Origin of the sequence: Kaistia defluvii (assembly GCF_026343955.1) — a bacterium.
Classification (GTDB): domain Bacteria; phylum Pseudomonadota; class Alphaproteobacteria; order Rhizobiales; family Kaistiaceae; genus Kaistia; species Kaistia defluvii.
The window spans coordinates 454,063-511,733 of the sequence record NZ_JAPKNI010000002.1 but is presented as its reverse complement, the minus strand read 5'-3'; the positions used below and the strand labels follow the sequence as shown (position 1 = coordinate 511,733).

Sequence of the window (57,671 nt, the reverse complement as noted above, 5' to 3'; positions counted from 1 at the left end):
GCGCGCCATGCTGATCGAGCGCGCCTCGGAAGAGCTGCGCTCCCGCGGCAAGGACCCGGAACCGCTGATCCGCCGGGTCGAGCAGATCCAGAAGCGCGGCTACGAGGTGGTGGCCGACGAAACGCTGCGCGGCATCACCGACGTGTCCTTCCCGATCTTCGACGCCAGCGGCATGGCCCAGGCGGCGCTCACCATGCCGTTCCTGCTCTGGGTCACCAACCAGGTCCAGCTCGCCGACGCCTCGAAGCATCTCTATGAGGCGGCGGCCGAACTCTGCCGGCAGATCGGCGGCCACCTGCCGGAGCCGAAATTCCCGATCCGGGGCTGAGGCGCGTCGTCACCACTCAGATCGTCGTCCGGACATGGGCGTCGCGGCCGTAGAACGACACCAGCACGACGATGACGACGCCGAGCACGGCCTGCACCAGCGACGGCTGCAGGCCGATGCCGATCAGCAGGGTGTTGATCTCGGTCAGCACCAGCGCGCCGGCGACCGTGCCGAGATAGGAGCCGCGCCCGCCGACCAGCGCCGTACCGCCGATGACGACGGCGGCGATGGTCTGGAACAGATAGGGCTGGCCCACCTCGCCATAGGCCGAGCCGGTGAAGCCGAGCAGCAGGATGCCGGCCACGGCCGCGAAGGCGGCGGAAAGGGCGAAGGTGGCCGTCCACATCGCCACCGGGTTGATCAGCGCCAGGGGGGCGGCGCGCGGATTGCTGCCGAGCGCGAACAGCCGGCGGCCATAGGCGGTGCGGGCGAGCGCCACGGTGACGATCGCCGCGAGCGCGATGAAGCACGGCACCAGCCACGGCACGGGCAGGAAGCCGACCGAGCCGCCGATGGAGACGAATTCGGTGATTCCTGCCGGCGCCGAACCGGACGGGAAGCCGCCTGTCCACAGCAGCACCGAGCCCTGCACGATGGTGCCGATGCCGAGCGTGACGATCAGCGGATGCAGCTTCAGGCTCGAGGCGATCAGCCCGTTCAGCGCGCCGATGGCGCAGGCGAGGCCGATGACGATGGCGCAGACCACCGCGAAATTCATGCCGCCGCCATAGAGCTGCGCGGTGACGACATTGGCGAAGCCGATGACGAAGGGGATCGACAGGTCGATGCCGCCGATGATCACCACCAGCGTCTGGCCGATCGAGGCGATGGCCAGCAGCGAGCCAAGCACCAGCATGGCCCGCATGGAAAACTCGCTCGAATAGCCCTCGATCAGCGCGGTGCCGGTGAGGTGGAGCGCGACGGCGACGATGAGCGCGCCGAAAACGCGCGCCTGGTCACTGGTCAGGCGTGCCATCTAGGCTGCTCCCCGCATGCGTCCGAGCCATCGGTCCTGCAAGGCCGTCAGCACGATGGCGATGACGAGGATCGCGCCATAGGCGATCTGCAGGACGAAGGTGGAGAAGTTGAAGAAGGTCAGCGCGCTCTGCAGCAGGAAGATGTCGATCGCGCCGATCGCCGCCCCCAGCAATCCGCCGCGCCCGCCGGCCAGGCTGACACCGCCGAGCGCTACCGCCGAAATGGCGATCAGCGTGTAGGTGGGACCGATCGACGGATCGGCCGAGCCGATCAGCGCCGTCATCATCAGCCCGGCGACGCCGGCGAACACGCCGGTGATGACATAGGAGAGGAAGCGCACCAGCGTGACCGGGATGCCGGCCGTATAGGCGGCGCGGTCATCGCTGCCGACCGCCATCAGGTGGTCATAGTATGGCAGGCGGCGGATGCCGATCCAGACCAGGAAGACGGCGCCGAGCGGCAGGATCGACAGCGGCCCGCCGAGCGATTTGAGCCACACCGGCACCGTACCGGTCGGCGCCGGCAGGATGGTCAGCGTCGTGCCGACGAGAAGCAGATAGGTGCCGAGCGTCGCGACGATCGGCTGGATGCGCAGGATGGTGGCCAGGAAGCCGTTCAGCGCCCCGATGGCGGCGCCGATCAGAACCGCCACGCCGACGACGATGAAGGGCGAGCTGAGGCCGAGCTTCTGGATCAGCACCAGCACGACGATGGCGTTGACGAAGCCCATGATCGGCCCGACCGAGATGTCGATGCCGCCCCGGCCGCCGAGGATCGCCGGCGCCGAGGCGATGGCCGCGCCGACCAGCGGCGCCGCGAGGCCGATCAGCGTGCCCCAGGCGGCGGGCGCGAAGCGGGCGGGGTTGATGAAGATGTTGATCGCCAGCAGCACGACGAACAGGATCGGCGCGAAGCCGGTCTGGCGCCAGACCGCCTTGAGGGCCGAAGCCTTGCCAGCCGGCGGGGAGATTGCGGATGCCGTCATGCTGCGCGCCCGAACATGGTGGATATGATGCGCTCGGAGGAGCGCTCGGCCCCCGCCAGCGAGGCGGCGAGTTCCTGCTCGCGGAACACGAGGATGCGGTCGCAGAGCACCAGCGCCTCCTCGATCTCGGTCGAGAGGATGACCAGCGCCATGCCCTCCGCCGCCAGTTCGCGAAACACCGCATAGAGGACGCGGCGGGTGGCGATATCGACGCCGCGTGTCGGGTCGTTCAGCAGCAGCACGTCCGGCTTGTGCGCCAAAGCGCGGGCGAGCAGCACCTTCTGCTGGTTGCCGCCCGATAGGGTGGTGATCATGCGGCCGGGATCGGGCGCGACGATCGACAGCCGGTCGCGGTAATAGTCGTAGCGCTTGCGCCGCTCGGCCAAGCTGATCAGCCCGAGCTTGCGGTCCCGGCCCACCGTCGCGATGGCGAAATTGTCGAGGATCGACATGGAGGGGAAAATGCCGGTGGCGCGGCGGTCGCGCGGTAGATAGGCGATGCCGCTCCGGACCGCCTGTCGGAAGCTGCGTATCACCCGCTCGCCGTCCCGCCCGGTGCCGACATGACCGACGACCGGCGGACGCAGGCCGGCCAGCGTCTCGATGAAGGCGTCCTGGCCGTGGCCGTCGAGGCCCGCCAGCCCGACGATCTCGCCGCGGCGGATATCCTGATCGAACGGAATGGCGCCCGGCTTCAGCGACAGGCCGCGAATGGAGAGCGCGGACGGATCAGCCATGGTGCAGCTCCCGCGCGGTATCCGGCGCCATCAGCGCGAGCAGTTCGTCGGGCACCAGATTGCCCTTCTCCAGCGTCTTCACCACCTGCCCGCTGCGCAGCACGGTCACGCGGTCGGAGAGGCCGGTGACCTCGTCCATGCGGTGGGTGATGAACAGGATGAGACAGCCCTCCGCCGCCAGCCGCCGCATCAGCGCGAACACCGCCTCGCGATCGGCAAAATCGAGCGCGGCTGTGACCTCGTCGAGGATCAGCACGCGCGGTGACCGGGTCAGGGCGCGGGCGAGCACGATCAGTTGCTGCGCCGCCAGCGGCACCTCCCGCGCCGGCTCGTCGAGCGGCACGGCCGTCGAGGCGAATTCGGACAGGATGCGGCCGGCAAGCGCGCGGCGCTCGCCACGCGGTACGCGGCGGCGGAACAGGCCGTCATAGCCGAGCAGGATATTGTCGGCGACGCTGCGGTCCGGCGCGATCAGCACTTCCTGGAATACCGTGGCGAAGCCGGCGGCGCGGAATTCGGCCGGATCGCGGCCGGCGATGGCGCGGCCTGAAAAGGTGATGGTGCCGCGATCGGGCGTGACGATGCCGGAGAGCAGCTTGACCAGCGTGCTCTTGCCCGAGCCGTTCTCGCCGAGGATCGTGTGAATCGTGCCGGGCGTGAAATCGATATTCGCGCCGTCCAGCGCCACCGTCTCGCCATAGCGCTTGGAGAGATCGCGGATCTCCAGCATGAAACGTCAGCCCCCGTGCAACGTCGCGAATGGAATCAAAAGACGGGCGACAGCGTGGCTGCCACCCGTCCTGCCTGCAAGCCCGCCCCTACTTGGCGCAGGGGTCCGGCGTCTGCGCGTAGTCGAACAGCTGCGTATGCGCCGGCTTGGCGAAATAGGCATCCATCAGCGCTTCCGGCATCGGATCCTCGGGCGCGACCGGGAAGATCGAGACGGCGTCCTTGGTCATGCAGTCGCGGTGCCACTTGCCGAGTTCGTCCGGCTTCACGGCCGGCACGGGGATCATCAGGATGTTGAGCTTCGGCTGCTGGCCCTCGAGCACGCGCACGCCCACGCGGAACAGGGTCTGCGCGGTCCAGGACGGCATCAGCGCGCCGCCGGTGAAGCGGAACGTGTCCTGGTTGTCCTTCCAGAAGCCGAGCGCATCGCCCGAGATCGAGCCGGAGACGACCGGGATCGGCCGGCCGGCCTGCTGGAAGGCCTCGGCGACGATGCGCGACTCCGAACCGGAGGTCCAGACGCCGGCGATCGGCTGCGGCGTGGTGGCCAGCACCTGCAGCGTCACGGTCTTGGTGACGTTCGGCGACCAGTTGCCATTGACGTCGCGGATCACCTTGACGTCGGGCGCCTCGGCGAAAGCCTTGTCGGCGCCGGCGCGCTGCTGGGCGACCAGCGGACTGCCGGCAATGCCCTCGATGCGCAGCACATTGCCCTTGCCGCCAATGCCGTCGATGACGCCCTTGGCGACGTCATAGCCGAACTTCACGAAGTTCGAGTCGACGTTGATGGCATAGGGGCTGGTGACCGCGCCGGAGCCGGTGACGAAGGGAATGCCGGCCTTGAAGGCGGCCTCGATCACTTCGTTCAGCGCGGTCGAGGAACCGGCGAACGAGGTGATGATGCTGCACTTCTTGTCGATGAAGGCGCGGATCTGCGCGATCTGCTGGCCGGTGTCACCGTTGGAATCCGACATTTCGAAATCGGAAATCCAGCCCTTCTCCTTGTAGAGGCCGACCAGGCGCTCCAGTTCGTGCGTGACGGAAACACGCCAGGGATTACCCTGGTAGGACTCCGAATGGCACCACTTCCAGGGCTGCTTCACGGGGCCGAAATTGTCATAGGCGGAGGGCTGGATCGTCTCCTCGACGCCGAGATAGAGCGCCTGCACTTCCGGCGGCAGCGTCGCGAAAGCCGGCGGCGTCTCCGCCCTGGCAAATCCGGCGACACTCATCATCGCTGCGGCGCAAACCGCCAAGCGCAATCTGGTCCTGCTGGCCCGTGTCATGATCCTGTCTCCCTCCCTCTCGGCCGGGGGCGGACATCCGCTCCCAACGCCCAATTTCAGCTCTTTTCGCAGGTGAGAGCTTTCGTTCATATCAGATAGCAAGCCGCCATCCTGTCAACTGGTATTTGGTACTGGACAGCGCCTGTTTACGCAGCGGGATCAAGCCTGCAGCGGGGGTACCGCAGACCGCCCGACGCAAGACGCCCGCCCCCGTGAAAATCACGCGAACGGGCGTCCTGTCGGATCGAGCTAGCCAGCCGCGCCGGGGCGCGACTGGCTAGGATTTTTCTACCAGCGGACCTGGAAGCCGGCATTGCCGCCATAGGTCTGGACATTGTCGGCGAACTTGCCGTCGAAGGTGGCAAAGAACGAGGTGTCCGGGCCCCAGTTCATCTTGAAGCCGGCATTGACCGCCAGCGCATCCTCGGCCGCCGCAGCGCCCTGCACGACGAAGGGATAGCCCGGCGCCGAGAGGAAGCTCGGATTGACCGACCGATCCGGGTTGAACTCGTGCAGCCATGCCGCGCGCGCCCAGGGCTGGATCGTCGTATCGCCGCCAAGCCCGATCACCGTATCGAACTGCATACCGAGCGAGGACGGCAGCGAGGTAATGGTGCGGCTGGCATAGTCGAGGCCCAGCACATCGCCATCATGCGAGGTTTCCGAGAAGCCCTGCATCGAGAGCGAGGCGAACTGCAGCCCGGCAAAGCCCGTGACCGCGCCGAGGCCGGCCACCGGCTGGCGCCAGCCGGTCTCGACCTTGGCGCCGAAGCCGCCGCTCAGGAAGTCGCCATCCCAGCGCTCCGAGAATCCCGGCACGGGATTGAGCGGCGCATCGGTGCCCGGCACGGTGGCCTGGCGGGTGGTGCTGTTGTCGTAGATGTCGAGCGAAACCGCGCCATTGGCGTAGAGCTGGCCCCACTTCTTCGACGCGTAGGCGCCGAGATGGCCGCCGACGATGTTGCCGCTCGTCTCGCGATCCGGCACCGAGAACGAGCCCGCGCCGCCGCCGAGCGCAAAGCCCATCAGCGTGTCGGGATCGAGCTGGTAATCGAGGCCGGCCGCCAGGCTGCCGCCCTTGTAGGTCAGGTCGGCGCTGCCGACGACCGTCGGATCACCCGTGACGTTGCCGGAATTGCCGCCGACCGTCGCCCAGATCTTCCAGCGGCGTTCCTCGGCTTTCGCCAGGGCTTCGAAGGCCGGGTTCTTGTCCGGCTCGGCGGCATAGCCGAGCGGCTTCGGCGCGATGCTCTGGCTCGCCGGGTCGATGCCGATCCCGATGCGCCAGCTATCCGCCTGGCTGGTCATGGCCGCCAGGAAGGTATTGTTCATGTCGAATTCGGGCTGCTGGAAGCCGCTGACGCCCTCGCCCGAGATCGAATCATAGATCGCGCCGAGTGCATCCAGCGTCGGCACATAGAACAGCGCCGCCGCGATCTGCGTGAATTTCGGCGAGGTCAGGTCCGTCTGGATCGCATTGATCGCCGAGCCGACCGCGGTCTGGTTTTCCGTCAGGCCGCCGCGGGCGTAGTTGATGTCGACGTTGAGGACGACATCCTGCGGATCCACCGGATAGAGCAGCTTGTACTGCGCCACCGCGCTCTGGATGGCGTCGATGGCGAGGCCCTCGTCGGTGACGCCTTCCTCCGTGTGGATGATGACGTAGTCGGTGCTGCCGGTGCGCGCCGCGCCCGGGTTCATGACGTTGATGGCGACGAAGCCATCCACCACGGCCGTGCCGCTGACATCGATCCGGTCCGTCGTATCGGCCAGGTCGAGATCGAGCAGATAGGCGGCCTTCTCGACCTGTTCGAAATTGCCGGTCAGCGTCGTGGTCATCACCCGGTCCCAGTCGCCGGGATTGATGTAGCCTTCATTCAGATACTTTCCCGTCGCGCCGAGATCGACGGTGTCACCCATGTAGTGGATGGCATCGAAGCGATTGTTGAAGGCATTCAGGCCTTCGCCGAGCGCGACGGAGCCGATGGCGATGGACTGGTTTTCGAAAGTGTCATCGCCGCCGGTGGCGCGCATGGCATAGCCGTCGATCCCGTCGATCGAGGCGACAACGCCCTTGTTGGTCAGCCTGTTGGTCTTGCCGTCCTTGAAGCCGACGCCGGCGCCCATTTCGGAGCCGCCGACGACCTCCACCTTGTCATCGATGGTGACGTCAATGTCGCCATTGCCGCTGCCGCCGACGCTCTGGGCCAGAATGCCGAAGGAATTCTGGCCCGTGACCGCGACATCGACCGTCTGGGTCAGCTTCACAGTCTCGCCATAGCCTGTCCCGCCGACCGAGCCCATGAAGCCCGCCGGCATCGCGAACAGACCGAAGGTCCGGGCGCTGGCACCCGAGAAGCCATCCAGGCCGAGATAGTTGCCGTCGAGGCCGCCGACACCGCCGCCGCCGCCCACCGACTGGGCGAAGACGCCGACCGAGTTGTCGCCGGATATCAGGATCTTGGCGTCGCCGGTGATCGTCACCTTGCCGCCATTGCCGGTGCCGCCATTCTGGGTGGCCGCGACGATGCCGTCCGTGCCCGCCGTGACGACGCCGCCGCCGCCACCGACGGACTGGGCGAAGATGCCGACCGATCCGTCGCCAGTGAGGCCGATGGTGCCGGTGCTGGTGACGGTCACGTCACCACCCTTGCCGGTCACGCCGTCGCCGCCGATGACCGCCGGATCGCCGAGCGCGACCGCCGTGGCCGCGCCACCCCTGCCACCGCCACCGCCGACCGACTGGGCGAAGATCGCGACGGAATTGTCGCCTTCGATCAGCATGTTGCCGTCGTTGATGACCTTGACGATGCCGCCATCACCGCCGGCCCCGCCGGAACCGCCGACCGCCACGGCGATCGAAGGCGTCGCGCCGAGGCTCGTCAGATAGGTGATGCCGCCCGTGCCGCCGCCGCCGCCGACCGACTGCGCCAGGATGCCCGTCGAGCCGTAGCCCTTGGTGTGGATCAGGCCGGTCAGTTCGTTGGTGACGGTGACATCGCCACCCTTGCCGCTGGCGCCACCGGCGCCGCCGATGGTGAAGTCGAAGCCCGAACCGCTGGTCAGGGCCGTGCCGCCGGTCATCGCGCCGTTGCCGCCGCCGCCGCCAATCGACTGGGCGAAGATCGCCACCGCCGCGTCGCCCGTCGTGGTGATGCCGCCGGCGTTGGTGACCTTGACGATGCCGCCATCGCCGCCGCCGGCGCCCCCGACGCCGAGCGAGCCCGAGGTCAGGCTGGACGCGAAGCCGCCGCCGGCATTGCCGCCGCCGCCACCGACCGACTGGGCGAAGATACCATGCGAGCCATAGCCCTCGACCAGGATGTTGCCCTGGCGAAGCGTGGTCGTCTCGTCCTCGGAGAGCACGATCTGGTTTTCGACCGTGACGTCGCCCCCATTGCCGGTCGACGCCGTATCGCCGCCGACCGTGATCAGGCCGTAGGTGCGGCCGCCGGAGCCGCCGCCGCCGCCAATCGACTGCGCATTGATGCCATCGGCGCCATCGCCCAGCGTATGCAGGGTGTTGGCGTTGATGACCTTGACAATGCCGCCATTGCCGGACGAACCGCCTGCGCCGCCCACCAGCACCAGCGCCGGAACGCTGTCGGTGAACTTGCCGGAATTCTTGCCGCCGCCGGAGCCACCGCCACCGCCGACCGACTGGGCGAAGATGGCATGGGAATCGAGGCCGGACGTCTGGATCATCGCCGCGTTGGTCACGTCGACCTCGCCGCCGACGCCGCTGGAGCCGCCCGAGCCGCCGACACCGACGATGGTGAGACCGACCGAGCCGCCGGCGCCGCCGCCGCCGCCGACCGACTGGGCGAAGATGCCCGCGGAATCGTCGGCATGGGTGAGGATGCCGCCATAATTGTCGACCGTGACGGTGCCGCCGAAACCGGCCGCCTCGCCGGTGCCGCCAATGGCCAGCAGTGCGCCCGCGCCGCCGCCGGAACCGCCGCCGCCGCCGACCGACTGCGCGAAGATGCCGTTCGAGCGACCCGTGTCCGCGTCGGGATTGGTGCGGATGCCCTCGTTGTTCAGGACGACGCCGCCGAAGGTCTCGATCAGGGCGATATTGGCCTGCGACAGGTCTTCCTTGCCATTGGTGACCGTGACCGCGCCGCCATTGCCGCTGGCGCCGCCGCTGCCGCCGAGCGCGACCGTGCCGAGCATGCCGGCATTGCCATCGCCGCCGTCGCCGCCGCCGCCGCCGATCGACTGCGCGTGGATCGCATTCGAGGTCTGGCCCTCGGTGGTGATGTGACCGGTGTTGGTGACAATCACGACACCGCCGTCACCGCCCTCCCCGCCCGTGCCGCCGATGCCGATGGCCGCGGAGCGCTTGAAGCTGCCGGTGCTGAGCGGCTTCAGGAAGGTGAGCGGATCGATCGGCACGAAGGGGATCGACACCAGGCCGCCAAGGCCGACATAGGCGTCGCCGCCCGTGCCGCCACCGCCGCCGACCGACTGGGCGAAGATGCCCATCGACTTGTCGCCATGCGTGGTGATGAAATCGAGATTGGCGACATCGACCATGCCGCCGAGATTGCCCTCGCCACCCTCGCCGCCGACCGTCGCCTGCAGGTTCCAGTTCGGCGATTTCTTGACCTCGTCGCAATCCGCCGGCGGCTTGCAGGAAGGTCCGAGCTGGAGCGAGATCGAATTGGAGCGGCCGCCCGTGCCGCCGCCGCCGCCGATCGACTGCGCGACGATGCCGGACGAACCGACGCCCGACGTCTCGATGCCGCCATCCTGGGTGATCTTAACCTTGCCGCCGAGATTGCCGTCGCCGCCCAGGCCGCCGACCGCGACGCTGACATTGACCTGCGTTCCCTTGGTGTTGCCGCCGAGGCCGAGCACGCCGGTGACCGCGTTGCCGCCGGAACCACCGCCGCCGCCGATCGACTGCGCGAAGATGCCAAAGGCGCCGTCGCCCGTCGTCGTCAGCAGTCCGTCATTGTCGATCGTCACCGGGCCGCCAATGCCGCCATCGCCGCCGAAGCCGCCGACCGCCACACTGGCATTGACGTTGGTGCCCTCCTCGCCGAGCACGCCGATCGTCGCCGCGATCGCCAGGCCGCCATTGCCGCCACCGCCGCCGATCGACTGCGCCTGGATGGCGTGCGCCTCGACGCCGCCAGTGGAGATCGCGCCGCTGCTGTCGACGATGACGATGCCGCCGCCGCTGCCTTCGCCACCGAAGCCACCCAACGAGGCGGACAGGCTCTTGGCGCCCGCGCCGCCAATCGTGCCGGCAATCGCCATGCCGCCATTGCCGCCGCCGCCGCCGACCGACTGCGCGAACAGGCCGACCGACTGGTCGTCTTCGGTAATGATGGTACCGTCACGGATCACCGTGACGTCGCCGCCCTTGCCGCCGTCGCCGCCGAAGCCGCCGACGGAGACGCCGACCTGACGGCCTTCCTCGCCGCCCGAAAGGCTTGCCGAAACGCTGAGGCCGCCATTGCCGCCGCCGCCGCCAACCGATTGCGCCAGCACGCCATAGGCCTTCTTGCCCTGGGTCTGGATGATGCCGGTCGAATCGACCGTGACCGCTTCGCCGTCGCCGGCCGCGCCGCCGAAGCCCCCGAGCGAGGCGGAGATCGCCGTCTTGGCGCCACCCTCGGCCTTGCCGAGCGAGCCCTGGATCGCCGCGACGAAGGAGAAGCCGCCATTGCCGCCCCCCCCGCCGACCGACTGCGCCAGGATGCCGTTGGCGCCGTCGCCTTCGGTCAGGATGTTGTCGACCGAGGTCACATTGACGGTCGAGCCATTGCCGCCGCCGTCGCCGAAGCCGCCGATCGAGACGGCGACCGCGGTCTTGGCGTTCTCGCCGGTGACCGAGATCGCGCCGGAGAAGCCGCCATTGCCGCCCCCCCCGCCGACCGACTGGGCGAAGATGCCGTTGGAATCGCCGCCTTCGGTGTGGATCGTCGCGGCATTGCCGTCGAGCGTGGCGCCGAGATTGCTGTTGACCACGACCGCCCCGGCATTCTGCCCGGCGCCGCCAAAGCCGCCGACGCTCACGCTGGCGCCGCCCGAACCGTCCACGGTCAGGTTGCCCGCGACCGAGAAGCCGCCATTGCCGCCGCCGCCGGCGACCGACTGCGCCAGAATGCCATTGGCGATCTGGCCCTTGGTCGAGATCGTGCCGGAATTGTTGACCGTGACGAGGCCCGAAACGCCGCCATCCCCACCGCCGCCGCCGAGCGACACGGAAACGCTGCCCTTCTTGCCGGAGCCGCTGGCCGCCAGGCTGAAGCCGCCATTGCCACCGCCGCCGCCAACCGATTGCGCCAGAATGCCGTTCGAGCCGTTGCCGAGCGTCAGGATGTTGCCGGTGCTGCCGACCGTGACCACCGCGCCCGCGCCGCCAAGACCGCCGGAGCCGCCGAGGCTGACGCCCGCGGCGCCGCCATCGGTCGAGATGGCGAGCACACCGGCGAAACCGCCATTGCCGCCGCCGCCACCGACCGACTGCGCCAGGATGCCGGATGAATTGTCGAAGCCGGTGCTGATGTCGCCCGTGCTGGTGACGGTGACGATGTCGGCCTTGCCGCCGCCCTTGCCGCTGCCGCCCAGAGCGACGCTGACGCCGAGCGACTTGCCGCCACTGACGGCGGCCGAGAAGCCGCCATTGCCGCCGCCGCCCCCGACCGACTGCGCCAGGATGCCGGACGCACCCGTGCCGCCGCCGGCGATCAGCGTACCGGTCTGGAAATCATAGCCGGTGGTGATGTCGCCGGTCGAGACGACCGTCACGACCCCGCCCGCGCCACCCTTGTCGGCGTTACCGCCGAGGCCCACCGCGATGCCGGCGTCCTGGCCGAGCGCCAGCGTGACGTTGGAACCGCCATTGCCGCCGCCACCGCCGACCGACTGCGCGAAAATGCCGATCGACTGATCGCCGCCCGTGGTCACGTTACCCGTCGAGGTAAGTTCGACCAGCTTGCCGGCGCCGCCGCCGCCGCCCGAACCGCCGAGGCCAACGCCAACGCTGCCGCCCTGCAGCGCGATCGAGCCGGCGCCGGAGAAGCCGCCATTGCCGCCGCCGCCGCCAATCGACTGCGCGAAGATACCGATCGACTGGTCGCCGCGGGTTTCGATGTCGCCGGTCGAGTGAAGCGTGACGATACCGCCATCCTGGCCGGCACCGCCGCTGCCGCCAATGGCAACCGTCGCCGCGAGCGCGCCGGAGGTGAAGGCGCCCGAGACCGAGAAACCGCCATTGCCGCCGCCGCCGCCGACCGACTGCGCGAGGATGCCGTTCGCCTGCTGGCCATTGGTGGCGATGTTGCCATAATTCGTGACATCGACATCCTTGCCGATGCCGCCCGTCGCGCCGCTGCCGCCGAGCGAAACCGCGGCCGCGCCGCCGGCGCCGCCATAGGAACCGGAGGCGCTCAGCGCCACCGCGAAGCCGCCATTGCCGCCGCCGCCGCCGATCGACTGCGCGACGATGCCGGAGGAGCCGTCGCCAAAGGTCAGGATGTTGTTCTGGGTGACGACCGAGTCGACTTTCTTGCCATTGTTGACCGTGACCTTGCCGGCATCGCCGCCGCCACCGCCCGTGCCGCCCAGGCTGACGCCGACGCCAACCAGGCCGCCGGCCGCGAGCGTGCCGGAGAAGCCACCATTGCCGCCACCGCCGCCGATGCTTTCCGCCAGGATGCCGACGGCATTGTCGCCCTCGGTAACGAGATTCCAGTTGCGCCCGTCGGTGGTGTTGATGAAATGACCGGCCCCATCGGCATTGACGGTGACGTCGCCGCCCGAACTGCCGGACCCTCCTGAACCGCCCAGCGCAACGCTGACCGCGCCGGCGCCCAGCGCGGCGCTGATCGCGAAGCCGCCATTGCCGCCACCGCCACCGATCGACTGCGCCAGGATGCCGGTCGAATTGGCACGTTTGGTCCAGATCGAGCCGGAACTGTCGACCTCGACCGTGCCGCCAAGGCCGCCGCTGGCGCCGCGGCCACCGATATTGACGGCAATGCCGATACCGCCGAGTGCGCCGCCGACCGAATAGCCGCCATTGCCGCCGCCGCCACCGATCGATTGCGCGAAGATGCCCTGGGCGTTGTCGCCGTTGGTCTCGATATCGCTGAGGCTGGAGACGTTGACGATGGTTGCATCGCCACCCGCGCCGCCGGTGCCGCCGATGCCGATCGCCGCCGCGAAGCCGGCGCCCACGGCATCCACGGCGACCGCGACGGCCGCACCACCATTGCCGCCGCCGCCGCCGACCGACTGGGCGAAGATGCCACGCGATCCGTCGCCATAGGTCGTCAGCGACCCGGCCGTCTCGACCGTGACCGCGCCGCCCTTGCCGCCCTTTGCGCCATCGCCGCCCATCGAAAGCGCCAAGACGCCGACCGTGCCGGATACGGCGAAGCCGCCATTGCCGCCACCGCCGCCGATCGATTGCGCGAACACGGCGTCGGATTGGGCGCCATGCGTGATGATCGAGTAGCGGCTGTCGTTGCTATCGCGCAGAACCTGCACGGCCCCGGCATCGCCGCCGCCCGCGCCCTTGCCGCCCAGCGCAACGCTGAAGCCCAGGCCGCCGGAATAGGCGCCGCCGCCATTGCCGCCGCCGCCACCAACCGACTGGGCGAAAATACCGGCCGAGTTGAGGGATTCGGAACCGTTGATTCCCGTCTCGATATCGCCGCCATTGATCACCGTGACCAGGCCGCCCGCGCCGCCGGCACCGCCGGATCCGCCGGCCGAGAACAGGCCGCCGGCCGTGCCGCCATTGCCGCCGCCACCGCCGACCGACTGCGCAAAAATGCCGGCCGAGGCCTTGCCGTCCGTCTTGATCGTGCCCGTTGCCGTGTTGGTGACCTGGACAATGCCGCCATTGGTGGTGGAACTCCCGGAGCCTCCAAGCGACACGAGGCCGCCGCTCGAGCCGCCATTGCCTCCGCCGCCGCCGATCGACTGGGCCAGGATACCGTTCGAGGATTCGCCCTTCGTGACGATGGCGCCCGAATTGGTGACGCCAACAGCGATTTCATCCGCAAGGCCGGTGGCGTAGCCATAGCCACCCAGGCTGCCGCTGCCGCCGGACGCGAACAGGCCGAAATTGGAACCGCCATCGCCACCACCGCCGCCGATGGACTGAGCCAGAATGCCTTGGGAATTGTTGCCGTTCGTCGTGATCGAGCCGCCATTCACGACGAACACGACGCCGCCATTGCCGCCATTGCCGCCATCGCCACCCGACGACGCAAACAGGCCGAAGCCGCCGGCGCTACCGCCGCCACCGCCGCCGATCGACTGCGCGACGATGCCGTGGGAGTAGATTCCGAACGTGGTGATCGAGGTGCCGGCGCTGGTCGTGACATTGGCGTTGCCGCCGCTGCCGGCCGCGCTGCCGCCTCCGGGATTGAAGACGAGACCGCCGCCGCCGCCGCCATTGCCGCCGCCGCCGCCCTGGCTGACCGCCGCGATGCCGACCGAGTAATCCCCCGTCGTGACAACGGTGCCGCCCGTGAAATTGACCGTCGCGACGCCGCCGCTGCCGCCCAGGCCGCCATCCCCGGCATCGCCGGAAATCCCATAGGCGCCGCCACCATTGCCGCCATTGCCCGCCATGCTGGTCGCGACGATGCCGGCCGCATGCTCCGCGCTGGTCGAGACCTTGCCGGCCGCGTTGACCGTGGCGTTGCCGCCATCGGCGCCATTGCCGCCATCGCCACCGTCGGAAAAGACGTAGCCATTGCTACCATTGCCACCACGGCTGCCGTTCGATTGCGCCAGGACGCCCGGCTGGCCGCTGGTATTGCCGCCGACCACGCCGCTGGAAGCATTCGCGCCCGGCAGGTAGTTGACGACGAGGGTCGGGCCGGAGTTTCCGGTCGGGCCGCTCGCCGCCTTCACCGGCGGGGCGATGCAGTTGGCACCGGCGCAGGTCTCGGGCTTGGCGGGATCCTCGCCACTGGCGGGCACGGCCGGCGTGATGGTGCAGTCGGCATCCGCGCCCTCGGCCGGGGCGGCGCAGGTGTAGTGCTCGACGGCAGCCGGATCGCTGGGGGTGGATCCGGTGCCAGTCAGCGCGACTTGCGAAAGGTTGGATGTCAGGGAGTTGACGTTCAGCGTCAGAACACCGGGCGCCGTGTAGACTGCCGAGCCGCCATTGGCATTGTCGGTGCAGTTCATCACATTGCCGCTCGCGCCGACACAGGCAGCGGCGGCCGGATCACTTCCCGCCGCCATCGCGAACAGCGCCAGGATTCCCGAAACCAGAGCCGCGGCGGCCACCGGACGAATGGCCCTGATGCCGAGCCGGACTCCGCCTGCGCGACCCGCTACCGTCGCCAACCGCGAAACAATCCCGAACATGTGTCGGCTCCCCAGCCTTCGCGCCGGAGGGCACGAGTTCCTCCCCTACGTCTATATGGTTACCGAAACGGCATGTGCCCCAACGTCAGACCTGAAAGCGTTTTCTTTGACGTGTTGCCAAAGCGCAGCATTTTGCGGCAAGAAATATCGCCCTGGGTTGCGTTCGGCATCCAGCAACCCATTCCGAGTGGTGCCGCGCGGCGTCTCGGACTAACAGAGAGCCCGTCCCCGTGGACGTGACGGGGTTGCGCCGAGACAAAGGAGAGACGCTCGTGCAGATTCTGAGACTGGAGCCGGCAGCGCGCTGGTGCGAGGCCGCGACGCATGACGGCGTCGTGCATGTCGCCGGACAGGTCGGGCCGGCCGGCGCCGATATCGTCACCCAGACACGCGGCGCCCTGGCCGAGATGGACCGCGTGCTGGCGCTGTGCGGAACCGACAAGTCGCGCCTGCTTTCGGTGACCATCTGGCTCGCCGACATCGCCGATTTCGCCGCCATGAATTCCGTCTGGGACGCTTGGGTCGACCCGGACAACACCCCGGCCCGCGCCACGGGTGGAATCCCGCTCGCCGATCCCGACTACCGGATCGAGATCACGGCGGTCGCCGCTCTACCCTGAAGCAAGCAGAAAAGACGTCAGCCCTGCGTTGCGGCGATCAACATTACGTTACGGAAACAGGTATCGACTCCCGACCAAAGCTGGGCGATGCTGCGGGAAACGGGAGGCTGAACATCATGCGCATTGCCATCTTTGCGTTGCTCGGGCTGCTCGCCGGCTGCACGACCACCTCGACATCGACCGCGCCGTCGGTTCCAACGGGGCCGAGCGCCGGGCTCAACCGGGCCTATAATGCCTGCCAGACGGCGTATGAGACGAGCGCCAGGCCGACGCGGACAAGCCGGGCACAGTGCCTGAACAACGCCGAGAACCGCTTCGCCTCGGAATTTCCCGATCGCGCGGCGCTGAGCCAGCAGCAGGGCCTGCGGCTGGCCTTGGCCAAACGGGTCGATAGCGGCCAGATGACCCAGGCCGCCGCAGACGCGGCCTATGCCCGGGAGCTGACCAAGATCCAGGCCGCCTCCGAAGCGCGCCGCGCCGCCGGCTGAGGCGGGTCGGATCGCGGAACCCGGGCCAGGCAAGCCCCGCCCCTGCCGCTCCCGCATCGGATCGCGTGACGCGGGCGGCGAACAGGTTGGCTGGAGCCGGAGCCAGGCGGCGGCGCCGCACATTCCCTCTCCCACCGCGGGAGAGGGAAACGGGACGAGCGTCCCCGAAACCGGGCTTGCCGCCCCTTCTGGAAGCGGTTTCAGTTCGCCTGCGGCTTCGGCTGGGCTCCGTCCAGAGCCGTCAGCCGCTTCATGACCCATTCGGGCGCACCCGGATTGGCCACCGCGAGCTTGTAGTAGCGAACCGCTTCCTTCTTGTTCCAGCGCTTGACGCCCTTGCCGGTCTCCAGGGCCAGACCGTAGCTTGCCTGGGCCAGATGATTGCCCTGGTCCGCCGACGCCTTGTAATATCGGGCGGCCGTGGCGTCGTTCTGGATGACACCCGTGCCTTTTTCATAGAGTTGGCCGAGCTTGAACTGGCTCCAGGCATTGCCCTGGTCGGCGGCCTTCTTGTACCAGGCGACCGCGGTTGGATAGCTCGGCGGCACGCCCGCGCCCGTCGCATACTTGTCGCCAAGCGTGTATTGCGCCCACGAATTTCCCAGTTCGGCCGCCTTGCGGAAATTCTTCAGCGAGTCGGCCGGGCTCGCGGCCATGCCGATCCCCTCGGCCTGGCAGCGGGCGAGATTGTACAGGGCCCAGTTGTTTCCCTTGGCGGCCGACTTCTTGTAGAGCGAGACCGCCTTGGCGACGTCCTTCGGCACGCCCGTGCCGTTTTCATAGAGCGAACCCAGGCTGTTCTGGGCCCAGTCATTGCCCTGGCTGGCGGCCTTGGCATACCAGAGGGCGGCCTGCTTCGGGCTCTTCGCGACGCCCTGCCCATTCTCGTACATCTTGCCGACATTGATCTGACCCCAGGGGTCATTGGCGTCCGCTGCCTTGCGATACAGCGCCATGGCGCGATCGTAGTTCTGCGCGGCGAGCGCCTTGTCGCCCTCGTCGTTCGGCCCCGCCTGTGCACAGACGATCGAGCCGGCGAGCAGAACCCCTGCAACCAGAGCCCGAAGCGGCGATCGATCGCCCGGAATAATATAGCCCATGTCTCGAACCCAGCCCCTTCGCGGAGATCGGGGCCTCAGCGCTCTGGCCGGACCACGGTCTCGTCATGCCGCCCGCTGCGGAGGCTGGACAAACGGTCAAGCCCCCCGGATCGCGACATTCGTAGCCGCTGCGTCGGTGGGGAACAAGATGGCCGTCGTCGGCGAGGCCATTCGAAAACCGTGATAATCCCGCAACATATTCCCATGACGTAAGGCGCGGAGATTGCGCCGGTGCGCGGCGCCGTGTAACGGAGGGATAGGTGCCGTAATGACCTCGTTATGTCATTGATTCTTTGTTCTTTAATACAGAACTTACTTCGCTTGACGTAACGTCGGAACCGCAAGCTGGCCGGGGGGCTGCGAAACATGGAAGACGGATTGGGAAGGCAGCTCGCAAAGCGGGCCGCAGGTTTGCCGCGGAGTCCGAGGATCCGCGAGACAAGCCAGTCCAACCGGCCCGTCTTCTTCCGGTCGGACTGTATTGCATTACAGAACAACTTTCCTCGCCATCCCTTCGATTTCGACCTTTTGCCCCCGGCTCGCGGCATTCTGCCGCTCGGGGAAATTGGTCGCCCGCCTCCACTCGAATCCGGCAACACGGCGTCTCGCTAGACCTTGCGAGACGCCCTAGGACGCCGCCTCGGCGTCCCGCGCATCCTTCGTTGCAATTCCGGATCGAACCCAGCCTGCATGCCCGTTCTGCGTCTGCCCTTCTTGAAATCCTCGACCCGCGCGGCATCGGGCGAGCCCCTGCTCGTCCTGTTTTTCCTGTTCTGCTCGCTCGCCTCGGTCAGTGCGCTGGCCGTGTTCCTCTATGTCCTGGACGACATGGATCTCGTCGACCGCCTGCTTTATTGCGGGCTGTTGCTCGGCCTCATCTATTGCTGCCTGTCGTACCAGTTGAGCCGCTATGGCGCGGCCCGGCGCGCGCAGCAGCACCGCGCCTTCGCCGAGGCCGACGTTTCGTACCTGCTGGAAGACCGCGCGCCGCGTGTCGCCGTGCTGATCCCGACCTATCGGGAAGAGCGGCGCGTCATCATCATGACGATGCTTTCGGCAGCGCTCGCCCGCTATTCCAATCGGCGCATCGTGCTGCTGGTCGATGACCCGCCGAGTGATCCCGACTCGGTCGAGCTGACGCTTTCGACGGTCGATGAAGTCTGGAGCATGCTCGACAAGCCGATGCAGGCTTTACGGGCGGAAACCGCCGCCTGGCGGCGGCGCGCCAAGGCGGGGCCGATCGATTTCGCCGCCGAAGCCTGCCGGCTGAAGCGATGCTATGACCACGCCGCCTACTGGCTGGAAGACCTGGCCCGCACGCTCCAGGCCGAGATCTCGCCCGCCTTCGGCCATGTCGACCGCTTCTTCATCGACCGGATCGTGCTCGATCTGGCGAAGCATTATCGCGCCGAAGCCACCCGCATGGCGGCCAGTGACCTGACCAAGGCCGAGATCGCCCGCGAATATCGCATCCTCGCCAATCTGTTCTGCACCGAGATCAGCAGCTTCCAGCGCAAGACGTTCGACAACCTGTCGCACGCGCCGAACAAGGCCATGAACCTCAACGCCTATATCGGGTTGATGGGGGGGAGCTACGTGGCCCGCCCGACGCAGGGCGGCGCCGTCATCGAGGCGACCGATGCGAGCGCCGCGGATGTGATCGCGATCCCGGGCGCGGACTATGTCCTGACGCTCGACGCCGACAGCGTCATTCTCAACGACTACATGCTGCAGCTGGTCCATCTGCTGAACGGCAATCCGACGCTCGGCGTCGCGCAGACCCCCTACCTGACCTTTCCCAAGGGAAGCTCGCCGGTCGAGCGGATCGCCGGCGCCACGACGGACATCCAGTATCTGATCCACCAGGGCGCGACCTTCTTCAACGCATCCTACTGGGTCGGCGCCAACGCGCTCATCCGCTTCACCGCGCTGCAGCAGATCGTTCGTGAACAGGTCGAGGGCGGCAAGCGCTGCAAGGTCTTCATCCAGGACGAGACGGTCATCGAGGATACCGGCTCGACCATCGACCTGCTGCATGCCGGCTGGTCGGTGCACAATCACTTCTCGCCCATGGCCTACAGCGCCACGCCGGCCGATTTCGGCGCGCTGGCGATCCAGCGCAAGCGCTGGAGCAATGGCGGGCTGATCATCTTCCCGATGCTGCTCAAGCAATATCTCGCCAATCCCGGGCGAATCCGGCGCCTGCCGGAACTGATGCTTCGGACCAACTACCTGCTGTCGCCGCTGATCGGCAATGTCGCGGTCTTCATCCTGATGATCTGGGCAGGGTCGGACGGCCGCGCGCTGGTCTGGACGCCGCTGGTGATGATCCCCTACTTCCTGCTCTATGGCAGCGATCTGAAGCGGCTCGGCTATCGCTTCCGCGACCTGTTCCCCGTCTGCGCACTCAATCTGATGCTGCTGCCGGTGAGCTTTGCCGGCATCGCTGCCTCGATCCGCCAGATCATCACGGGCAAGAAGGGCAGCTTCTCGCGGACCCCGAAGGTCGCCGACCGCACCTTCATCCCGCCCTACTGCTTCCTGTTCAACGGCTTCATGCTGCTGCTGATGCTGCGCTACGTCGCCGACGGCCTGCTGGCGGGCCAGTATCTCGGCGCCATCGTCCCGGCGCTGAACGTTTCGCTCTATGGCTACGGCCTGCATCGCTTCATCGGCTTCCGCAATGGCTTCGCGGATCTCGCCCTGGCGGTTCGGACCCAGTTTTCCGCCGCGCTCAGGCCCGTTCTGACCAGCCTCGACGCGGCCGGCAGCGGCGTTCGCGCGCTGAACCGGCGACCGATGCGCGCCATGGCGGCCACCGGGCTGTTCGCGCTCATTCTGCTCGCGCCGATGAACCTGGCGCCGACGCTTTCGCCGGAAGACTTCATCGGCGGCGCGATCGCCAGCCAGACGAGCAGCACGGCAACCGCCGCAGCGCCCATGAAAGCGTCGCCGCATCCCGTCGCCCGTGCGTCGGTTGCCGAGCGCGAAGCCGCGCGCGCCGCGCTTTCGAGCCTGTTGCGAGGGACTGCCCATGATCCGTGAGCAACAGGATCCGCGCGTGCCGCCACGTCCGCCAGGGGTGGATCAGGCGAGCCCGGAAGCCAGTCGGGAGCCAGGCGCTTCCGAACCAGACAAGAGTTTTTCGCCGAACAGGGACATCGCGAAGTGCGGTTCCAGTTTGGCAGCAGCCGATCAAACAGAACTTTCAGAGCCGGGGGACATTGTGTCGAAATCAGAAAGCGTAGGGGGCTACGGCCACCGCCAGCAAAACCGCACTTCAGCATCGCCTCTCTATGATGGCGAGGCGCGGCCTTCCGCCTGGCGCAGCGCCCTCTTCGGCGGCGCCGCCACCAGCGCCCTCATCCTGGCCATGGGCGCGCCGGCCTGGGGTGCCTGCGTTCCCAACGGCACCACGCTTCAGTGCAGCGAGGACGTCTCCGCCGGCATCGACGTCACCGAGGACGCCTTTGTCGACACGCTCAACGTGTCCGATGTGACGAGCGAGATCGCGCCGGCAGAAGGCGTTTCCGGTATCCGCTTCATCTCGAACGGCGCCGTCACCATCGAGAGCAATACGGGCGAATACTCCATCCATGCGACGGGCGACGGTGCCGACGGCATCAAGGCGCAGAGCTATGAGGATGGCGGACAGAATATCGGCGACATCTCGATCAACCATACCGGCGATGTGACGTCCGACGAGGGCTTCGGCGTCTGGGCGGAGACGGATGGCGCGATAACGCTGACCACCAATGGTGCCATCGAGGCAGGCAAGGATGCCATCAACCTGCATGGCACGATGGCCGGCGCGGTGAAAATCGATGTCGCCGGCGAACTGACCTCGACCGGCGGCGCCGGCATCGCCGCCTCGACCAATGGCGGCATCGAGGAAAAGAGCCGGGGCGCCATCCACGCGGCGACGGATGGCATTGCGCTGCAGAGCTTCGAGACCGGCAGCGTCACGATCGACCATGTCGGCAATATCGATGCGCTCGGCGGCCACGGCATCTATGCCTCGGGCAATGAGACCGTCACCTCGACAAGCGAGGGCGAGATCCACGCCAAGTCGGACGGCATTCATCTCGAAGGCCATGGCAGCGGCACCACGATGGAGCTTTTGCACACCGGCTCGATCACGGCCGACGAAGGCTACGGCGTCTATGCCGATGCCATTGCCAGCATCAATGTCGATATCGATGGCGCCATCGAAGCCGGCGGCACCGGCATCTATGCTCGCTCGAGCGAGGGCACCACGACCGTCAGCCACCAGGGCGGCTCCCTGATCGCCCACGAGGGCGACGGTATCGTCGCCAAGTCGCCGAACGCCGCCGTTCTGGTCACCAATAGCGGCATGGTTCAGGCACTGGGTTTCGGCATCTATGCAGAAAGCGGTTCCGGCCCGGTCACCGTGAGCCAGACCGGCTCGCTCGAATCCTTCGAGGGCAAGGGCATCTATGCGACCTCGGGCGATGGCAATGTCGAAATCAGCAAGACCGGCACCGTCACCGCCGAACTCGACGCTGTAACCGCCACATCGGGTGGCGGCTCCGCCATGGTCGTCCAGACCGGCGCCATCACCTCCTACGAGGGCAAGGGCGTCCTGGTAACGTCCAGCGCCAGCTCGGCAACGCTGGAAGGCTCCGGCGCGATCACCGCCAAGGGCGACGCGGTCACCGTATCGAGCAGCACTCTCGCGACGGTCAACCGCACGTCCGGCGCAATCGAATCCACCAACGGTTCCGGCATCAAGGTCAGCGCCAGCGGCGGCACGGCCTCGATCACCAATAGCGGCACGATCACGGCCTATCAGGACGGCATTCGTTCTGAATCGACCTATAGCAACACCATCAACCAGACGGGCGCCATCACGGCTTCGAACGGCGCCGGCATCTGGGCCACGTCCAGCAGCAGCACGGTTTCCGTCACCTCGTCGGGCAATATCGAGAGCAAGACCACCGGCATCCACGCCAAGAGCGACAGTGGCAACGTCATCGTCGCGCAGACCGGTACGGTGACCTCGAACGCCGGCAAGGGCATCGACACCTATACGCCGAGCGGCACGATCACCATCGGCACGGGCGCCGTTGTCGCCAAGCTCGACGGCATTACGGCGACCAATCTGAGCGGCGACACGATCGGGATCACCGGTGCGGGGGTGACCTCCTATGACGGCGCCGGCATCCTCGCCTCCTCGGCGACGGGCGCCATCACCATCACCAACAACGGCGCCGTGACGACGCAGCTGGAAGGCATCAAGGCCACCAACCTCGGCGACGGCACCGTCTCGATCGAGCAGAACGGCGACCTGACCTCCTATTCGAAGACCGGCATCACCGCCTGGTCGTCGACCGGCGCGATCAACGTCACCGGCGAAGGCGCCATCACCGCGGAACTCGACGGCATCAAGGTCGGCAACGAGGGCTACGGCAAGATCACGATCGACCGGTCCGGCGTCATCACCGCCTACAAGGGCAGCGCGATCATCGCCTCCTCGACCGATGGCGAAATCTCGCTCGAGAACAACGGCGTGATCACGGCCGAACTCGACGGCATCGTTGCGACCAATATCGGCGCTGCCAAGGTCAGCGTCACGCAGAGCGGCAACCTGACGGCCTACAAGGGCACCGGCATCGTCGCTTCCTCGGCATCGGGCGAAATCGTCGTTTCCAACACCGGCACGCTGGTCGCGGATCTCGACGGCATCGTCGCCACCAACGAGGGCGACACCAAGGTCAGCGTCTACCAGGACGGCAACCTGACCGCCAACAAGGGCACGGGCATCGTCGCCACATCGACCACAGGTGAAGTCTCCGTCACCAGCATCGGCCAGTTGATCGCCGACCTCGATGGCATCGTGGCGACCAATGTCGGCATGCAGGGCGTTACCGTCGATGCCGGCGGCGTTACGGCCAACAAGGGAACCGGCATCATCGCCGAATCCTCGCTGGGTTCCGTGACCGTGCTCGGCACCGGCGATATCCTGGCCGATCTCGACGGCATCATCGCCAAGAACGAGGGCGCAGCCGCGATCAGCGTCACGCGGACCGGTGACATCACGGCCAGCAATGGCAGCGGCATCGTCGCCGTGTCCGCGCTGGGCGCCATCACCGTCATCAGCGACGGCACCATCCTCGCCAAGACGGACGGCATCTATGCCGGCAACCTCAGCGACCAGGGCGCCATCTCGGTCGACCACACCGGCGACATCACCACGACGAATGGCAGCGGCATTCGCGTCGAGACCGCCAATGCAAACATCGATGTCACCACCAATGGCGAGATCGACGCGGCCCAGGACGGCATCCTTCTCACCAGCTATGGCGACCAGGACGTCACGATCAATGGCGGCTCGGTCAAGGGTGGCGAAGGCTTCGCCGGCGTCCATTTCGACGGCGGACATCTGAACTCGCTGACCAACCACGGCGAGATCCTCAGCGCCGACGGCATCAACGGCCTCGCCATCTCGGCCCGCGATAGCGACACCACGATCACCAACAACGGCACGATCACCGGCAATGTCGTGCTCAGCGACTGGGCGAACAGCTTCCTCAACGGCGAGGACGGCGTGTTCAACATGGGCGAGACGGTGTATCTGGCCGAGGGCAATACGCTGACGAACAACGGCATCGTCACGATCGGCGGCGACGCCATCGCGACGACCGCGCTGACCGGCTCGTTCGTCAACGGCCCGACCGGCACGTTGATGATCGACATCGATCTGGAGAACTCGACGGCGGACCAGCTCCAGGTCAGCGACAATGCCCATATGGCCGGCTCGCTTGGGCTGCATCTGACGTCGCTTGGCGTATTCGGCCAGACCTTCACGGTCGTGACGGCCGATAGCGTCACGACGGACGGTCTCTCGGTGTCCAATCCGCTGGTCAACTACACGATCAACTCGTCGGACAGCGATCACCTCGACCTGACGGTTGCCGGCTACGACTATCTGACCCAGGGTGTGAATCCGAACGGCACGGCGATTGGCGGCTATCTCAACAGCGCCATCGGCAACTCGCCATCGCTCGATTCGATCGGCCTGGCGCTGCTGAACCTGACCTCGCTTGGGGAAGTCAACGACGCCTACAACCAGCTCTCGCCGGATACCTATCTGAACGAGCAGATGACGGCGATCTACGACTCCCTCGGCTTCGCCACCAGCATGCTGAGCTGTAAGGTCCGCGACGGTGCCTACGCCTTCAACGCCGAGGGCGAATGTGCCTGGGGCCGGATCGGCTACAGCACGTTCGACCGCGACACGACGGCCGAAAATGTCGGCTTCGACCGCACCACCTGGGAACTCGCCGGCGGCGCCCAGTATGCCGTCAAGCAAGACTACCGCGTCGGCTTCGCCGTCGCAGTCGGTACGTCCAAGGCGACGGACGTCAATGGCGGAACCAGCGACGGCAAGCGGATCGAGGGCGGCCTCGTCGTGAAGTATGTCCCCGGCCCGCTCACCCTCGCGGCGGCGGTTTCGGGCAGCTATGGCTGGTACGACACCGAGCGGTCGGTGAATTTCGGCGACTTCAGCAACGATTTGACCGGCAAGCCGGAGGCTGGCTCTCTGAACGCCCGCCTGCGCGCGTCCTATGACTTCGGCAACGAGTCGATCTACATCCGTCCGCAGATCGAGGGCAACGCGACCTACCTCTACCAGGCGGCCTTCACAGAAGAAGGCGGCGTCGCCGCCGTCGCGGTCGACAGCGGCTCGCGCACCGTGTTCAGCGTTGCGCCGGAACTCGAAGTCGGCGGCCAGGTCATCACCGCCGGCGGCACGATGATCCGCCCCTACGTCAAGGGCGGCGTCACGGTCTTCTCGAACGACAGCTTCGACCTCAACGCCCGCTTCGCCGCCGACACGTCGGGGACGAGCGACTTCACCGTCACCAGCAGCAGCGACCGGCTGCTGTGGAACACCTCGGTGGGCGTCGACATGCTGTTTGAGAACGGCAACACCGTGCGCGCCTTCTACGATGGCAATTTCGGGCAGACCTCGACCGAGAACGCCTTCGGCCTGAAGGCCAGCCACAACTTCTGATCCCGCCCCGGCCCGGGCCGGATCCGCGAAACGAAAAGGCCCCGCAGCACACGCTGCGGGGCCTTTTTTTATCCAAGACACTACTTCCGGCTCGGCAGCGGTGCCGACGTCGGCGCGCGTTACTTCATGAGGCCGGCGGATCTCAGCGCGGCCTCGATGATCTCGCCGACCTTTCCCGGGGCAGCGTCCGCGCCCGCCGAAGCGCGCTCGCCGGACTGGACGGGTTCCGGCATGACGTCGCTGCGGACATATTCGTCGCCCGACACGGCGCCGGTCTGTTTCGCTGGCTGCGAACGAACGCCGTCCGTCAGGCTCCATGCCACGGCGATCTCGTGGGTCGAGCCGATGCCGACATCCAGCATGTACGGTCCGGGATGGCCGTAGGCGGCCGGACCGGAGGACGCGAGCGGGGTGCCGTGCCCCATGCCGTCGATGCGGTGCTGGGTGACCTTCACCACGCCATCCCGGCTCGACCATTCGCTCGTGGTGCGACCGCCGAGCGTCCGCCTGGCCGATGGGGTGCGCTCGAGCGCATGGACCTCGAGCCACTGATCGACGATGGCATTCGCATTGGTGGCATGAACCGTGTTGTCGGCCGTCCCCTGCCAGATCGAAACCGTCGGCCAGGGCCCGCCATGCGGGGAGGCGTTGCGAAGGGCGCCCTGCAACTCGCCCTGCGAGGGGAGTGCATGGCCCCGCATCCGGTCGAAGGCTTCCGGGACCCCGTTGGCGACGCCATGCGCCAGCCCGGCGATGATGGCGCCGCCGGCAAAGACTTCGGGATAGGCGGCAAGCATCGTCGCGGCCATCGCGCCGCCCGCCGAAAGCCCGGTGATGAAGACGCGGCGCGGGTCGATCGCATGGGCGCGGCTCATCGCCTCGATCATCCCACGGATCGAGGCGGCCTCCCCGCTTCCCCTCTGCGTGTGCTCGGGCTGGAACCAGTTGAAGCAGAGATTGGGATTGTTGGCGCGCTGCTGCTCTGGGAAGAGCAGGAAAAACCCGTGCTCCTCCGCCAGCGTGGACCATCCGGATCCGTGGTCATAGCCATCGGCCGTCTGGGTGCAGCCATGCAGCACCACGACGAGCGCGGCGCCAGGAGCCGCCCCCGACGGGATATAGGCCTTGACGCCGAGATGGCCGGGATTGGGGCCGGAGAATGGGAACGGAACAAGACGCGACGGCCCGCTTCGGGATACTGGAACCGCCGTGCGGGCTTTCATCGCGGCGAGCCGCGCCAGCGTATCGGAGAGGGGCCGCATCGTGTTTCCATCCGGGCTTGAACAGTGGCACCAGATAATGGGCATTGATGCTGCACTGCACAACGGTCGAAATCAAAGACCGGCAGTGGATGCGTACCCCGAGGGGAATGGCGGGGACAGTTCCCGCCCGCCCCATCGCAGAAAGGGGCTCAGAGCGCCTTCTCCAATTCCGGAAGCGCAACGAACAGATCGGCGACGAGGCCATAGTCGGCAATCTGGAAGATCGGCGCGTCCTCGTCCCTATTGATGGCGACGATGACCTTCGAGTCCTTCATGCCGGCAAGATGCTGGATCGCGCCGGAAATTCCGACCGCGATATAGAGCTGTGGCGCGACGATCTTGCCGGTTTGGCCGACCTGCCAGTCATTCGGCGCATAGCCGGCATCCACGGCGGCGCGCGACGCACCGACGGCCGCGCCCAGCTTATCGGCGACGGGAAGGATCCGTTCGTTGAATTTCTCCAGCGAGCCGAGCGCGCGGCCGCCCGAAAGGATCACCCGCGCCGAGGCCAGTTCCGGCCGATCGGAGATGGGCGCCGTCTCGCCGACGAAACGTGAAAGCCCGCACGCGGCGACAGCTTCAACCGGCTCGATCGGCGCGTTGCCGCCTTCGCCCGTTGCAGCAAAGCTGGCCGTGCGCACGGTGATCACCCGGGTAGCGTCGGTCGCCTGCACGGTCTGGATCGCGTTACCGGCATAGATCGGCCGCTTGAACGTGTCGGCCGACACGACCTCGACGATATCGGAGACCTGCGCCACGTCGAGAAGCGCTGCGACGCGGGGGAGCACGTTCTTGCCGGTCGAGGTAGCGGCCCCGAGGATCGTGTCATAACCAGGCGCCAGCGAGACGATCAGGTCCGCCAATGGCTCGGCCAGCGCGTGCTCGAAAGCCGCTGTTTCCGCCAGCAGCACTTGTGCAACGCCGGCAAGCCGCGACGCCGCCTCGGCAGCGGGACGCGCATTCACGCCCGCGACCAGGATATGCACGTCGCCGCCGATCTGTAGCGCCGCCGTCAGAGCGCGCGCGGTCTGTCCGGCAAGCCCGGCAGCGTCGTGGTCCGCAAGAAGGAGGATGGCCATGATGATATCCTTTCGAACTGAAGCGGTTCCGGGCGAGGCGCGGACCGGTTCGCGGGAGGAAAACGAGCCGGGGCGATCCCTAGAGAACGCCAGCCTCGGTCCTGAGCCTGTCGACCAGTTCGGCGACGGACCCGACTTTGACGCCGGCCATGCGGCGGGCCGGCTCCTCGGTCCTGAGGATCCGTAGCCGCGCGGCCGTGGCGACGCCGAAATCAGCAGGAGTCCTGCGATCGAGCGGCTTCTTCTTGGCTCTCATGATGTTGGGCAGCGAGGCATAGCGCGGCTCGTTCAGGCGCAGATCCGTCGTAACGACCGCCGGCAGCCGCAGCGAAACCGTCTGCAATCCGCCATCGACCTCGCGCGTCACCGTGACAGCATCGCTGGCCAGTTCCACCTTGGAAGCGAAGGTGCCCTGCCCCCAGCCGAGCAACGCGGCCAGCATCTGGCCAGTCTGGTTGCAATCATCGTCGATCGCCTGCTTGCCGAGGAGGATCAGGCCCGGCTGCTCGGCCTCCCCGACCGCCTTGAGAATCTTGGCCACGGCGAGCGGCTCGACCGCGTCATCCGTCTCGACGAGAATGGCGCGATCCGCGCCCATGGCGAGCGCGGTTCGAAGGGTCTCCTCGGCCTTGGCGGGGCCGATCGATACAACCACGACCTCCTCCGCCTTGCCGGCCTCCTTCAGCCGCAAGGCTTCCTCGACGGCGATCTCATCGAACGGGTTCATCGACATCTTCACATTCTGAAGGTCGACGCCGGAGCCGTCCGGCTTGACGCGGATCTTGACGTTGAAATCGACGACCCGCTTGACGGGCACCAGAATCTTCATCGGGAATACCTTTCCTTCAACGGGAGCCGCCAGGGCCGGCCGCTTCTCGCAAACCGGGCTCACGGGCCCGCCACGGTCCGCTCAGCAGAGCGTCCGGAACCGTTCCACACAGACATCCAGCACCTCGGCCGGGTCGCGTTTCCACCAATCGCCGGCGGAGAACACCTCCACCTCGCAAAGCCCGGCATAGCCGGCGTCCTCGACGGCGCGGCGCAGCCCTTTCAGGTCGGCAACGCCATCGCCCATCATGCCGCGATCGAGCAGCACATCGCGGGTATCGGCGAGCCAATCACAAAGGTGGAAGCCGGCAATCCGGTCGCCGCCGAGGCGCTGAAGCTGGGCCGCGAGCGAGAGATCCCACCAGACGTGATAGACATCGATGGCGACGGCGATCGCCGGATGGTCGATCGCTTCCACCATGTCGACGGCATCGCGCACCGTCACCAGGCAGGACCGATTGCCGCCATAGACCGGATTGAGGGGCTCCAGCGCCAGCTTTACCCCCGCCGCGTCAGTGCGTGGCGCGGCTTCGGCGACGATCTCTGCCACCCGCTTCAGGCTGTCGCCGATCGAATGCGAGCCCTCGACGACGCCGCCGACGCAGATCGTCAGCGAGGCCGCCCCGAGATCGGCGGCCATGTCGATCGAGGCATGGAGATCGTCGAACATCGCCGCATCCGGCTTGGGCGCCAGCGGTCCGACGAGGAAGGGCGTCCGGCAAAGACCGGGGATGGCAAGGCCCGCCGCCCGCGCCCGAGCGCCGATCTCGACGGCGCGCGCGCCCAGTTCCCGACGCCAGAACACGATGCCGCCATAGCCGCGCTCGGCGCAGGCGTCGATTACCCGCTCCGGCGGCCAGCCAGCGCCATGACCCTCGACATTGTGCCCAAGGGTCGCGGTGTTCAGCGCCAGGGCCGAATGATCCTGCGAAAAATCACGCACCCGCCTGCCCTCAGACGCCGTAGACAGCAAGCAGCGATCGCATCCGCGCCACGGCAAGGTTGGGGTCGCGCAGCAGACCGCATTGATCGGCGAGACGGAAGATCTCGGTGAAATAGGGCAAGGGACGCATCGCCTGAGCACCGTTGAGCATGATGAAATGCTTCTGGAAGCCGTTCAGCCAGGCAAGGAAGACGACGCCGGTCTTGTAGTATTGCGTCGGCGCGCGAAAAATCAGTCGCGCGAGCGGCACAGTTGGATCAAGCACCTCGCGGAACCCGGCCGTATCCCCGGCGCTCAACCGCGACATGGCATAGGCGGCGGCCGGACCTAATGGATCGAAGATCCCGAGCAGCGCGTGCGAAAAACCTTGCGCGTCACCCTCGATCAGTTCCGGGTAGTTGAAATCATCGCCCGTATACATCTTAACGCCGGCCGGCAGGCGACGCCGCATGTCGATCTCCTTCTGCTTGTCGAGGAGCGAGATCTTGATGCCGTCGACCTTGGCCTGACTTTCCGCGATCACGGCGAGCGCGGTTTCCATCGCCGCGTCAAACGAGTCGGCGCCCCAGTAGCCGGCAAGCGCCGGATCGAACATGTCGCCGAGCCAGTGCAGGATCACCGGCTTGTCGCAAAGCGCCAGCACATCACGATAAACGTCGACATAGTCCTGCGGGCTGGTTGCGACGCGGGCAAGCGCGCGGCTCGCCATCAGGATGATGCGGCCATTGACCTTCTGGATCGCCTCGATCTGCTCGGCATAGGCGCGGCGGACATCGTCCAGGGTCCGCGCGTCCTTCGGGTCGAGATGATCGGTGCCCGCGCCGTTGAAGACGAGCGCGTCGGGGATTTCGCGCTTGGTGCGCTGGATCAGCTCGAGCGCGCCGCTCCAGTCGAGCCCCATGCCGCGCTGCGCCGTATCCATGGCCTCGGCGATGCCAAGCCCGAGCTCGGCAAGATGACGGCGAAACGCCATCGTCGCGTCCCAGTCGATCGATGCGGGGCCGGAAGGATCGCGCGCGGTGAATGGATCGGCGACGACATGGGCTGCCGAAAACACCGTGCGGTTGAAATCGCGCGAGAAAGACGCGGTCTCGATCGGCTTGCCGACGAGCGTGTAGGCCGTGAGGCGACCCTTGGGATCAGGAAGCTGGATATCCATCGGAAGTCCTCAGAAGCGGGGAACAAGCATGCCGGCATCGGCGGAAATGACCTGGCCGGTCGTGTAGGGCAGCGCGCCCTCGGCAAGCGTCGCAACGACCCGGCCGAGATCTTCCGGCTGGCCCATGCGCGGCAATAGCGTCAGCCCTTCCTCGCGGATGCGGCGCCGATAGATGTCGGTCACGGCGCGTGTCATGTCCGTCTCGATCAGGCCGGGCTGCACGTCATAGACGGCGATGTTCTCCGCGCCGAGGCGCACGGCGAAAATCCTGGAGATCATCGCGGCGGCGGCCTTGGAGGCGCAATACTCGCCGCGCTGGACGGCAACGGCCGTGGCGTTGGACGACGTGACGTTGATGATGCTGTAGAAGCGGCCGTCGGCGCGATTGCGCGACAGCAGCCGGCGGGCAAACGCCTGCGTCAGGAAGAAATGCGCCTTGGCGTTGATCGCCATGCAGCGGTCATAGCTTTCTTCCGTCACATCGAGCAGGTCGCCGCGCGAGATCACGCCGACCCCGGCATTGTTGACCAGCGTGGTGAGCGGACCGAGCGCCGCTTCCGCCTGCTGCAGCAGCCCGTCATGGCCGGCGAGCAGGCTGACATCGCCCGGCACCTTGACGACGCGCGCGCCGGTTTCGATGACCGCGCTGGCGGCGCGGTCCAGTTCCTCGCTGTCCGTCAGGCCGTTCAGCGCTATGTCGAACCCGCTTGCAGCAAGAGCCTTGGCGATCCCGAGACCAATGCCCCGGCTCGCGCCGGTGACAAGCGCCGCCTGTCGAGCTCCGGTCATCCGCGTGCTCCATGCTTCACCAGTTCGCGCGCGATGATCATGCGCTGGATCTGGTTGGTGCCCTCGTAGATCTGCGTGATCTTGGCGTCACGGTAGAGCCGCTCGACCTCGAAGCCGCGGATGTAGCCGCTGCCGCCGAAGATCTGCACGGCATCGGCCGTACGCGCCACGGCCATGTCGCCGGCAAAGCACTTCGCCATCGAGCAGGCCTTGGTGGCGTTCTCGCCGCGATCGATCTTCACCGCCGCGCTCTGGACCAGCAGCCGAGCCGCCTCGATATCCTTCGCCATGTCGGCGAGCAGCCATTGCACGCCCTGGAAATCGGCGATCCTGGCGTTGAACTGCTTGCGCTGCTGGGCGTAGTCGAGCGCCGCCTCGAGGCCGGCCTGGCCTATGCCGACGGCGAGAGATCCAATGCCGACCCGGCCCTTGTCGAGCACGCTCATCATCATGTGGAAGCCGCGCCCCTCTTCGCCGAGCAGCGCCTCGGGAGGCAGCGTCACGTCGGAAAAGTTGAGCGCGCCGACCTGGCTCGCTCGCTGGCCCATCTTGTGTTCCTTCGGACCGCGCTCGACGCCCTTGGCGTTCAGATCGACGATGAAGATGCTCATGCCGCGATGGCCGGCATTCCTGTCGGTGCGCGCGAGCACGAAGCCGATATCGGCGACGGGCGCGTTGTGGATCCAGATCTTGCCGCCATTGAGCTTCCAGCCGGCGCCGTCGCGATCCGCCGTGGTGCGCAAGCCCGAGAGATCGCTGCCGGCCTCGGCCTCGGTCAGGCAATAGGCAACCTTGGTGCGGGCCGACATCACCGGCTTCAGCCATTGCGCCTGCTGCTCTGGCGTGCCGTGACGCACCAGAAGCGTCGAGATCAACTCGACGAGGCCGCACTGGTCGGCGACCGAGGCATAGCCGCGCGACAGTTCCTCCATGACGAGCGCATAGGCCAGCGTATCGAAGCCCGGGCCGCCGAGCGCCTCGGGAACGCCGATGCCGAACAGGCCGAGATCGCCCATCTGTTCGAAGATCTCGCCGGGAAAGCGCTCGTCCCGATCGAGGTCGATGGCGACCGGCCGGATGACCTCGTCGGCGAACTGGCGTGCCATGTCGCGAACCTGCTCGTGCGTCTCCGTCACAAACATCTCAGATGACCTCTTATGTAACTATCTAGTTACTGGCTATCATTGGCTCTGCATCCGGTCAAGCGGGAGAGGCTCGCGAATTGGCGCATGCGGGTCGACCGCGCGGCGGATTGGCTGGCAGATCCTGGGAGTTGCCGCGCACCCTCTTGCCAACCTCCGCCGCATTAAATAACTAAACAGTTACTTTTCAAGGGAGGAAGTCCATGCAGCCATCCAAGCGAGTGAAATTCGGGCGCACCGATCTGGAGGTGACGCCGTTCGCCTTTGGCACGGCCCCGATCGGCAACTTTGCGCGGCCCATCGACGAGGCGACATCCGACGGCATGATCCAGGCGGCCTGGGATGCCGGCGTCCGCTACTACGATACCGCGCCGATGTACGGCCATGGCCTGTCGGAGTTGCGCTGCGGCCACTCGCTGCGCTGGAAGGAACGCGACGATTTCGTGCTGTCGACCAAGGTCGGCCGGCTGCTGAAGCCGGCGAAGCGTTCCCAGATCGATTTCTCGCCCTGGAACAACGCCGCCGCCAATGAAATGGTGTTCGACTATTCCTATGACGGCACGATGCGCTCATTCGAGGATTCGCTACAGCGGCTGGCGCTGGAGCGCATCGACATCTGCTTCATCCACGACATTGACGTTTTCACCCGCGGCGCTGAGCAGCCCGAAGTGTTTCGCCAGGCAATGGACGGTACCTGGAAGGCGCTATCGGAGTTGCGCGACCAGGGCCTCGTCAAGGCGATCGGCGTCGGCGTCAACGAATGGGAGGTCTGCTACGAGGCATTGAAGCAGCGCGATTTCGACTGCTTCCTGCTCGCCGGCCGCTACACGCTTCTGGAGCAGGAATCGCTGGACAAGTTTCTGCCGCTCTGCGTCGAGCGCAACGCGGCGGTCGTGATCGGCGGCGGTTTCAATTCCGGCATCCTGGCGACCGGCGCCGTCGAGGGCGCCCGCTACAACTACGCGCCCGCCCCGGCCGAAATCCTCGACCGCGTGCGCAAGATCGAGCAGGTCTGCCGCGACTACCGCGTGCCGCTGCCGGCCGCGGCGATGCAGTTCGTCACGGCCCACCCGGCAATTCCCTCCTTCATCGCCGGCACCCGAACCGTCGAGCAATTGCAGAGGAATCTCGGCTGGTTCAGCCACGAAATCCCGGGCGATTTCTGGGGTGAACTGAAGAAGCAGGGATTGCTGCGCGAGGACGCCCCCACCCCCGCCTGATCCGCAAGAAGGCCCGCGCCGGACTGCCGGCGCGGGCCGAACACCGCAAAAAGGCGAAGCCGCTGTCAGCGCCCGGAAAAATCCGGTCTGCGCTTGTCGCGGAAGGCGGCGACGCCCTCGGCCAGATCTTCCGTCGAGGCGGCGAACATGCCGGCCATCGTCTCCAGCACGCGCTCGCGCTCCTCGCCCTCGGCAGCATTGATCAGCATCTTGGTGAGTTCGGTCGCGACCGGGGCGCGTTCGCAGACTTTCGCCGCCAACCGCTTCGCTTCGGCCATCCCCTCCCCGGTCGCCACCACGACATCGACGAGGCCAAGCTCCAGCGCCGCCTGCGCCTCGAAGACCTCGCCGAACAAGGCCATCCGCCGGATGGCCGGGGCGCCGAAGCGGCGCACGGCGCGCTGCGTGCCCGACCAGCCGGGAATGATGCCCAGCCCGGCCTCGGGCAGGCCGAGCTTCACATGGCTCTCGGCGATGCGCAGATCCGCTGCCGCCGCCAGTTCGAGCCCGCCGCCGAGCGCATGACCGTTCAGGACGGCGATCAGCGGTTGGCGCAGCCGCGCCAGCGCGTCGAACACCGCATGGCCCTCGCGCAGCCAGAACCGGCCGAACTCGAGCGGCGTCTTGCCGCTCCAGCCGCCGATGTCGCCGCCAGCGGAGAAGGCCTTGCCGCCCTCCCCGGTCAGGATCACGGCCCGAATGGTCTCGTCGCGCTCAATGCGCTGGCAGAGCGCGCCGAGTTCTCCGATTGCCGCCTCGTCAAGCGCGTTGAGCTTGTCGGGCCGCGCCAGCGTCAGGATGGCGATGGCGCCGTCCTGCCCAAACCGCACCCGAGGTTCGGACGCACCCGTCATGCCGCATCCAGGACCGGATGCAGCCCGACCTTCTCCGGATGAAAGAGCGACACGTCCATCTGCTTCAGGTGCGGCGCCACCTGCAACGGCGTCTCCGCGCGCTCCAGCACGTCCTTGCGCAGGTCGATGCCGGGGGCGATCTCCGTCACCATCAGGCCTTCCGGCGTCAGCTTCAGCACGCAGCGCTCGGTCACATAGGTAACGTCCTGACCCTGCGCGATCGCGCGCTGGCCCGAGAAGGAGATGTGCTCGACCGCGTCGACGATTTTCGCCACCTTGCCCTCCTTGTCGATCGACAGCCTGCCGTCATGGATGGAGAACTTGGCGCCGGCATTGAAATAGCCGGAGAAAACGATCTTGCGGGCCCGCGACGTGATGTCGACGAAACCGCCGGCCCCCGCCGTCACATGCGGCCGGGCCGAGAGTTGCGAGACATTGACCGAGCCGTGCCGGTCGATCTGCAGGAAGGACAAGAGCGACGCGTCGAAGCCGCCCCCCTGGAAGTAGGCGAACTGGTGCGGCGAGGCGACAAAGGCCTCGGCGTTGGACGAGCAGCCGAACTTGAAATCGAGCAGCGGAATGCCGCCGACCGCGCCCTGCTCGATCACCCAGGTAATGTCGCCATGTCTCCCCTCCTCCAGGAAGATGCGCGGCACATTGGCCGAAATGCCGAAGCCGATATTGACGGCCCAGCCGGGCTGCAATTCCTGCGCGACGCGCCGGGCGATTACCTTGGCGACGTCGAAGGGCGGCAGGCTGAAGGTGTCGAGCGGCCGGAACAGCTCGCCGGAAATGGCCGGGTCATATTCGGTTGCCGTCGTCTGCAACTGGTCCGGGACCTCGACGATGTAGTCGACGAGGATGCCCGGCACGCGGACATCATGCGGGCGAAGCGTGCCGGCCTGCGCGACCCGCTTCACCTGCGCGATGACAATGCCGCCACTGTTGTGGCCGGCCAGCGCCAATTCCATCGCGCCGAGATAGGCGCCCTCATGCTCGAAGGTGAGATTGCCGCGTTCGTCTGCGGTGCTGGCGCGGATGATCGCCACATCCGGCTGGATCGACGGGAAAAAAAGCCACTCTTCGCCGGCGAACTGAACCTTGCTCACCACGGGCCTGGCGCGGGCGCGCTCGTTCATCGCGCAGCCCTGGTTGTCGGGATCGACGAAGGTCTCCAGGCCGACCTTGGTCAACACACCGGGACGCTTCGAGGCCCCCTCGCGCAGGATATCGAACAGCACACCGCTTGGAATGTTGTAGGCGGCGATCTCGTTGCGGCCCAGCATCTGCCAGATCAGCGGCGGCTCGGCCGAGGACGGACCCGAGGGATAGGAGCCGCCGATGATCGTCGAGATCATGCCCGGCTGGGCAAGATGATCGACGCCCTTGGTGCCGAACATGTCGCCGGCCGCGATCGGGTGGATCGTCGTCAAACCGCGCGGCGCGCCTTCGTTGCGGTAGCGCTCGCCAAGGGCGGCCAGCACCGCGTCAGGGCAGGCGAGGCCGCTCGACGAATTCACGGCGACGATCGCCCCATCCCTGACCAGGGCCGCCACTTCCGATGCGGCTCGCAACTTGGACATCATTCCTCCGGACGCGCTATTTAAGTAACCAGTTGGTTATTACCCTAAAAAATCCCCGCCTCCCTCGCAAGGGGCAAAATGCCCGTCACGCGGTTCGACGCCGAATGGAGGCCCGCCTCCTTGCCCTCCCGGAGTTGGAGAAAAACCCCATGACGGCGCATACTTGATGCTCCCAGGCTTTCAGGATATTAAGTAACTAATTAGTTATTATACAGGGAGGCACTTGATGAGTCTGTACTTCGATCGAACCTACCAGCGCTCGTTCGGCACATATCCGCTGATGGGAGACGAACTCACCAGCGCCGTCGCCCATGCTGCCAAGGTCGGATATCGTGCCTTCGATACCGCTCAGATGTACAACAACGAGGCTGAGGTAGGCGCTGCGATCGCCGCGCTCGGCCTGCCCCGCGACGAAATCTGCATCACCACCAAGGTCCACCCGGACAACTTCTCGGACGCCCTTTTTCTCCCCTCCGTAGAAGAGAGCCTGAAGAAACTCCGCGTCGACCGCGTCGATGCGCTCCTGCTGCACTGGCCGGCCTATGACGGCGACAACACCGGTTCCCTGCGCCTGTTGCAGAAGGCGAAAGAGCTTGGCTTCACCGACCATATCGGCGTTTCCAACTACACGTCGCGGATGATGCGCGAAGCGGCGGTACTTGTCGACGCGCCGATCATTGCCAACCAGGTCGAGTTCCATCCGCTGCTCGACCAGACCATCCTGCTGAAGGCCGCGACGGAGACCGGCATTCCGCTGACCTCCTATTGCTCGGTGGCGCGGGGCGAAGTGTTCAAATACCCGGTCTTCGCCGAAATCGGCGCGAGCTATGGCAAGTCGGCGGCGCAAATCGTGTTGCGCTGGATCCTGCAGAAGGGCGTGCCGATCAACACCATGTCGACCAAGCCCGACAACATCCGCGCCAATTTCGACGTGATGGATTTCACGCTCTCTAGCATCGACATGGACCGTATCGATGCCATGCGCGCGACCGGCTATCGCTGCGTCGACAAGGCGAAAGTGCCGACCGCCCCCGAATGGGACTGAACCCCTCGCAGACAAACGCGGCGCTCGAAGAAGCGCCGCCGTCGCGAGAGGAGACGGGGGCGGAAAGCCCGCTCAGCGATTTCCCCGGATCAAGTCGGAACCCTTTTCGGCGATCATGATGGTCGGGGCGTTGGTGTTCGAGCCGATCAGGCTCGGCATGATCGAGGAATCGCAGATGCGGATGCCCTCCAGCCCGCGCACGCGCAGTTGCGGATCGACCACCGCCATCGCGTCGACGCCCATCTTGCAGGTGCCGGTCGGGTGATACGATGTGCGGCCGTACTGGCGCGCATAGTTCTCGAAATCCGCCTGGGTGCGCACCTCCTTGCCCGGGAAATGCTCCTGCCGGACATATTTGGCGAAAGCCGGCTGGTTCATGATCTCGCGGCTGATCTTCACCCCCTCGGCCGAAACGCGGAGGTCGTCCGGCTCGGCGATGAAGTTCGGATCCACGATCGGCTTGTCCTCGGGCCGACTGCTGCGCAGCTTGACCGTGCCGCGGCTCTTCGGCCGCAGCGTGTAGGAGTTGAGCGTGCAGCCGGAACCGGACTGGATCGCCGGCACGCCGGCCTCCACGCCCGCGCCGGCGAGGAAATGAAACTGCAGATCCGGGTTGGCCAGCGAGCGGTCCTGTCGCCAGAATGCACCGCCTTCAACGACGTTGGACGTCACCGGCCCGGACTTGAACAGCGTGTATTGCAGGCCAGCCCAGAGCATCCAGTGCAGCTTGTTGTATTTGTCGAGGCTGTCAGCGGTCTTCAGCTCGTAGACGATGTCGATGCCGAAATGATCGCTCAGATTCTCGCCGACGCCGGGGAGATCCTGCACCACCTCGATGCCGAGCGCACGGAGTTGGTCGGCCGGGCCAACGCCCGAAAGCAGCATGATCTTCGGCGAGCCGACCGCGCCGGCCGTCACCACGACCTCCTGATCGGCGTGCACGCTCTTCAGCGCGCCGCCCTGCCGGTATTCGACGCCGATGGCGCGATTGCCGGAGAACAGGATCTTCGTCGTCAGACAGCCCGTCTCGACGGTCAGGTTCGGCCGCCGCAGGACCGGGCGCAGATAGCCGACGGCGACCGAGCAGCGCCGGGCGTTGCGGATCGTCGTCTGATAGACGCCCGCCCCTTCCTGCACCGGGCCATTGAAGTCCGGATTGTAGGGCATGCCATATTGCTGGCAGGCCTGGACGAAGGCACGAGTTACCGGCTGCGGATCGCGGATGTTGGAGACGCCGAGCGGCCCCTCCGTACCGTGATAGCCGGAAGCGAGGATTTCATTGCCTTCCGAGCGAAGGAAATAGGGCTGCACGTCCTGGAACGACCAGCCCTCGCAGCCCTCGTCTTGCGCCCAGCGGTCATAGTCGTCCGGCACGCCGCGGGTGAAAATCTCGGCATTGATGGAGCTGCCGCCGCCGAGCACGCGCGCCTGAGCATAGGGGATCTCGCGATTTCCCGCGTGCTTCTGCGGCGCGGTGACGAGCCCCCAGGTCAGAGGCCCCGTGGTCATCTTGGCGAAGCCGACCGGCATGTGGATGTAGGGGTTGGTGTCGCGACCGCCCGCCTCGAGCAGCAGGACACGGGCGTCCGGGTTCTCGCTCAGCCGGTTGGCCATGACGCAGCCGGCCGAACCGCCGCCGACGATGACGTAGTCGTAGCCCTTCGCCGCCATCACGACACCCAGGGCTCGCGACGGCCGAGCGCGATATGCGTCGCCTTGACCTCGGTATATTCCTCGACGCCATAGATGCCGGCTTCGCGGCCGGTGCCGGACTGCTTGAAGCCGCCGAGCGGCAGTTCCGGCCCGTTGTTGATCGTCGTGTTGACCCAGACGCGGCCCGCGCGGATGCGGCGGAACGCATCGGTCGCCTTGTCGAGATTGCTCGTCCAGATGCTGGCCGCCAGGCCATAGATCGTGTCGTTGGCGATCGCCATCGCCTCGTCGAAGGTCTCGAAGGTCGAGATGGTGAGCACCGGACCGAAGATCTCCTCCGACGCGATGCTCATCTCGCGCGTCACATCCGCGAAGACGGTGGGCTGGACGAACTGGCCTGTGTCGCTCGGATAGGCCTCCCCGCCGCAGACCAGCCGTGCGCCTTCGCGCTTGCCGGCCTCGATATAGCCGAGGATGGTCGCGTTCTGGGCCGCCGTGACGATGGCGCCCATCTGGGTGTTCGGGTCGAGCGGATCGCCGATCCGAACCCGCGCCATCTTGGCGGCGACCAGCGCCTCGAACTCGGCCGCGATCGACTTCTCGACGACGAGACGGCTCCCGCCGACGCAGCACTGGCCGGCATTGAAGCAGATGCCGAAGACAACGCCGTCCGCAGCCTCGTCCAGATTGGCATCGGCGAACACCACCTGCGGGTTCTTGCCGCCGAGTTCCAGGCCGACCTTCTTGAAATTGCCGGCCGAGGCGAGCAGCACGCTGCGGCCGACCGCGGTCGAGCCGGTGAACGAGATCATGTCGACATCGGCATGCTCGGCCAGCGCCTGGCCGATCTCGCTGCCGCTGCCGGTTACGACGTTGAAGACGCCATCCGGCAGGCCGGCGTCGGAGAGGATCTCGGCCAGCAGCAGCGTTGTCGCCGACGTCACTTCGCTCGGCTTCGAAACGATCGTGCAGCCGGCGGCGAGGATGAACGGCACCCGCTCGGACAGGATGAAGAACGGGAAATTCCACGGCGTGATCAGGCCGACGACACCGATCGGCTCACGCGTCACCAGCCCCAGCATCTTGTCGCCGAGATTGTTGAAGGCGTCGCCGTGCAGCGCTCGCGCCGCGCCGGCGGCATATTCGAAAATATTCGCGCCGCCCTCGATCTCCCCGCGCGCCTGGCCGATCGGCTTGCCGCTTTCGAGCGACTCCAGCAATGCGAGTTCCTCGACGCGGGCGCGGATGCCGGCGGCGGCCTTGAGCAGCACGCTCGCCCGCTCGCCGCCCGGCAGGCCCGACCAGCGCCGGTCCTCGAAAGCCGTGCGGGCCACGCCGACGGCATGGTCGATATCCGCCCTGGTGCAACGGACCGTGCGGGTGACGGCGACGCCATGCGCGGGGCTCTTGCGCTCGGACATGGGACGATCGCCGGCCTCCGCCCATTGTCCATCGACGAAGAAGCCGAATTCGCGGGCGCTCGCCGGCACCGTCCAGACTGCAGAGTTCACGTCCATCATCATTCTCCTACCCACGCCCGACACGCCTTGGCGGCCGCGCGTCACAAACCAGCGTTACCCAGTAACCATTCCGTTATAACAAGACCCGGTTTCAGGCCATGACGATCTGAACCTTCAGCGCTTCTGGATGGCGTGGCAGCGTCTCGAAGGCCTGCTGGATTTCGGCCAGCGGCAGGCTGCGAGCGCGGAACGACTCCGTGCGGAAGCGGCCATGTGCCAGCAGTGTCAGCGCGTCATGCATGTCCTCGCCCATGCCCGCGACCGAGCCCTTGATCGAGTTTTCGCGCAGCACGGTGGCGAGCAGCGGCAGCGGTACGGTGTCGGCCGGACCGGCAATGCCGAAGGCAGCGATGTGGCCGCCTGGTCGGATCAGCTCGAACGCCTTGGCATAAAGCGCCGGCAGGCCGACGCTCTCGATGACGATGTCGGCGCCCCGTCCGCCAGTGTGCTTCAGCACGGTTTCGCGCAGCGTCGCCGGATCGGAAATCACCACATCTGCGCCCGCCTCCAGCGCCATGGCGCCACGCACCGCCGAGGGTTCGGCGACCAGGATCGGCGCCGCGCCGACGAGGCGCATCATCTGGATATGCAGATTGCCGATCGGCCCCGCGCCAAGGATCAGGACCGACTGGCCGAAGCGGACATCGGCCTTGCGCGCCGCCCTGACGACGCAGGCGATCGGCTCGACCAGCGCCAGGAGGTCGAAGGGCGCGTCCGCAGGCGCGGCCATCACAAGCCCCGACGGCATCACGACATAGTCGGCGAAGGCGCCGTCACGCGAGATGCCGACCTGCCGGACCTCGGCGCAGTTCAGCACCTCGTTGCGGCGGCAGTAGAAGCAATGGCCGCAGCCGATATTGATGTCGGCGACGACGCGGTCACCTTCGCCAAAGCCGCGAACATCCGCGCCGACAGCCGCCACCGTGCCGGCGAATTCGTGGCCCGGAATGATCGGCAGGCTCTCGGCCGCGTAGTGGCCATTGAACATGTGCATGTCGGTGCCGCAGATGCCGCAGCGCTCGACCCGTATCAGCACGTCGTCGCGGCCGACCGCAGGCACGGGCACCTGGCGGATCTCGAACCGGCCGGGCGCGACCAGCACCGCCGCGCGCATGAGGGAGGGAACCGCGCTCACTTCACCGTCCTCACCTTGGTGCGGTCGATGGTGATCGCGATGGCGCCGACGAGCACGAGGCCGAAAAAGATCTGCTGCGCCGTGGCCGGCACGTTCAGATAGAGCATGCTGGTGCGGATCACGGCGACGATCAGGGCGCCGATGAAGGTGTTGAGCACGCCGCCGACGCCGCCCGTCAGAGGCGTTCCGCCCACCAGTACGGCGACGATCGCCGGCAGCAGGAAGCCGTTCGCCATCACCGGCGAACCGCCCGAAAGCTTGACGGAAAACAACAGTCCCGCCATGGCGGCGAAGGCGCCGGAAATCGCGAAAGCGATCATCTTGTAGCGGTTGACCTGCAAACCGGAGGCAACCGCTGCCGGCTCGCCGGCGCCGATCGCCTTCAGGGCGCGGCCGAGCACGGTGCGCCGCTCGATCACCAGCGCCACCACCAGCAACACCAGGGCGATGATCATCTCGCGCGGCAGTCCGGCCGTGGTGCCGATCATCCAGCCGAATGCCTGCTCGCGCAGGGTGGCGTCCATGTAGAGCGCCTTCTGCCCCGAGGCGTACTGGCCGACCGAGAGCGCGATGCCGCCGACGGCGAGTGTCGCGATGAAGGACGGCACCTTGAACCGCGTCGAGACCAGGCCGGAGACAAAGCCGAACAGCGCGCCGATGGCGATGCAGACAGGCGCCGCGAAGGCGCCAATGTGCACGAGCAGCAGCGTCGCCAGCACGGTGATCATGTTGGCGACCGACTGCGCCGACAGATCGATGCTGCCGATATAGATGACGAAGGTGATGCCAAGCGCCATGATGAACAGCGTCGAGATATCGCCGGCCAGATCGATCAGATTCTCCAGCCGCAGGAAGTTGGGATCCAAGATGCCGACGAACAGCGCCAGCAGGACCAGCGTCATCCAGGGGAAGTGCTTCTTGAGATTATGAAGGTTCATCCGTCCGCGCCCCTAGATCATGTAATGAACGAGATCGAACAGCGACGGCTTGGTGCCGGCGCTGCAATCGAACCGCTTCTGGATGGCGCCGTCCTTGACGACGAGGATGGTGTGCGAGAGCCCGATCGCCTCTTCCAGCGTGTCGGCGATCAGGACGATTCCCGCACCGTCCGCGTTCATCGCCCGCACCATTTCGTAGACGTCCTCCTTGGCGCCGATGTCGAGGCCGCGGGTCGGATGGTCGAGCAGAATGATGTCGGAGCCGCCGCTGCGCCATTTGGCGAGAACGACCTTCTGCTGGTTGCCGCCGGAGAGATTGCCGCAATCGGCCATCTCCGATGACGCCTTGATCGACAGCTTGGCGATCCAGTCCTTGGCGGTCGCCTTCTCGTCGCCGATCCGCAGGAAGCCGAAGCGGCTGTAATTGCCCATCTGCGAGAGCGTGATGTTCTCGTAGACGTTCATGCCGGCGACGATGCCCTCGACCTTGCGCTCGCGCGGGATGTAGCCGACGCCGCTGGCGACGCTCGCTTCGGCGGAAAAGCTCTCGACCTTGCGTCCCTTGACGGCGAGGTCGCCCAGCACCAGCTTCTGCAGCCCGAAGATGGTGCGCAGGATCGCCTCGCGGCCCGAACCCTCCGTGCCGACCAGCGTCAGCACCTCGCCGGCGTGAAGCTGGAACGAGACATTGCTGTATTGGCCGGGAACCGTGGCGTTGCGCAATTCGACCAGCACGCGACTGGCGTCATAGGGAAGCTGCTTCTCTTCGCGGTAGTATTCCTTGTTGATGTCGCGACCGACCATCTTACGCTGGATGCTCTCCGCGCTCGCCTCGGCCGAGACGACATGGTCGACGACCTCGCCATCCTTCATCACATAGACGCGGTCGGTCAGCTCGAGCACTTCGTCGAGCCGGTGCGAGACGAAGATGAAGGCGGCGCGCGAGCGCAGTTCGCGCACCAGCTTGAACAGCAACTCGACCTCTTCCTTGGCCAGCACCGAGGTCGGCTCGTCGAGCAGGATCACCAGATCGCCATCGACGCGCTCCTCCAGCGTCAGCACCTTGGCGAGCTCGACCAGCTGGCGCTGCGCGAAGGAAAGCTTCGCGGTGATGATCCGGGGATCGATATCGAGCTTGACCTTGGCCAGCTGGAAGCGGGCGGCGGCCGCCATCTTCTTCCAGTTGACGACGCCGAGCTTCACGAACTGCTGCTCGAAGCCGAGGAAGATGTTTTCCATGACGCTGAGATTGGGGATCAGCGACTGCTCCTGGAACACCATGCCGATGCCCTTCTGCATCGCCTGGCGCGGGTTCTCGAAGCGGACGGGGATGCCATCCTTCAGCACCTCGCCGCCATCATGCTGGTAGGCGCCGTAGATCACCTTCATCAGTGTCGACTTGCCGGCGCCGTTCTCACCGACCAGGCCAACGATCTCGCCTTGGCGGATCTCGAAATCGATCGCCTTCAGCGCCCGCACATTCGGGAAGCGCTTCTCGACTTTCCTAAGCTCGAACATTGGCGGTCACTTCACGAAAGCGAGGGATTTGCGGTCGGTCGACAGCACGACGGCGATGATGACCAAGAGACCGAGGACGCCGTCCTGCACGTATCGAGGAAGGCCCATGACGATCATGCCGTTATTGATGACGTTGACGATCAGCACGCCAACCAGCGTGTTCCAGACGCCGCCGCTGCCGCCCCAGAGCGCGGTGCCGCCGACGACGATCGAGGTGATCGAGACGAACATGAAATTGTAGCCGGTCGCCGTCTCGGCGATGCCGAGCTGCGCCACGGCGAACAGCGCGCCGAAGGCATAGAACACGCCGGCCAGCGCGAAGCCGGCGATGCGGACGCGGCGGACATTGAGGCCCGAGGCATGCGCCAGGTCCTCGCCACCGCCGACGGCGTAGAAATTGCGACCGAGCGTGGTCTTGCTCTGGATGAACCAGGCGAACAGCAGCACGACGAAAGCGACATGCACCATCAGCGGGAAGCCGAGGAAGCGCTGGGTCAGCAGCGAGCGGAACAGCGGGTCCTCAACGCGGATGCGGTCGCCGCCGGTCATCATCAGCGACAGGCCGATGCCGACGAAGCCCATGCTGAGGCTGGCCATGAAGGAGGGAATGCGCAGCCCGACATGGACGGCGCCGGTGACGAGGCCGCAGGCCGCCCCGACCAGCAGGCAGGCCGGCAGAGCCAGCCAGCCCCAGCCACCAAGCGTTCCACCCAACGCCATGAAGATGCTGGCGAAGACGACGGCGCAGACGGCGACCGCCCCCTCCATCGACAGGTCGATCGACCCCATGATGATGATGAAGGTGGCGCCGACGGCGATCATCAGCGGCGGCGTCGCGGAGATGCCGATACGGGCGAAGTTCTTCAGGGAGAAGAAGTTCGGATTGACCATGGAGAAGAAGACGACCAGCGCCACGAGCACCAAGAGCGGCGCCCAGCGCTGGAGATCCCCACCACGGAAGGACAGGTTCGGCATGTTTGGCTCCTGGAAGACGCGCGGCCTGGATTTCGCTCAGCCTCGTCCATGCGCTGCCCGGCCTGCCGCCGCTGCGGCAGCGGCGGGCGACGGGAGACGCCCGCGACCGGGCGCCTCCCCTGCGGGGTCACGCGGTAACGACGGACTCAGTAGGTGATCGGACCGTTGGAGGGACCCCAGAAGTCCTTCCAGTCATAGGTCGGCGTCGCGTCGATGTACTTCTTCTTGAAGTCCTCGGCGTCGGCCTTGGAGATCAGGATGGTCGGGCCGTTGAACTCGCGATGCTCATGCGGCTCTTCCGACGGCTTGAAGGCGCCGGTCGCCGCGTAATAGGCCAGCGCCGCGGTGATGCCGCCACCCCAATGCGGGTTGGTGTAGACGGTGGCGAGCAATTCGCCGGCAATCACGAGATCGACCGCCTGGGCATTGCCGTCATAGGCGACGACGGGGATCTGGCCGGCCAGGCCTTCTGCACGCAGCGCCTCGAGCACGCCATAGGCCATGGTGTCATTGGCGCAGAATACGCCGGTGATCTCGTCGCCGAAGCGGGTCAGGTAGCTCGACATGATGCTGTTCGCCTTCTGGGTGTCCCAGTCGGCGGCCTGGTAGTCGAGCAGCTTGATGTCGGGGAAATTCTTCAGCGCGTTGTCGAGGCCCTTGCGACGCTCGATCGCCGGATTGTTGGAGGCGATGCCGCCCAACCCGACAATGCTGCCCTTGCCGTTCATTGCCTTGAACAGGATCGTCGCGGTCTGCTCGGCCGGGCCGACATCCGACCAGCTCATATGCGAAACGTAATTGTCGCCGAAATCCCACGGATGCAGATCATCAGTCTTGTTCCAGATCGTCGAGACATAGGCGCCCTTGGCAACGACCGCCTCGACGACGGGACGCGCATTCGGCGAGTCATTGGTGTCGATGGCGAGCGCCAGCTTGCCGTCGGTCTTGCCGAGCAGCGCCTTGACGTCGGCGAGCGATTTCTCGCTGCTGCCCTCGTTGATCAGGTGCACCAGCGCGCTCTTCGGCTTGCCGAGGCTCTCGACGAAGGATTCGCCGCCCGAGACGATCGAATTCCAGTACGGGTTGGTGCGGTCACGATAGGACCAGGCGATCGTCGGGTCCTCGATCGCGCCGGCGGCCTGCGCCCGGCCCGTCCCTACGATCGACGCAGCGGCGGCGCCGGTCAGGCCGAAAGCCGAGGCCAGCATGAAATTACGCCGGCTCAGCGTTTCCTTCTCGATGAAATCCTTGATGAACGACATTGGTTCCTCCCTGTGAAAACCATCCCGAAACGAACGATGCCCCTGCGGCTCCCGAGCGACGCGGACCCACCCACGCATCGCCGCCACGAGGGACTTATTGCACTAACTAGTTACTGGGATGAATTCCCCCTGTCAATCGCGCCGACGGCGACGGAAAGGCTCGTCGCATCGTCGCCGTTGTAAATATCCCGTTAGTTCAACTTAATCGTACGACGTGCTAGGGAGCGGCGGCCGGGAGGGTCCTGACAGAGCATCCGGCGGCGTTCCGGCGCAGCGGCGGCGCGCCAGTACAGGCCGATCAGCCGTGTGAGGGCGATTGCCTTGCAGCCCGGCCGCGAAACGCTAAGAATGATGAACGGAAGAAGGGAAACCGAAAAAGCGATGGTCACGTCCACCACTGAAAAACCGCGTGCCCGCGATGCTGAGGCGACCCAGAAGCGAATCCTGGCGGCGGCGAAGAAGGAGTTCGCCAAGAACGGCCTGGGGGGCGCACGCGTCGACCTGATTGCCGAGCGGGCCAAAGCCAACAAGCGGATGATCTACCACTACTTCGAGAGCAAGGAAGCGCTGTTCCAGCGCGTGCTTGAGGACGCCTACACCGACATCCGAATGGCCGAGCAGAAGCTGCAGCTCGACCATCTCGACGCCGGGACGGCGCTCGATACGCTGGTCCGCTTCACCTGGAACTATTATCTCGCCAATCCGGAATTCCTGACGCTGGTCAACAGCGAGAACCTGCACAAGGCCAAGCACCTGAAGAAGTCGCAGGTGATCCACGTCGTCAGCCGCAAGGTGGTGACCCTGGTCGAGCAATTGCTGGAACGCGGCGTGCGGGAGGGCGTGTTCCGGCCGGGCATCGACCCCGTGCAGCTCAACATCACCATCGCGGCGATCGGCTACTATTATCTCAACAACCGCTTCACCGGTTCAATCGTGTTCGAGAAGGACCTGATGACACCGCAGGCGCTGGACGACCGCCTGGCGTTCAACATCGACACGATAAGGCGTCTCGTCTGCAAATAAGGCGGCCACGCGCGAGCGCGGCGCGGCGCAGGCCGGCGACCTGGGCCTGCTGGATCTCGTCCGGATTTTGGTCGAGTCCGCCACAAGCAGGAGGCGGACAAATCAAGCGTTCACCGCCGTCGGGGCTCGGGCCGCCCCTGCCCTACTCAGCCAGCGGCAATGCGAGCTTCCCCAGGCAGGATGCGCTCCGCAATGTCATTCACCCGCCGGGCAGTTCGAACGGAACATGGGCACAGTCACGCTGGCTCGCTTTTTCCCCGCCGAGCCGAGCGCCGTGATTCCCACAGAGGCTGAAGACAGGGAAGTCCATGGCCGCATGGCGGAGGACCGGCCTCGCCCCTAGATGGTACCGAGGCATTGGCGATCGCCCCCTACGTCAGGCGACCAGCCGGCAGAGATGACGGACTTTGCGCGAAACGAAGAAGCCAGAGCGCAAGGTGGATAGCGAAATCCACGCCAGCGGCTTCTCTTCTAGAACAATCATCTCTTTGAAAAGAAATGGTGCCCGGAGGCGGATTCGAACCACCGACACGCGGATTTTCAATCCGCTGCTCTACCAACTGAGCTATCCGGGCGCCGGCGACCGGCGCCGCAAGGGCGTCTCGATCGCGAAGACAGGTGCCTTATAGGCGACGGTCCGAGACGTGTCCAGAGGCCGGAGAACGAAGAATGCAGGCTGTGAACAACTCGGTCGGAAGAACCGAAACCGGCCCGGGCGGACCGCCCCGGCAGGGCTCGAAGGCACCGCTCAATCGTCTTCGCCACTGCCGGCGTCGGCCTCGACCACCGGAATGGCATAGGCGCCGGACAGCCACCGGTGCAGGTCGACATCCTTGCAGCGCTTCGAACAGAACGGATAGAAGGCGCGGACGGTATCCTTGCTGCAATTGGCGCAGCGGCGGGGTGCGCGCAGCGGCAGGATTTCCGCGACCTTGGGAGTGGCAGGCTTCTTGGGTGCTGTCATGGATCCGTCCCTACCTCAGGCCGACCCCAGCCAGCCCTTGCGGACGGGGAAGCCTTCCCCGTCGAGCATCGCGATCGTCTCATAGAGCGGCAGGCCGACCACGGAGGTGTAGGAGCCGACCAGCTTGACGACGAAGGTGCCGGCAAGGCCCTGGATCGCATAGCCGCCGGCCTTGTCGCGCCATTCGCCGGACCCAAGATAGGTATCGATTTCCTGCCGGCCAAGACGCTTGAAGCGCACCTTGCTCTCGACCAGGCGCTGGCGGACGGAGCCCTTCGGCGTCAGCAGGCAGACGGCCGTGTAGACGCGATGCGACCGGCCGGACAGCAAGCGGATGCACTCTGCCGCCTGATCGTGGAATTCCGCCTTGGGCAGGATGCGCCGGCCCACCGCCACCACCGTGTCGGCGGCCAGGATATAGGCATCGGCAAATTCCGGTGTGCGCGCCGCCATGGCGCGGGCCGCGTCCGCCTTGCTGCGCGCCAGCCGCTTGGCAAGGCTGCGCGGCAGTTCGTTCTTCAACGGGGTTTCGTCGACCGAGGTCGGCAGGAGACTGTCCGGTTCCAACCCTGCCTGGGCGAGTAGCTGCAGCCGTCGCGGGCTGCCCGATGCAAGCAGGAGTTTGGCAGTGCCTGTCATTCTTCCGTCCGGTCGATTGTCTGGTGGCGCCACGAAGATCGCCCGTGGCGGAGCGGCGGGACCGTAGCCGAATTGCCGAGGCAAGGAAACAGATCGCGACAGACCGCGTGCCCCCTATCCGCTCGGCAGGGGAATCCAGCCGAAGCGGTCCTTGATCCGGCGACGCAACTGATCGCGCACGTCGCGGTAGGCATCGAGGATCTGCTCGCGCGTGCCATCGACCAGGGTCGGGTCCGGCGTCGGCCAGTATTCGACCGTCACGGCCATGGTGCGTGTCAGTTCCAGCGCGCGGTGATGGGCCTGCGGCGACAGCGTGACAACGAGATCGAAATTGGTATCCTCGAGTTCCTCGATCGTGTGCGGCCTGTGACGGCCGAGATCGAGGCCGCTCTCCTCCATCACCACGGTGACGAACGGGTCTGTCTCGCCTTTGCGCACGCCGGCGGAGGCGACATAGAGGCGCGGAAACAGCTGCATCGTGATCGCGGCGGCGATCGGCGAGCGGATCGCGTTCATGCCGCACATGAACAGGACGGAGGCCGGTGGCCGCTGATCGCGGGGCTGGAACACACCCGGAGCCTCGGCTGCTTCCAAGGCTCAGCCTTTCCAGTGCAGCGCGCAGACCAGCGTGAACAGTCGCCGCGCCGTCTCGAAGTCGACCAGGATCTTGCCGGCCAGCCGCTGCATCAGCAGATGCGAGCCGTCGTCATGCACGCCGCGCCGTCCCATGTCGATGGTCTCGATCTGGCTCGGCGTCGCGGTGCGGATCGCGGCGTAATAGCTGTCACAGATCAGGAAATAGTCGCGCACGATCTTGCGCAGCGGCGTCAGCGACAGGGCGTGCAGGATCAGTGGCGCGTCGTTCTCGTCGCGCACGTCGAACACCAGCCGGTTCTCCCGGATGGCGAGATGCAGCCGGTAGCCACCGGCCGGATGGTCCGGCAGCGTGAAACGATTGTCCTCGACCAGATCGTAGATCGCGATCTGGCGCTCGTGGTCGACATCGGCCGAGGCTCGGCCCAACGTCGCCCCGTCGAGGACGACGGCAACGAGCTTGCCGGCGATCTCGGCTTGGGAAGCGCTGGCCATGTCGAGTTCCGCTTTCATCGATCGGCGGCTCGATCCTGCTACAGATTGAGCCGGATCGCCACCGAGCGCGCATGCGCGCCGAGGCCCTCGGCTTCGGCCAGCGCGATGGCGGCCGGGCCGAGAACCCGGAGCTGCTCCGGCCCGGTGCGCAGGATCGACGTGCGCTTCATGAAATCGAGCACCGAGAGGCCCGACGAGAAGCGGGCCGAACGCGCCGTCGGCAGCACATGATTGGAGCCGCCGACATAGTCGCCGATCACTTCCGGCGTCGTGCGGCCGACGAAGATGGCGCCGGCGTTGCGCACCTTCCGGACCAGCGGCTCGGGATCGGCGACGGCGATCTCCAGATGCTCGGGCGCCATGCGATCCGACAGCGGCACGGCGTCGTCGAGCGAGGCGACCACGATGACGGCGCCGAAATCGCGCCAGCTCGCCGCTGCGGTTTCTCCGCGCGGAAGCGTCTTCAATTGCCGCTCGACGGCCAGTTCGACGGCGTCGGCCAGCTTCGAATCGTCGGTCATGAGGATCGACTGCGCGGCCGTGTCGTGCTCGGCCTGCGCCAGCAGGTCGGCGGCGATCCAGTCCGGATCATTGTCGCCATCGGCGATCACAAGCACTTCCGACGGACCGGCGATCATGTCGATGCCGACCGTGCCGAACACCTGCCGCTTGGCCGCCGCGACATAGGCATTGCCGGGGCCGACGATCTTGTAGACCGGCCGGATCGTGTCGGTGCCATAGGCGAGCGCCGCCACGGCCTGCGCGCCGCCGATGCGATAGAGCTCATCGACGCCGGCAAGGCGCGCCGCCACCAGCACCAGCGGGTTGATGACCCCGTCCGGCGTCGGCACGACCATGACGAGACGATCGACGCCGGCGACCTTGGCCGGCACCGCGTTCATCAGCACGGAGCTTGGGTAGGAGGCGGTGCCGCCCGGAACATAGAGCCCGACGGCCTCGATCGCCGTCCAGCGCGAACCGAGCTCCACGCCGAGCGCATCGGTATAGCGGTCATCGACCGGCTTCTGGCGGGCATGATGTGACTGGATGCGGTCCCGCGCGAGCACCAGCGCGGCGCGGGTGCGGTCATCGACGCGCTCGTCGGCCGCCTCGAACTCGGCCTCGGAGACGAGCAGGGCATCGGCGGTCAACTCGAGACGGTCGAAGCGCGCCGTGTAATCGAGGACGGCGGCATCGCCGCGCGCGCGGACATCGGCGAGGATGCCGCGCACCGTGGCGTCGACATCTTCCGACACTTCGCGCTTGGCGGCGAGCAGCGCGCGGAAGCGCGTTTCGAAATCGGGATCGGTTTGGGACAGGCGAATGGCCAAGACGTCGGCTCCTCAGATGCGCGCGACGTCTCTAGCGCGGTTCGGGCGGGCGGGAAAGGCCGCAAGCGCGTTCCGGGTCTTGCGCAGCCTCCCGAGGCCGCGCAATCCACCTCAGGCGGACTGCTCGTCCAGACGATGCTCGGGGCAGCACTGGGTTGACCAGGCGGGGCCGAGATCGCGCACGGCCGCCTCGATGCACTCGACGTCGAGCGCGATCGCGCCGCCGCCTGCGAAGATCAGCGTGATGGTGCCGGCCGGCTCTTCCTTGGCCTCGAAGGCGATGGCGAGAAGATCGAGGACGGCGTCAGGACGGCTGCGGTCGATACCGGTCGAGCGGACGGCGAGCACACGATCGAAGTGAAAGCCCGAACGACGGCGCTCCCAGTTCTTCTTGCGGGCATTGCCCTCGGGCTGCTTTTCCCAGACGAACCGATTGATGACGCCGGCAAAACGCTTCTCCTTCGGAATGAAGGCGATGTCGCCAACCTTCAGAACGGCGTCCTGAACATGCGCGGACACGACGGCGAGGTCTTCTGCGTCAAACGCGGCGAGTTTAAGCTGATCCATGAGCACACCTGTCGGCCTGTTTACTTGAACCGACAGGTAGGGTCTGTGTGACCGGACCGCAACAGGGCAATTGCACGGCGCGGCCCGTCAGCGGGGCTTTTGCTCGATCTCAGCCGGAAATCCGCTCGATCGTCGCGCCGCAGCGCGACAGCTTGTCTTCCAGCCGCTCGAAGCCGCGATCGAGATGATAGACGCGATTGACGATCGTCTCGCCTTCGGCGACGAGACCGGCGATCACGAGCGAGACGGAGGCGCGCAGATCGGTCGCCATCACCGGCGCGCCCTTCAGCCGCGGCACGCCGACCACGGTCGCCTTCTGGCCGTCGAGATGGATCTCCGCGCCGAAGCGGGCCAGTTCCTGCACGTGCATGAAACGGTTCTCGAAGATCGTCTCGCGAATCACCGACGTGCCGTCGGCCCGCGTCACCAGCGCCATCAGCTGCGCCTGCAGATCGGTCGGGAAGCCCGGGAACGGCTCGGTCGCGATGTTGACCGGCTGCAGATCGGCGCCATTGCGATAGACGCGCAGGCCTTCATTGGTCTCGGTGATCTCGGCGCCGACCTCGCGCAGGACTTCCAGCGGACGCATCAGCGTGTCGGCCCGCGCCCCTTCCAGCAGCACGTCGCCGCCGGTCATCGTCACGGCCATGGCATAGGTGCCGGCCTCGATGCGGTCGGGCATCACCGAATGGCGCGCGCCGTTCAGGCGGCTGACGCCCTCGACGCGGATGGTCGAGGTGCCCGCGCCATGGATCCGCGCGCCCATCTTGATCAGGCATTCGGCGAGATCGACCACTTCCGGCTCGCGCGCCGCGTTCTCGATTGTAGTTTCGCCCTTGGCGAGGGTGGCCGCCATCAGCGTCACATGCGTCGCGCCGACCGTCACCTTCGGGAAGACGACGCGGGCGCCCTTCAGGCCGTTCGGGGCGCGAGCGATGACATAGCCGCCCTCGATGTCGATTTCGGCGCCCATGGTCTGCAGTGCCTCGAGGAACAGGTCGACGGGCCGCGTACCGATGGCACAGCCGCCGGGCAGCGACACTTTCGCAAAGCCCTCGCGCGCCAGAAGCGGGCCGATGACCCAGAAGCTCGCGCGCATGGCCGAGACCAGCTCGTAGGGGGCGGTGGTGTCGACGATGGTGCGGGCGGTCAGATGCACCGTCTCGCCGGAAAGCTCGGCCTCGCCGAGGCGCTTGCCGGCCACGGTCATGTCGACGCCGTGATTGCCGAGGATGCGCTTCAGCTGCGCCACGTCGGCAAGGCGCGGCAGGTTGGCCAGCGTCAGCGTCTCGTCGGTCAGCAGGCTCGCGATCATCAGCGGCAGAGCGGCGTTCTTGGCGCCGGAGATCGGGATCGTGCCGTTGAGACGCGCGCCACCGACGATGCGGATTCTATCCATGAGAAGCCAAGCCTTTCCGAAGCGAAGGTGTCGAGCGGCGGCCCTGCATCAAATCGTGCCCCACCCCGAATGGTCTGTCGCTCTAATGCAGGAATGAGGCCGATACAAGGAAAAGCCGGCTATGGCACGGCGTCCCGTCGGCGCGATCGCCCTATTCGCCGTCGCGCGCGGCCCTGGCGGCCGCCTTGCGGCGCGAGAGATTGGTCCGCAGCGCGGCCGCGAGCCTTTCCTCGCGCGCCTTGGCGGCGCGGGCGACCGAGGCCTGGTGCGGAGAAAGCGCGGGCGCCTCGCCGGCGGAATCGGCCGTCTCGGCCGCCCCTGCGGCCGGGTCGCGCAAGGGGGAATCCGCCACGGGCGGGATCGTCTCATCGACAGGTTTGCGGGTCATGCCACTCGGTCCCGAATTCGAAAATCTGGACAAGACGCCATCGAAACGGCGCCATGCCGGTCTCTATAGGCCAACCGGCACGCCCCACACAAAGTCATTCGTACCGGAGTCGGTCGCGGAGGGCCCGAGCGGCTGTTCGCGTGTTCCCCTGCCCTCGCTCTGTCGTGCTGCCGGATCCTGAGCGCACTGCCTGTGGATGACTTTGTCTTTCACAGGCCTTTTCGGCGGATATGGGCCGGATTATGCGTTTCCGGCGAGAAAGACCGGGAACTGTGCCGGGAGGCGCTTGATCCCACCGCCCCGCTGTGGCAATAGACCGCCGTCCGGGAAATTCACCGGCCGGCGCTGCAGTAGCTCAGTGGTAGAGCACACCATTGGTAATGGTGAGGTCGAGAGTTCAATCCTCTCTTGCAGCACCACTCTATCCCCTTGATATCGTTAGAAAACTGCGTCATTCCTAGGGTTCGGCTTGCTCCACCGTGCCACAGGAGCGTGCCACAATGGTGCTCAGAATGCCGCGTCCGACAGCCCGCCGAGATAGCTCTCGGCACCAATTGAAGCTTCGTGTTCCCGCTGATATCCGGGAACGTGCGCGGGGCCTCCCAGTCCGATTTGATTTCCCCGCAAACGGAAATTCACCCGAGCATTGCGTTGTCGTCACCCTTAGCGACACCGTGCGCTGCTCCTTGGCGACAAGCGATGAGGCGGTTGGCCGTCAGCGTCAGGGCCTCGCTCTGGCCCACCTTGAAACCGTTTGGCAGAACCTGAGAACCGGCCCCGCAACGCTCTCGCAGCGGCGCATCAACGCACTGTCGGGGGAAGTCTACCGGCTGTTCAAGGACCGCTTCGAGGAGAACCCCGGAACGCCCGAAATGTGGATCGCCGTGAAGGCATTCAACAGGGCCACCCGCGAGGGTCGCATTTCGTCGCCGCCGTCGCTCTCCCCGGATATCAGGGACGCCGCGCAGGACGCCCTGAATGCCTTTGGAGCTGATTTGAGCGACGCTATCGACGCCCTGCCCCGTACGACTTCGACGGCCTTTGAGGGCATGGAGCGGCGCTTTGGCTGGCTTGCGGACTGGGTATTGGCGGGCTATGGCGAAATCGTTGACGCTGATAGCCGGGCACGGCTCCTGCTGGCTGTTGAGCGCGCCTCAACTGACGCCGCCGTCACGCTGAAGCGTTATTCACGCGATGACTATTCTCCTGATCCGGTAGAGCAGCGCTTCGTGCCCCTGGAGCCGCCCGCAACGGTCGCTGTTGTTGTAGATCCGGCATCCTTCGAAAGTGTGTTTGCCACCTATGTGCGCGTTCCCGGCAAACACGGCTCCCGTTCCGAAAAAACAATTCGCTCTTACCGGAGCATCTTCGTTGAGGAGTTCGGGGGCTTCGTCCAGCAAGAGCGGAAGCTGGCTGACCCGCTGCGCGTATCTCGGGCCGACATTGCTGCTTGGCGCGACCATCTTCTGGCCTTGGGGCTGTCGGCAAAAACGATCAGCGGGAAGAAGCTGGCGTGTGTGCGGGCGGTCTATGAGCGCCAAGTCGCCGATGGCGCTTTGGGCGTCAACCCTGCCAGCGGCACACTCATAGGCGCAGACAAGAAGCAGCGGAACCGCGAGAAGGGTTTTACCGATGCCGAGGCAAAGGCGATCCTGTGCGCCTCTCTCAGTGTCGAGAAGGGGCGTCGAGTGGCCGCGTCTCACAGGGCCCTTCAATGGCTACCGTGGCTTATGGCCTACTCCGGGGCTCGCGTTGCTGAGGTGGCCCAGCTTCGTGGCTCCGATGTCCGAAAGGAAGCGGACGGGTGGGTGATGCGATTGAAGCCCGAGGCGGGGTCTACCAAGTCGGGCATCTATCGAGACGTGCCGGTTCATGCTGACCTCGTGGAGCGTGGCTTTCTGGCGATGATCGATGCGGTCGGGGCCGGTCCGCTTTTCATCAATGACGCCGGAAACCAAGAGAAGAACTCGGAACGAGCTAAGACGGCTGGCGGCCGCGTGAGCGAATGGGTGCGCGGGGTCGTCGGAGTGGCTGACAAGGAAGTACAGCCCAACCACGGTTGGCGGCACCGTTTCGTGACACGTGCAAGAGCCGCAGGGATCGACCACGAGAAGCGCGAGTATATCGTGGGCCATCGTCTGCCCGGCTTGGGCGACACCTATGGCGACATGGGAGGCCTTCGGGCAGAGATGGACAAGTACCCGAAGGAGCCGTTGAAGTAGTCCGAAGGCGGACATGGCTCTGTCCGAAGGAGCGACCCCGCCAAAATGACGGGGCCGCTTTCCGGTCTACTGACGACCGCCCTTGTTCCGCTTCTGGCGCTCCTCTCGAAGAGCCTTCGCGCGCTCCTGCTCACCCCTGAGGCGAACCGCCTGTGCCTCCGCGATGCGCTTGTTGAGACGCTCTTCGTGGTCATCGGCCAACCAGTTCATGAACCGGCCGCCGTTCTTCCGGGTCTCAGCAAGACGAGCCCGCTCATAGGCGATCTCCTCCTCAAACCGCTTCTGAGCATCGGCGCGCTTGGCGTCATCTGCCGCCACCGTCTGTCGGACCAACTCATCCTGCGCCGCCTGTCGGATGCCCCTGCGCCTATCCAGCATCGCCGGGGTGATCATGCTCGCCCCTACAGGACGCCGCAGTTGCTTGCTCCACACGGACCACTTGCTCTCGCCACTCTCGGCAACAATGAAGAGATCGCTGACATCCGGGAGCCCATACCGCTTCCCGAACACCTCGAAGACGCCCTTGAGTTCGTCCTGAACGAGATCCGGGAAGTCGGCCGGAAGGTCCCGGTGATCGAACACCAGCACCCCGTTGATCGGCACGGACGTGTCCTCGATCTCCTTCTGAAGCTCGGCCGTGATCTCCTTCTCGGAAGCCCCGGAGCGGGACATGTCGTGGATGCGGCCCATCACGAAGGCCGCGTTTGCTCCCTCGCGCTTGAGCCCGAGATCCCGCAGGAGACGGTCCGCAATCTTCGCGGCGTCCTGCTGGGACACCATGGAGCGCACCTTGGTGCTCTCGTCCTTGGCCCCCTCGTGCGCCGCCATCAGCAGCGCTTCGTCCGGCTGCATCCTCCGCGTCGTGATCGCCCTATCGTAGACTTCCAGGAACTCCCGCGACGCCTTGTCCGTGATGAGCGTCGAGAGGTAGCCGGGATTGGCCGCCTTCAGGGTCCGATAGAGTTCCGCGTTGGCTGTCATCTGCGGCAGAAGTTGGCCGCGCTGCGCGATGGTCTCGGGAGTAACGAGACTGGCGATGCCGTTGAGGGCATGGGACCACTCGGCATTGTCCAGCCTGTTCATGGAGTACCAAGCGATGCGGGCGCTTTGCGTCTGCTTCTTGGCGACATCCTCCGGTGTGCCCCGCTCAATCAACTGCGCCTGACGATCCTCAAGGTTCTCCTCGAACAAATCGGTCACGAACTCGATGGACTTAGCGCGGGAGAGCGTCGTCGTGCCCTCTCCGGTAGGGCTAGGGATTTCGACATCCCGAATGCTGGTGATACCGCCGACCCGCTGCATGGCGCTGTACGCCTGGGCGATGACGCGCCCACGCTCCCGCTCTGAGTTGACCCTGAGGGCCCGCTTCTGCTCCTCCGTGGCCTTCTTGGTCTGGATGGCGAGGCCCGCCCGCTTGGACTGATCGACCATGTTCGCCAGTTCGGGGTCGGTGTAGACGCCGGTGCCCCGACGCTTCTCCGCTTCGGCCTCCGTGAAGGCCCCGC

The 57,671-nt window shown here is 66.3% G+C and carries 41 protein-coding genes and 2 tRNA genes (2 of these 43 only partly in view); 10 read left to right on the top strand and 33 right to left on the bottom strand.

What is annotated here, in order from left to right; translation table 11 throughout:
* Positions 1–328 carry the final stretch of an IclR family transcriptional regulator gene (locus OSH10_RS06715; protein WP_266330863.1) on the top strand. The gene continues 515 nt to the left of window position 1, outside the view, so 328 of the gene's 843 nt are visible here — the last part of the coding sequence; its start codon lies beyond the left edge, outside the window; its stop codon occupies positions 326–328.
* Between the two features lie 16 nt (positions 329–344).
* On the opposite strand, the gene OSH10_RS06710 is transcribed toward OSH10_RS06715, so the two are convergent.
* The 6 genes from OSH10_RS06710 to OSH10_RS06685 all read right to left on the bottom strand — a co-directional run bounded on the left by OSH10_RS06710 (position 345) and on the right by OSH10_RS06685 (position 15,393).
* Positions 345–1,304: an ABC transporter permease gene (locus tag OSH10_RS06710; protein ID WP_266330862.1), complete on the bottom strand. Its 960-nt coding sequence runs from the start codon at positions 1,302–1,304 to the stop codon at positions 345–347.
* The gene (locus OSH10_RS06705) at positions 1,305–2,291 is read right to left on the bottom strand and encodes an ABC transporter permease (protein ID WP_266330861.1); all 987 of its coding nucleotides are present in this window, start codon (positions 2,289–2,291) and stop codon (positions 1,305–1,307) included.
* Positions 2,288–3,028 (bottom strand): ATP-binding cassette domain-containing protein, encoded by a 741-nt coding sequence (locus tag OSH10_RS06700; protein ID WP_266330860.1) that lies wholly within the window; start codon positions 3,026–3,028, stop codon positions 2,288–2,290. Before OSH10_RS06700 ends, OSH10_RS06705 begins: the two co-directional genes overlap by 4 nt.
* Positions 3,021–3,758: an ATP-binding cassette domain-containing protein gene (locus OSH10_RS06695; RefSeq protein WP_266330859.1), complete on the bottom strand. Its 738-nt coding sequence runs from the start codon at positions 3,756–3,758 to the stop codon at positions 3,021–3,023. Before OSH10_RS06695 ends, OSH10_RS06700 begins: the two co-directional genes overlap by 8 nt.
* An 88-nt stretch (positions 3,759–3,846) precedes the next feature.
* Positions 3,847–5,043: a substrate-binding domain-containing protein gene (locus tag OSH10_RS06690; RefSeq protein WP_266330858.1), complete on the bottom strand. Its 1,197-nt coding sequence runs from the start codon at positions 5,041–5,043 to the stop codon at positions 3,847–3,849.
* A gap of 288 nt (positions 5,044–5,331) precedes the next feature.
* Complete coding sequence (locus OSH10_RS06685) at positions 5,332–15,393, bottom strand: hypothetical protein (protein WP_266330857.1); 10,062 nt, start codon at positions 15,391–15,393, stop codon at positions 5,332–5,334.
* A gap of 272 nt (positions 15,394–15,665) precedes the next feature.
* Between OSH10_RS06685 and OSH10_RS06680 the strand changes: the two genes are divergently transcribed.
* Together OSH10_RS06680 and OSH10_RS06675 are read left to right on the top strand one after the other, a co-directional pair.
* Entirely contained in the window at positions 15,666–16,013 is a 348-nt protein-coding gene (locus tag OSH10_RS06680; RefSeq protein WP_266330856.1) for a RidA family protein, read from the top strand.
* 116 nt (positions 16,014–16,129) lie between these two features.
* Complete coding sequence (locus OSH10_RS06675) at positions 16,130–16,501, top strand: hypothetical protein (protein ID WP_266330855.1); 372 nt, start codon at positions 16,130–16,132, stop codon at positions 16,499–16,501.
* A gap of 200 nt (positions 16,502–16,701) precedes the next feature.
* Here the strand turns inward: OSH10_RS06675 and OSH10_RS06670 are convergent, their stop codons facing one another.
* Positions 16,702–17,601: a tetratricopeptide repeat protein gene (locus OSH10_RS06670; protein ID WP_266330854.1), complete on the bottom strand. Its 900-nt coding sequence runs from the start codon at positions 17,599–17,601 to the stop codon at positions 16,702–16,704.
* Positions 17,602–18,291: 690 nt separating this feature from the next.
* On the opposite strand from OSH10_RS06670, the gene OSH10_RS06665 reads away from it, so the two are divergent.
* Both OSH10_RS06665 and OSH10_RS06660 read left to right on the top strand, forming a co-directional pair.
* Complete coding sequence (locus OSH10_RS06665) at positions 18,292–20,646, top strand: glycosyltransferase family 2 protein (protein WP_266330853.1); 2,355 nt, start codon at positions 18,292–18,294, stop codon at positions 20,644–20,646.
* A gap of 181 nt (positions 20,647–20,827) precedes the next feature.
* Positions 20,828–25,639: an autotransporter domain-containing protein gene (locus OSH10_RS06660; protein WP_266330852.1), complete on the top strand. Its 4,812-nt coding sequence runs from the start codon at positions 20,828–20,830 to the stop codon at positions 25,637–25,639.
* A 119-nt stretch (positions 25,640–25,758) separates the two neighbouring features.
* Here the strand turns inward: OSH10_RS06660 and OSH10_RS06655 are convergent, their stop codons facing one another.
* The 7 genes from OSH10_RS06655 to OSH10_RS06625 all read right to left on the bottom strand — a co-directional run bounded on the left by OSH10_RS06655 (position 25,759) and on the right by OSH10_RS06625 (position 32,841).
* Positions 25,759–26,901 carry an extracellular catalytic domain type 1 short-chain-length polyhydroxyalkanoate depolymerase gene (locus OSH10_RS06655; protein WP_266330851.1) on the bottom strand — a complete coding sequence of 381 codons (1,143 nt, stop codon included), beginning with the start codon at positions 26,899–26,901 and terminating at the stop codon, positions 25,759–25,761.
* A gap of 149 nt (positions 26,902–27,050) precedes the next feature.
* Complete coding sequence (locus tag OSH10_RS06650; RefSeq protein ID WP_266330850.1) at positions 27,051–27,980, bottom strand: electron transfer flavoprotein subunit alpha/FixB family protein; 930 nt, start codon at positions 27,978–27,980, stop codon at positions 27,051–27,053.
* A gap of 79 nt (positions 27,981–28,059) precedes the next feature.
* Complete coding sequence (locus OSH10_RS06645; protein WP_266330849.1) at positions 28,060–28,809, bottom strand: electron transfer flavoprotein subunit beta/FixA family protein; 750 nt, start codon at positions 28,807–28,809, stop codon at positions 28,060–28,062.
* Between the two features lie 81 nt (positions 28,810–28,890).
* On the bottom strand, positions 28,891–29,751 hold the full coding sequence (locus OSH10_RS06640; RefSeq protein ID WP_266330848.1) for a sugar phosphate isomerase/epimerase family protein: 861 nt from the start codon (positions 29,749–29,751) through the stop codon (positions 28,891–28,893).
* A gap of 10 nt (positions 29,752–29,761) precedes the next feature.
* Entirely contained in the window at positions 29,762–30,910 is a 1,149-nt protein-coding gene (locus OSH10_RS06635) for a dihydrodipicolinate synthase family protein (RefSeq protein ID WP_266330847.1), read from the bottom strand.
* 9 nt (positions 30,911–30,919) lie between these two features.
* Positions 30,920–31,699, bottom strand: coding sequence for a 3-ketoacyl-ACP reductase (locus tag OSH10_RS06630; protein WP_266330846.1), 780 nt, complete (start codon positions 31,697–31,699; stop codon positions 30,920–30,922).
* The gene (locus OSH10_RS06625; protein ID WP_266330845.1) at positions 31,696–32,841 is read right to left on the bottom strand and encodes an acyl-CoA dehydrogenase family protein; all 1,146 of its coding nucleotides are present in this window, start codon (positions 32,839–32,841) and stop codon (positions 31,696–31,698) included. The genes OSH10_RS06630 and OSH10_RS06625 overlap by 4 nt, the downstream gene beginning before the upstream one ends.
* A gap of 203 nt (positions 32,842–33,044) precedes the next feature.
* Here OSH10_RS06625 and OSH10_RS06620 point away from each other — a divergent pair, with 203 nt between their 5' ends.
* Complete coding sequence (locus OSH10_RS06620; protein ID WP_266330844.1) at positions 33,045–34,061, top strand: aldo/keto reductase; 1,017 nt, start codon at positions 33,045–33,047, stop codon at positions 34,059–34,061.
* A gap of 65 nt (positions 34,062–34,126) precedes the next feature.
* Here OSH10_RS06620 and OSH10_RS06615 read toward each other — a convergent pair whose 3' ends face one another.
* Positions 34,127–34,915: an enoyl-CoA hydratase/isomerase family protein gene (locus tag OSH10_RS06615; protein ID WP_266330843.1), complete on the bottom strand. Its 789-nt coding sequence runs from the start codon at positions 34,913–34,915 to the stop codon at positions 34,127–34,129.
* Positions 34,912–36,498 carry an acyl CoA:acetate/3-ketoacid CoA transferase gene (locus tag OSH10_RS06610; RefSeq protein ID WP_266330842.1) on the bottom strand — a complete coding sequence of 529 codons (1,587 nt, stop codon included), beginning with the start codon at positions 36,496–36,498 and terminating at the stop codon, positions 34,912–34,914. The genes OSH10_RS06615 and OSH10_RS06610 overlap by 4 nt, the downstream gene beginning before the upstream one ends.
* Positions 36,499–36,724: 226 nt before the next feature.
* On the opposite strand from OSH10_RS06610, the gene OSH10_RS06605 reads away from it, so the two are divergent.
* A complete protein-coding gene (locus tag OSH10_RS06605) occupies positions 36,725–37,543 on the top strand; it encodes an aldo/keto reductase (protein WP_266330841.1) in 819 nt (272 codons plus the stop codon).
* Between the two features lie 72 nt (positions 37,544–37,615).
* Here the strand turns inward: OSH10_RS06605 and OSH10_RS06600 are convergent, their stop codons facing one another.
* The 7 genes from OSH10_RS06600 to OSH10_RS06570 all read right to left on the bottom strand — a co-directional run bounded on the left by OSH10_RS06600 (position 37,616) and on the right by OSH10_RS06570 (position 46,544).
* On the bottom strand, positions 37,616–39,214 hold the full coding sequence (locus OSH10_RS06600) for a GMC family oxidoreductase (protein WP_266330840.1): 1,599 nt from the start codon (positions 39,212–39,214) through the stop codon (positions 37,616–37,618).
* Complete coding sequence (locus OSH10_RS06595; RefSeq protein WP_266330839.1) at positions 39,214–40,713, bottom strand: aldehyde dehydrogenase family protein; 1,500 nt, start codon at positions 40,711–40,713, stop codon at positions 39,214–39,216. The genes OSH10_RS06600 and OSH10_RS06595 overlap by 1 nt, the downstream gene beginning before the upstream one ends.
* Positions 40,714–40,807: 94 nt before the next feature.
* The gene (locus OSH10_RS06590; RefSeq protein ID WP_266330838.1) at positions 40,808–41,851 is read right to left on the bottom strand and encodes a zinc-dependent alcohol dehydrogenase; all 1,044 of its coding nucleotides are present in this window, start codon (positions 41,849–41,851) and stop codon (positions 40,808–40,810) included.
* Positions 41,848–42,789, bottom strand: a complete 942-nt coding sequence (locus OSH10_RS06585; protein WP_266330837.1) for an ABC transporter permease — start codon at positions 42,787–42,789, stop codon at positions 41,848–41,850. Before OSH10_RS06585 ends, OSH10_RS06590 begins: the two co-directional genes overlap by 4 nt.
* Before the next feature lie 12 nt (positions 42,790–42,801).
* Positions 42,802–44,307 carry a sugar ABC transporter ATP-binding protein gene (locus OSH10_RS06580; RefSeq protein WP_266330836.1) on the bottom strand — a complete coding sequence of 502 codons (1,506 nt, stop codon included), beginning with the start codon at positions 44,305–44,307 and terminating at the stop codon, positions 42,802–42,804.
* Positions 44,308–44,313: 6 nt separating this feature from the next.
* Positions 44,314–45,282: an ABC transporter permease gene (locus OSH10_RS06575; protein WP_266330835.1), complete on the bottom strand. Its 969-nt coding sequence runs from the start codon at positions 45,280–45,282 to the stop codon at positions 44,314–44,316.
* Between the two features lie 146 nt (positions 45,283–45,428).
* A complete protein-coding gene (locus OSH10_RS06570) occupies positions 45,429–46,544 on the bottom strand; it encodes a sugar ABC transporter substrate-binding protein (RefSeq protein WP_266330834.1) in 1,116 nt (371 codons plus the stop codon).
* A 381-nt stretch (positions 46,545–46,925) separates the two neighbouring features.
* Between OSH10_RS06570 and OSH10_RS06565 the strand changes: the two genes are divergently transcribed.
* A complete protein-coding gene (locus OSH10_RS06565; RefSeq protein WP_266330833.1) occupies positions 46,926–47,567 on the top strand; it encodes a TetR/AcrR family transcriptional regulator in 642 nt (213 codons plus the stop codon).
* 499 nt (positions 47,568–48,066) lie between these two features.
* On the opposite strand, the gene OSH10_RS06560 is transcribed toward OSH10_RS06565, so the two are convergent.
* From OSH10_RS06560 to OSH10_RS06520, 9 genes are all read right to left on the bottom strand, one after another.
* Positions 48,067–48,142: transfer RNA gene (locus OSH10_RS06560), tRNA-Phe, on the bottom strand.
* Positions 48,143–48,315: 173 nt separating this feature from the next.
* The gene (gene yacG, locus OSH10_RS06555; protein ID WP_266330832.1) at positions 48,316–48,531 is read right to left on the bottom strand and encodes a DNA gyrase inhibitor YacG; all 216 of its coding nucleotides are present in this window, start codon (positions 48,529–48,531) and stop codon (positions 48,316–48,318) included.
* A gap of 15 nt (positions 48,532–48,546) precedes the next feature.
* Positions 48,547–49,170: a Maf-like protein gene (locus OSH10_RS06550; protein ID WP_266330831.1), complete on the bottom strand. Its 624-nt coding sequence runs from the start codon at positions 49,168–49,170 to the stop codon at positions 48,547–48,549.
* A 114-nt stretch (positions 49,171–49,284) separates the two neighbouring features.
* On the bottom strand, positions 49,285–49,764 hold the full coding sequence (locus tag OSH10_RS06545) for an arsenate-mycothiol transferase ArsC (RefSeq protein WP_407660682.1): 480 nt from the start codon (positions 49,762–49,764) through the stop codon (positions 49,285–49,287).
* A 3-nt stretch (positions 49,765–49,767) separates the two neighbouring features.
* Positions 49,768–50,259 carry a UPF0262 family protein gene (locus OSH10_RS06540; protein WP_266330830.1) on the bottom strand — a complete coding sequence of 164 codons (492 nt, stop codon included), beginning with the start codon at positions 50,257–50,259 and terminating at the stop codon, positions 49,768–49,770.
* A gap of 38 nt (positions 50,260–50,297) precedes the next feature.
* Complete coding sequence (gene hisD / locus OSH10_RS06535; RefSeq protein ID WP_266330828.1) at positions 50,298–51,590, bottom strand: histidinol dehydrogenase; 1,293 nt, start codon at positions 51,588–51,590, stop codon at positions 50,298–50,300.
* Positions 51,591–51,701: 111 nt separating this feature from the next.
* Positions 51,702–52,157 carry a DUF2948 family protein gene (locus OSH10_RS06530; protein ID WP_266330827.1) on the bottom strand — a complete coding sequence of 152 codons (456 nt, stop codon included), beginning with the start codon at positions 52,155–52,157 and terminating at the stop codon, positions 51,702–51,704.
* A gap of 109 nt (positions 52,158–52,266) precedes the next feature.
* Positions 52,267–53,556 carry a UDP-N-acetylglucosamine 1-carboxyvinyltransferase gene (gene murA, locus OSH10_RS06525; protein ID WP_266330826.1) on the bottom strand — a complete coding sequence of 430 codons (1,290 nt, stop codon included), beginning with the start codon at positions 53,554–53,556 and terminating at the stop codon, positions 52,267–52,269.
* Positions 53,557–53,707: 151 nt separating this feature from the next.
* The gene (locus OSH10_RS06520) at positions 53,708–53,944 is read right to left on the bottom strand and encodes a hypothetical protein (RefSeq protein ID WP_266330825.1); all 237 of its coding nucleotides are present in this window, start codon (positions 53,942–53,944) and stop codon (positions 53,708–53,710) included.
* Positions 53,945–54,288: 344 nt separating this feature from the next.
* Here OSH10_RS06520 and OSH10_RS06515 point away from each other — a divergent pair.
* Positions 54,289–54,363, top strand: a tRNA-Thr gene (locus tag OSH10_RS06515).
* Positions 54,364–54,630: 267 nt separating this feature from the next.
* Positions 54,631–56,166, top strand: a complete 1,536-nt coding sequence (locus OSH10_RS06510) for a site-specific integrase (protein ID WP_266330824.1) — start codon at positions 54,631–54,633, stop codon at positions 56,164–56,166.
* 66 nt (positions 56,167–56,232) lie between these two features.
* Here OSH10_RS06510 and OSH10_RS06505 read toward each other — a convergent pair whose 3' ends face one another.
* Positions 56,233–57,671, bottom strand: partial view of a hypothetical protein gene (locus tag OSH10_RS06505; protein WP_266330823.1) — the 3' portion only. It continues 958 nt past the right edge of the window; the window shows 1,439 of its 2,397 coding nt (coding positions 959–2,397); its start codon lies off the right edge, out of view; it ends in the stop codon at positions 56,233–56,235.

Coding starts and splice junctions, on each gene's coding strand:
- OSH10_RS06645 (WP_266330849.1), bottom strand. CDS start 28,809: ATGAAGATTCTGGTGCCCGTCAAGCGGGTCGTCGATTTCAACGTCAAG.
- OSH10_RS06695 (WP_266330859.1), bottom strand. CDS start 3,758: ATGCTGGAGATCCGCGATCTCTCCAAGCGCTATGGCGAGACGGTGGCG.
- OSH10_RS06580 (WP_266330836.1), bottom strand. CDS start 44,307: ATGTTCGAGCTTAGGAAAGTCGAGAAGCGCTTCCCGAATGTGCGGGCG.
- OSH10_RS06615 (WP_266330843.1), bottom strand. CDS start 34,915: ATGACGGGTGCGTCCGAACCTCGGGTGCGGTTTGGGCAGGACGGCGCC.
- OSH10_RS06625 (WP_266330845.1), bottom strand. CDS start 32,841: ATGTTTGTGACGGAGACGCACGAGCAGGTTCGCGACATGGCACGCCAG.
- OSH10_RS06595 (WP_266330839.1), bottom strand. CDS start 40,713: ATGGACGTGAACTCTGCAGTCTGGACGGTGCCGGCGAGCGCCCGCGAA.
- OSH10_RS06710 (WP_266330862.1), bottom strand. CDS start 1,304: ATGGCACGCCTGACCAGTGACCAGGCGCGCGTTTTCGGCGCGCTCATC.
- OSH10_RS06620 (WP_266330844.1), top strand. CDS start 33,045: ATGCAGCCATCCAAGCGAGTGAAATTCGGGCGCACCGATCTGGAGGTG.
- OSH10_RS06650 (WP_266330850.1), bottom strand. CDS start 27,980: ATGGCCATCCTCCTTCTTGCGGACCACGACGCTGCCGGGCTTGCCGGA.
- OSH10_RS06705 (WP_266330861.1), bottom strand. CDS start 2,291: ATGACGGCATCCGCAATCTCCCCGCCGGCTGGCAAGGCTTCGGCCCTC.
- OSH10_RS06600 (WP_266330840.1), bottom strand. CDS start 39,214: ATGGCGGCGAAGGGCTACGACTACGTCATCGTCGGCGGCGGTTCGGCC.
- OSH10_RS06685 (WP_266330857.1), bottom strand. CDS start 15,393: ATGTTCGGGATTGTTTCGCGGTTGGCGACGGTAGCGGGTCGCGCAGGC.
- OSH10_RS06630 (WP_266330846.1), bottom strand. CDS start 31,699: ATGACCGGAGCTCGACAGGCGGCGCTTGTCACCGGCGCGAGCCGGGGC.
- murA (WP_266330826.1), bottom strand. CDS start 53,556: ATGGATAGAATCCGCATCGTCGGTGGCGCGCGTCTCAACGGCACGATC.
- OSH10_RS06550 (WP_266330831.1), bottom strand. CDS start 49,170: ATGACAGGCACTGCCAAACTCCTGCTTGCATCGGGCAGCCCGCGACGG.
- OSH10_RS06675 (WP_266330855.1), top strand. CDS start 16,130: ATGCGCATTGCCATCTTTGCGTTGCTCGGGCTGCTCGCCGGCTGCACG.
- OSH10_RS06585 (WP_266330837.1), bottom strand. CDS start 42,789: ATGAACCTTCATAATCTCAAGAAGCACTTCCCCTGGATGACGCTGGTC.
- OSH10_RS06530 (WP_266330827.1), bottom strand. CDS start 52,157: ATGGATCAGCTTAAACTCGCCGCGTTTGACGCAGAAGACCTCGCCGTC.
- OSH10_RS06665 (WP_266330853.1), top strand. CDS start 18,292: ATGCCCGTTCTGCGTCTGCCCTTCTTGAAATCCTCGACCCGCGCGGCA.
- OSH10_RS06670 (WP_266330854.1), bottom strand. CDS start 17,601: ATGGGCTATATTATTCCGGGCGATCGATCGCCGCTTCGGGCTCTGGTT.
- OSH10_RS06540 (WP_266330830.1), bottom strand. CDS start 50,259: ATGGCCAGCGCTTCCCAAGCCGAGATCGCCGGCAAGCTCGTTGCCGTC.
- yacG (WP_266330832.1), bottom strand. CDS start 48,531: ATGACAGCACCCAAGAAGCCTGCCACTCCCAAGGTCGCGGAAATCCTG.
- OSH10_RS06610 (WP_266330842.1), bottom strand. CDS start 36,498: ATGTCCAAGTTGCGAGCCGCATCGGAAGTGGCGGCCCTGGTCAGGGAT.
- OSH10_RS06570 (WP_266330834.1), bottom strand. CDS start 46,544: ATGTCGTTCATCAAGGATTTCATCGAGAAGGAAACGCTGAGCCGGCGT.
- OSH10_RS06700 (WP_266330860.1), bottom strand. CDS start 3,028: ATGGCTGATCCGTCCGCGCTCTCCATTCGCGGCCTGTCGCTGAAGCCG.
- OSH10_RS06575 (WP_266330835.1), bottom strand. CDS start 45,282: ATGCCGAACCTGTCCTTCCGTGGTGGGGATCTCCAGCGCTGGGCGCCG.
- OSH10_RS06655 (WP_266330851.1), bottom strand. CDS start 26,901: ATGCGGCCCCTCTCCGATACGCTGGCGCGGCTCGCCGCGATGAAAGCC.
- OSH10_RS06565 (WP_266330833.1), top strand. CDS start 46,926: ATGGTCACGTCCACCACTGAAAAACCGCGTGCCCGCGATGCTGAGGCG.
- OSH10_RS06605 (WP_266330841.1), top strand. CDS start 36,725: ATGAGTCTGTACTTCGATCGAACCTACCAGCGCTCGTTCGGCACATAT.
- OSH10_RS06520 (WP_266330825.1), bottom strand. CDS start 53,944: ATGACCCGCAAACCTGTCGATGAGACGATCCCGCCCGTGGCGGATTCC.
- OSH10_RS06635 (WP_266330847.1), bottom strand. CDS start 30,910: ATGGATATCCAGCTTCCTGATCCCAAGGGTCGCCTCACGGCCTACACG.
- OSH10_RS06690 (WP_266330858.1), bottom strand. CDS start 5,043: ATGACACGGGCCAGCAGGACCAGATTGCGCTTGGCGGTTTGCGCCGCA.